Annotated in this window: 37 protein-coding genes and 1 pseudogene; 20 read left to right on the top strand and 18 right to left on the bottom strand. The window is 46.1% G+C overall.

The features are described from left to right. Positions 1-10,479 (top strand): DUF5801 repeats-in-toxin domain-containing protein (locus OU793_RS18480; protein WP_274647817.1); only part of this gene is annotated, 10,479 nt, incomplete at its 5' end. Between the two features lie 114 nt (positions 10,480-10,593). Here the strand turns inward: OU793_RS18480 and OU793_RS18475 are convergent. From OU793_RS18475 to yccS, 3 genes are all read right to left on the bottom strand, one after another. After that, positions 10,594-10,893, bottom strand: a complete 300-nt coding sequence (locus OU793_RS18475) for a hypothetical protein (protein WP_029804398.1) — start codon at positions 10,891-10,893, stop codon at positions 10,594-10,596. 81 nt (positions 10,894-10,974) lie between these two features. After that, the gene (locus OU793_RS18470; RefSeq protein ID WP_017448124.1) at positions 10,975-11,172 is read right to left on the bottom strand and encodes a hypothetical protein; all 198 of its coding nucleotides are present in this window, start codon (positions 11,170-11,172) and stop codon (positions 10,975-10,977) included. 253 nt (positions 11,173-11,425) lie between these two features. Then, positions 11,426-13,579, bottom strand: a complete 2,154-nt coding sequence (gene yccS, locus OU793_RS18465; RefSeq protein ID WP_005454352.1) for a YccS family putative transporter — start codon at positions 13,577-13,579, stop codon at positions 11,426-11,428. Between the two features lie 457 nt (positions 13,580-14,036). On the opposite strand from yccS, the gene helD reads away from it, so the two are divergent. After that, the gene (gene helD, locus OU793_RS18460; protein WP_140103084.1) at positions 14,037-16,106 is read left to right on the top strand and encodes a DNA helicase IV; all 2,070 of its coding nucleotides are present in this window, start codon (positions 14,037-14,039) and stop codon (positions 16,104-16,106) included. A gap of 78 nt (positions 16,107-16,184) precedes the next feature. Here the strand turns inward: helD and OU793_RS18455 are convergent, their stop codons facing one another. Both OU793_RS18455 and torT read right to left on the bottom strand, forming a co-directional pair. Continuing rightward, the gene (locus OU793_RS18455) at positions 16,185-16,640 is read right to left on the bottom strand and encodes a methylglyoxal synthase (RefSeq protein WP_005454351.1); all 456 of its coding nucleotides are present in this window, start codon (positions 16,638-16,640) and stop codon (positions 16,185-16,187) included. Positions 16,641-16,703: 63 nt separating this feature from the next. Next, positions 16,704-17,753: a TMAO reductase system periplasmic protein TorT gene (torT, locus tag OU793_RS18450; protein ID WP_265342577.1), complete on the bottom strand. Its 1,050-nt coding sequence runs from the start codon at positions 17,751-17,753 to the stop codon at positions 16,704-16,706. A gap of 43 nt (positions 17,754-17,796) precedes the next feature. On the opposite strand from torT, the gene torS reads away from it, so the two are divergent. Then, positions 17,797-20,763, top strand: a complete 2,967-nt coding sequence (gene torS / locus OU793_RS18445; RefSeq protein WP_025539843.1) for a TMAO reductase system sensor histidine kinase/response regulator TorS — start codon at positions 17,797-17,799, stop codon at positions 20,761-20,763. Positions 20,764-20,831: 68 nt separating this feature from the next. Here the strand turns inward: torS and OU793_RS18440 are convergent, their stop codons facing one another. The 3 genes from OU793_RS18440 to OU793_RS18430 all read right to left on the bottom strand — a co-directional run bounded on the left by OU793_RS18440 (position 20,832) and on the right by OU793_RS18430 (position 23,872). Continuing rightward, positions 20,832-21,023, bottom strand: a complete 192-nt coding sequence (locus tag OU793_RS18440; protein WP_005454225.1) for a hypothetical protein — start codon at positions 21,021-21,023, stop codon at positions 20,832-20,834. An 18-nt stretch (positions 21,024-21,041) separates the two neighbouring features. Further along, entirely contained in the window at positions 21,042-23,396 is a 2,355-nt protein-coding gene (locus OU793_RS18435) for a fatty acid cis/trans isomerase (RefSeq protein ID WP_180793845.1), read from the bottom strand. Between the two features lie 89 nt (positions 23,397-23,485). Continuing rightward, positions 23,486-23,872, bottom strand: a complete 387-nt coding sequence (locus OU793_RS18430) for a winged helix-turn-helix domain-containing protein (protein ID WP_072828631.1) — start codon at positions 23,870-23,872, stop codon at positions 23,486-23,488. A 291-nt stretch (positions 23,873-24,163) separates the two neighbouring features. On the opposite strand from OU793_RS18430, the gene OU793_RS18425 reads away from it, so the two are divergent. The 3 genes from OU793_RS18425 to OU793_RS18415 all read left to right on the top strand — a co-directional run bounded on the left by OU793_RS18425 (position 24,164) and on the right by OU793_RS18415 (position 30,010). Beyond that, positions 24,164-25,678, top strand: a complete 1,515-nt coding sequence (locus OU793_RS18425) for an arylsulfatase (RefSeq protein ID WP_021451831.1) — start codon at positions 24,164-24,166, stop codon at positions 25,676-25,678. Between the two features lie 309 nt (positions 25,679-25,987). After that, the gene (locus OU793_RS18420; RefSeq protein WP_005454162.1) at positions 25,988-27,535 is read left to right on the top strand and encodes an arylsulfatase; all 1,548 of its coding nucleotides are present in this window, start codon (positions 25,988-25,990) and stop codon (positions 27,533-27,535) included. 159 nt (positions 27,536-27,694) lie between these two features. Further along, positions 27,695-30,010, top strand: a complete 2,316-nt coding sequence (locus OU793_RS18415) for a tetratricopeptide repeat protein (RefSeq protein ID WP_140103083.1) — start codon at positions 27,695-27,697, stop codon at positions 30,008-30,010. Here the strand turns inward: OU793_RS18415 and OU793_RS18410 are convergent. Beyond that, positions 29,997-30,854: a LysR family transcriptional regulator gene (locus OU793_RS18410; RefSeq protein ID WP_005477563.1), complete on the bottom strand. Its 858-nt coding sequence runs from the start codon at positions 30,852-30,854 to the stop codon at positions 29,997-29,999. The genes OU793_RS18415 and OU793_RS18410 overlap by 14 nt on opposite strands. 141 nt (positions 30,855-30,995) lie before the next feature. On the opposite strand from OU793_RS18410, the gene OU793_RS18405 reads away from it, so the two are divergent. The 11 genes from OU793_RS18405 to yegS all read left to right on the top strand — a co-directional run bounded on the left by OU793_RS18405 (position 30,996) and on the right by yegS (position 43,122). Further along, complete coding sequence (locus OU793_RS18405) at positions 30,996-32,522, top strand: arylsulfatase (protein WP_005454209.1); 1,527 nt, start codon at positions 30,996-30,998, stop codon at positions 32,520-32,522. Between the two features lie 114 nt (positions 32,523-32,636). After that, entirely contained in the window at positions 32,637-33,938 is a 1,302-nt protein-coding gene (locus OU793_RS18400; RefSeq protein WP_140103082.1) for an anaerobic sulfatase maturase, read from the top strand. A gap of 84 nt (positions 33,939-34,022) precedes the next feature. Continuing rightward, positions 34,023-35,006, top strand: coding sequence for a MoxR family ATPase (locus OU793_RS18395; protein WP_005376549.1), 984 nt, complete (start codon positions 34,023-34,025; stop codon positions 35,004-35,006). 12 nt (positions 35,007-35,018) lie between these two features. Beyond that, positions 35,019-35,981, top strand: a complete 963-nt coding sequence (locus tag OU793_RS18390) for a DUF58 domain-containing protein (protein WP_140103081.1) — start codon at positions 35,019-35,021, stop codon at positions 35,979-35,981. Next, positions 35,982-36,560 carry a DUF4381 domain-containing protein gene (locus OU793_RS18385; protein ID WP_140103080.1) on the top strand — a complete coding sequence of 193 codons (579 nt, stop codon included), beginning with the start codon at positions 35,982-35,984 and terminating at the stop codon, positions 36,558-36,560. It abuts the gene before it with no gap. Next, on the top strand, positions 36,553-37,623 hold the full coding sequence (locus OU793_RS18380; RefSeq protein ID WP_140103079.1) for a VWA domain-containing protein: 1,071 nt from the start codon (positions 36,553-36,555) through the stop codon (positions 37,621-37,623). Before OU793_RS18385 ends, OU793_RS18380 begins: the two co-directional genes overlap by 8 nt. Continuing rightward, positions 37,616-39,346, top strand: coding sequence for a VWA domain-containing protein (locus OU793_RS18375; protein WP_159404322.1), 1,731 nt, complete (start codon positions 37,616-37,618; stop codon positions 39,344-39,346). The genes OU793_RS18380 and OU793_RS18375 overlap by 8 nt, the downstream gene beginning before the upstream one ends. After that, positions 39,343-40,659: a BatD family protein gene (locus OU793_RS18370; RefSeq protein WP_140103077.1), complete on the top strand. Its 1,317-nt coding sequence runs from the start codon at positions 39,343-39,345 to the stop codon at positions 40,657-40,659. The genes OU793_RS18375 and OU793_RS18370 overlap by 4 nt, the downstream gene beginning before the upstream one ends. A gap of 49 nt (positions 40,660-40,708) precedes the next feature. Continuing rightward, complete coding sequence (locus OU793_RS18365) at positions 40,709-41,134, top strand: bifunctional diaminohydroxyphosphoribosylaminopyrimidine deaminase/5-amino-6-(5-phosphoribosylamino)uracil reductase RibD (RefSeq protein ID WP_005454234.1); 426 nt, start codon at positions 40,709-40,711, stop codon at positions 41,132-41,134. Positions 41,135-41,307: 173 nt separating this feature from the next. Further along, entirely contained in the window at positions 41,308-42,213 is a 906-nt protein-coding gene (locus tag OU793_RS18360) for a LysR family transcriptional regulator (protein WP_005454286.1), read from the top strand. A 9-nt stretch (positions 42,214-42,222) separates the two neighbouring features. Then, the gene (gene yegS, locus OU793_RS18355) at positions 42,223-43,122 is read left to right on the top strand and encodes a lipid kinase YegS (protein WP_140103076.1); all 900 of its coding nucleotides are present in this window, start codon (positions 42,223-42,225) and stop codon (positions 43,120-43,122) included. Between the two features lie 134 nt (positions 43,123-43,256). Here the strand turns inward: yegS and OU793_RS18350 are convergent, their stop codons facing one another. The 3 genes from OU793_RS18350 to OU793_RS18340 form a co-directional block, all read right to left on the bottom strand. Next, positions 43,257-43,592 carry a YgiW/YdeI family stress tolerance OB fold protein gene (locus tag OU793_RS18350; RefSeq protein WP_005454158.1) on the bottom strand — a complete coding sequence of 112 codons (336 nt, stop codon included), beginning with the start codon at positions 43,590-43,592 and terminating at the stop codon, positions 43,257-43,259. Between the two features lie 15 nt (positions 43,593-43,607). Then, positions 43,608-44,255, bottom strand: a complete 648-nt coding sequence (locus tag OU793_RS18345) for an AcfA family outer membrane beta-barrel protein (protein WP_140103075.1) — start codon at positions 44,253-44,255, stop codon at positions 43,608-43,610. 177 nt (positions 44,256-44,432) lie between these two features. Beyond that, positions 44,433-45,416, bottom strand: a complete 984-nt coding sequence (locus OU793_RS18340) for an HAD family phosphatase (protein WP_025633703.1) — start codon at positions 45,414-45,416, stop codon at positions 44,433-44,435. A 378-nt stretch (positions 45,417-45,794) separates the two neighbouring features. Between OU793_RS18340 and OU793_RS18335 the strand changes: the two genes are divergently transcribed. Together OU793_RS18335 and OU793_RS18330 are read left to right on the top strand one after the other, a co-directional pair. Further along, positions 45,795-47,117, top strand: coding sequence for an anaerobic sulfatase maturase (locus OU793_RS18335; RefSeq protein WP_053048046.1), 1,323 nt, complete (start codon positions 45,795-45,797; stop codon positions 47,115-47,117). 9 nt (positions 47,118-47,126) lie between these two features. Further along, a complete protein-coding gene (locus OU793_RS18330) occupies positions 47,127-48,254 on the top strand; it encodes a tetratricopeptide repeat protein (protein WP_140103074.1) in 1,128 nt (375 codons plus the stop codon). On the opposite strand, the gene OU793_RS18325 is transcribed toward OU793_RS18330, so the two are convergent. After that, on the bottom strand, positions 48,251-49,888 hold the full coding sequence (locus OU793_RS18325; protein WP_140103073.1) for a VRR-NUC domain-containing protein: 1,638 nt from the start codon (positions 49,886-49,888) through the stop codon (positions 48,251-48,253). The two genes, OU793_RS18330 and OU793_RS18325, sit on opposite strands and share 4 nt — an antisense overlap. Before the next feature lie 67 nt (positions 49,889-49,955). Beyond that, on the bottom strand, positions 49,956-51,188 hold the full coding sequence (locus OU793_RS18320; RefSeq protein ID WP_005486542.1) for an OFA family MFS transporter: 1,233 nt from the start codon (positions 51,186-51,188) through the stop codon (positions 49,956-49,958). A gap of 575 nt (positions 51,189-51,763) precedes the next feature. On the opposite strand from OU793_RS18320, the gene OU793_RS18315 reads away from it, so the two are divergent. After that, entirely contained in the window at positions 51,764-52,120 is a 357-nt protein-coding gene (locus OU793_RS18315; protein ID WP_005454342.1) for a hypothetical protein, read from the top strand. A gap of 130 nt (positions 52,121-52,250) precedes the next feature. Here OU793_RS18315 and OU793_RS18310 read toward each other — a convergent pair whose 3' ends face one another. The 4 genes and pseudogenes from OU793_RS18310 to OU793_RS18295 all read right to left on the bottom strand — a co-directional run. Further along, positions 52,251-54,104 carry a M48 family metallopeptidase gene (locus OU793_RS18310; protein WP_159404324.1) on the bottom strand — a complete coding sequence of 618 codons (1,854 nt, stop codon included), beginning with the start codon at positions 54,102-54,104 and terminating at the stop codon, positions 52,251-52,253. Beyond that, on the bottom strand, positions 54,104-54,694 hold the full coding sequence (locus tag OU793_RS18305; protein ID WP_005486526.1) for a LemA family protein: 591 nt from the start codon (positions 54,692-54,694) through the stop codon (positions 54,104-54,106). Before OU793_RS18305 ends, OU793_RS18310 begins: the two co-directional genes overlap by 1 nt. A gap of 229 nt (positions 54,695-54,923) precedes the next feature. Beyond that, a pseudogene (gene dcuC, locus OU793_RS18300) lies at positions 54,924-56,278 on the bottom strand (anaerobic C4-dicarboxylate transporter DcuC). 353 nt (positions 56,279-56,631) lie between these two features. After that, positions 56,632-57,507, bottom strand: an 876-nt coding sequence (locus OU793_RS18295; RefSeq protein WP_274647816.1) for a fatty acid desaturase, incomplete at its 5' end; no start/stop codon positions are given.

Raw genomic sequence — 57,507 nt, 5'->3', positions numbered from 1 at the left:
TTTACACTCGAAGGCCCAATTGACCATGCGAGTAACAGTGACGAACTGACGCTGAGCTTCCCAATCATCGCGACGGATTTTGATGGTGACACCACTTCTGCCACGATTCCTGTGACCATTGTTGATGACCAACCAGTGATCACAAATGTTGAGCCAATCACGGTCGATGAAGATGACTTGATCAACCTTGGTTCTGATCAAAAAGATGCGCTTTCCATAGACGGTAAGTTCACTACGACTCAAGGCTCGGATAGTGTCGTCCGTTATCAGCTCGATGCGAGTGCGATGCCTGTTGATGGGCTTACTTCGCAAGGCGTTGCCGTAACCATGACTGAAACTGCAAACGCAGATGGCAGTTTTACTTACACAGCAACCGCGGGTGCGAATGCTGTGTTTACGCTCGTTGTAAAACCGGATGGCAGTTATAATTTTACCCTTGAAGGGACACTTGACCATCCAATCGGTGCAGATGAGCTAACGCTGAATTTCCCTATTATCGCGACCGATTTTGATGGCGACACCACGAGCGCGACGATTCCAGTCACGATTGTTGATGATCGACCAACACTCGATGGTATCGACGCAAACAGCGTACTCACAGTAGACGAAGATGATTTGCCAACGGTGGGTTCTGATGGCAATGAACCAACGAGTATTATTGGTAAGTTTGTCGCGACAGAAGGTGCGGACCATATCGTCGAGTACCATATCGTTGACTTGAACACGCCAGTTCAAGGCTTAACGTCTGGTGGGCAATCACTGACTCTCGTTGAAGTTTCTAATTCAGGTGGCGTATCCGTTTATGAAGCCATTATTGATGGAACAACAACACCTGCTTTTCGAGTGACGTTGGATGTTTCTGATGGCAGCTACAAGTTTGAACTACTTGAGCCACTCGATCATCCAACCGCGAATGGTCAAAACGACATCGTCATCAACCTTCCTATCGCAGCGACGGATTTTGATGGTGATGTTTCGAATACTCTCACGTTGCCGATCACTGTTGTGGATGACGTACCAACCATCGACGGTTTGGCTCAGGGTAGTGAACAGACCGTCGATGAGGACGACCTACCGCAGGGTACTGACCGTACTCAAGACACCATCATCGGTGGTACCTTCGATGTAACAGAAGGGGCAGACCAAGTCACCTCGATTCAACTGAGTGATTTGACGACGCCAGTTAGTACATTGATGTCTGGCGGAGAGGCAATCACCTTAGTCTTAACGTCCAGTACTGGCGGGGTGAATGTTTATCAAGGTATCACGGTTAATTCTCAAGAAGTGGTGTTTGAGTTAACTCTGAATGCGTCAAATAGCTCCTATGAGTTTGATCTTAGAAAACCACTTGATCATCCTGATGGTAATCAGCAAAACAATATTATAATCGAACTGCCAATCACCGTGACTGACGGTGATGGCGATGTATCACCAGTGTTCACGTTACCAATTACGGTGGTAGACGATGTACCTGTGGTAACGAATATAGACCGCTTACAAGTGCATGAAGATGATTTGCCGCTGGGCTCAGACGAGACCAAGGAGCCTCTAACGGTTTCTGGTCAGTTTGAAGTGACCAGCGCGGATGGTATCGACTCATTTGTTCTGGATCTCAATTCCAATCTACTGCCTGCACTTACTTCTGGCGGCGAGAGCATCGCGATTACTCAAGACGCTACAGCGTCAACGAGTGATGCTTTGGTTTATGTCGGAAAAACCGTTGGTGGCGACACCATTTTCACGCTGACATTGCATCAAGACGGACGCTACGATTTTGAATTGTCTGGCGCGCTCGATCATGCGACGAATTCTGATGACCTGACCGTCAATCTGCCGATTGTTATTACCGACGGGGACAACGACTCCGTTAACGCGACGTTGCCAGTCACTATTTTGGATGATACGCCGACGATTGAAGCTATTCGTCCAGGAAGTCACTTGTCCATTGATGAGGATGACATTCCGAACAAAGGGTCGGATGGTCAAGGTGATCATATTATCGGCGGACATTTTGATGTCGTTGACGGTGCAGATTCTATCGTTAGCTTCCAATTGGAGGATCTTGTCTCACCTGTTGCTGGGTTAACGTCAGCAGGTCAGCCACTAGAGCTTGTTGAATACTCAAACGCGAATGGCGTGATTGAGTACCGTGCGTACGTGCAAGGCACTACCGATATCGTGTTTAAACTTACGTTAAATGCTGGAGAAGATAGGTATCAATTTGAATTATTTGCTCAGCTAGACCATCCAAATGGCAATGGTGAAAATGAGCTAGTGATTGATTTCCCTGTGAATGCCACGGATTTTGATGGCGATGTGTCGAACACGATTAGTTTGCCAATTACCGTTGTCGATGATGTGCCGTCTATCACTGAGGTGGATAACAGTAGCCAGTTGACGATTGACGAAGATGATTTACCTGCTGGCTCTGATACTTCTGGCTTACGAGTGTTAGATGGACACTTTAACGTTGTTGCTGGCGCTGATGAAATCGTCAGTTATCACGTTTCTGACTTAGCTGGCGCGGTCGCTGGTTTGCAGTCAAATGGTCAAGATGTGGAACTAAGACTGGTCTCTGAAGCCGACGGTGTAAGCACCTATGAAGCGGTGATTGTTGGCACGAACACGCAGATTTTCACCCTAACGTTGGATGCAAAAGACAATAGCTACCAATTTGAGTTAGTGGGTCCTGTGGATCATCCTGCTGGCGCGGGCGAAAACAGCCTAACGTTAGATATTCCTATTTCTGTTACTGACTTCGATGGTGATACATCGGCATCTGTGAACTTGCCAATCTCCATCGTGGATGACGTGCCGGAAATCAAAACGGCGACGCCGTTGTTCTTAGATGAAGATGACTTGCCTTCAGGCTCAGAGCTGAGCAAAGACAGCCTAGAGGCAAGCGGCAGCTTTGATAGCGTAGAAGGTGCGGATACGATAGTTTCTTACCAGTTAGATTTGTCTGGCAACCCAATCAGCGGGGTAACGTCAGGCGGACAAGCGGTCACGCTCGTACAAACTGGTGTGAATAACAACAACTACACTTACCAAGGTCAAACGCCAGATGGAAAGTCGGTATTTACTCTGGTGTTAAATGCTGACGGAACATACAAATTCACTCTAGAAGGCGTACTGGATCATGGTGTTCAGGGCGAAGATTTACTGACGCTTAATCTGCCTGTTTTTGCGACGGATGTGGATGGCGATACCGCTGGTATCAATCTTCCTGTGACGATCACAGATGATGTTCCAACGATTTACGATAGTTCCATCACTCGTGTTGAAGGGCAAGGAACGCGAACCGTTCAACTGTTCCAAGATCCTGTAGAAGGCGACTTAAATTATGGTGCAGATGGTAGTGAGCTGACCTCATTTAGCGCAGACGATTCAGGTATCTATTTCAAACAGAATGGAATAGATATGACAACCGTTGATCTTAACGGCAGCAATCAAACGGTTTTTGTACATAAAACCCTAAACGGCGTTGACACTGAAATTGGACGTTTGATTGTTCGAACTGACGGCTCTATTAGCTTTAGACCAAATGACGATCTTGATCATACCGATGCGGCTTCAATCGATTTCACGGTTCATGTTACGGCTACCGATGGTGACGGAGATACGAGTACCGCCGATCTCGACATCTCCGTGACAGACAGAAATGCACAAATCGATACCTCATCGGTGTTGTCTTTCGAAGATAAAGGCCGTGACGGTTCTATCCTTGGTACTGAGAATGCCAACACGCAAGATAACTTATCTGGTCTAGATACTACGCCAGCGAAAGTCGATCTAGTGATTAACTTGCACGACCTCGATAGAAATGAAAGCCTAGGCGATATCACGATTCGCGATGCGAGCACGCACAACGGCACGTTCTATTATCGAAATGCCAATGGCGAGTACATTGAACTTACGCCAGTCAATGGCTCTGTTGTGTTGGACGGTTCGAATGTCATTCAATCATTCAATGGTGAGTTCGTTACGCTTGAGAACCTCTATTTTGTGCCTGACCGCCATTTTGCGACAGGCGATAGTGGCATAGATCCACGCATCCGAGTTGAGATCCTTAATAACGGTGTGTCTGACCACATCATCAATGGCAGGCTCAACATTCAAGTGGAAAGCGTTGCAGACATCGCGACTTGGACGGCAAACAGTACCTTTAACTACACGGTTGATGAAGATGGTAACAACGTTTCTCTGAACATCAGCGCGCAAACACAAGACAGCAGTAACCCAGAAAGCATCGTGTACGAACTTGTCTTTACCCAAGGTGAGGGCAACGCAACGCTAGTTTACTCAGATGGCAGTGCCATCGCGCAAACGGGTGGGGTATACCTTGTTGATGCAAGTCGAATTGGCGATGTTCAAGTCGATCCAATTGATAACTTCTCGGGTGAAATAAAAATTGATGTCACTGCGATCACCACGGAGAGCGTGAATCCACTGACAGGTAAAGAAACGGCTCGCTCAGAAACGGAAACCATCGTCATTGATGTCACTCCGGTCGCTGATGCTGGCAGCTTTACCGTTAATCGCATCAATATTTTCGAGGATAACGCTCGCACTCAAGATACGGTCGATCCGGTTACTGACCACGACCCACTTCAATTAAGCGAAGTGATTTCAATGAAACCATCCGCGGATATGGATGGTTCAGAAGAGCTGTTTGTTCGCATCTCGAATTTTTCTATCGACGGCGTGACGCTTGTCTGGCTCGATGGCGCGAATCCTTCACAGATTGTTGAAGTGACGGATGGCAGCGGCAATGTGCTGTATTACGAAATTCCTGAGTCGCATCTGACGAATGTAGAAGTGCTGCCACCACTGCACAGTAATGACGATTTCACCTTCAACGTAGAAGGCATCGTAAAAGACAGCGCATCGCTATCAACAGGTTCCGCGCAAGATGTACTTTCACTCGGGAACAAAACCGTCATTGTTGATGTGAAAGGCGTAGCGGATATTCCAATCGTTGAACTCAATGATAAGTCAGGTATTTGGCAAGAGTTTGATGATGGCAACGTACGTGGCGTTCAAACATTTGTGGATGAAAATGGCCAAGTTGATATTTCGTTCAGCATTCTTTCTGGAGAATTCAAAGACAACCCGAACGACCACTCTGAAACGGTAACGGTACTGCTTTCCAACATTCCTGATGGCGTTGAGATATTTGATAATGATGGCAACTCGGTCGATTTAACGTTCGTTGGGTACGATGGTAATAACCAGCCAATCTATGAAGCGAATATTACGCAAGCAAACATCAACTCGGGCATTGTGATTAAACCGGAAGCATCGTCTACCGAGAATATTCACATCACAGCAACCACGATCGTTACTGAAAACGATGGTCATACGCGCACCTCAACTGGGGAAATTCGTGTGATTGTTGGCCCTGTGATTGACGCAAGAAATAACTATACCGTGGTTTCGGAAGGTGACGAAGATACGCGCTTCAACATCGATTGGAAACCAACGACCAGCCAAAGTCCAGATGCCGATGAGTTCTTCTCAGAAGTGACAATTTCTGGCTTCCCTCCGAGTTGCACCGTGTACGTGGATGGTGTAGCGCAAACGCTCGTCGCTGGTACGTTAACATTAACGCCGCAAGCCAATGAATCTGAGCAAGACTTCTCTGCTCGCGTTACGCAGAGTGGTTATGTTCAAGTTGAGTTGGAACAAGATTCCAGTACCGACTTTGATTTGAGCACAACGTTGACTGTGAAAGAGATTGACCATGAGTACGTTGATGCGGCAAATCCAGGACAAGGGATTGCAGAAGCGGTGATTACAGGTTCGGTTCACGTTCAAGTGAATCCAGTTGTTGAACCAGAAGATACCTCTGGTGCGATAGGCGATCAAACGCGCTTGCTGGTCACAGAAAGTAATGGTACTGCGATAGACGTTGTTAAATCGGATGCGCAAGGTGCAATCGACTTTACAATCAACACCTCTGCGGGTGGCCAAGCTGGTGCAAACATCATTAAATATCAAGAGTTTGATGCTTCTTCGGATGAGGTGGTGACTGAACTGGTTGTTCAGTTGCACACGACCGATCCTGCCATTCTTAACCAGCTAGTCATTATCGGAGCACTGAATGAAGGTGACGGCCGTTGGACGATCATTGATGAGGAGAATTTCTGCATTAAAGCGCCATCTGGCCTTGATTTGACGCCAAACGACGACACTGACAATGGTGATAACGGCGGTTTATCGCAAATTGGTTTGACGATTTACGCGCGTGTGAATGACTTAGGTGAAGATTCGGTTGAAAAAGACGCAACTGAAATAAGACAAACGGACGTGATGTTGGAGTTCCCAACGGTTCTTACTCCGCAAACCAGTGTCGCGGCCGAAATTGACGTGACCGATGACGTACAAATTGAAGGCTCAGAAGACAACTTTGTTGATCTTGGTGCTCAGCTTACTTCCAAGATTGATGTGATCAATCCTGATGGTGTGGAAGACGTATTGACCATCATCATTGACCCATCTTCACCTGGTATTCCGCCGGGCTTAATCATTACCGGTACGGACGTTGATTTCATTAACGGCAAATACGTATTCCAAGCGGATATCGACGCAAGCGGAAACATTGTTGGCCTTGAAGGCTTAACGATGCGCGTGGCTGAAGATTATGCTGGCGACTTCGTTTTGCCAGTGAGATTTGTGACTAAAGATACGGGCTCTGCAGATGAAAAATCGTCCACAGAACTGATTCCGGTGCAAATTCTGCCAGTTGCTGACGTGCCAAGTTCGGCAGGCGACCAGCCGTTGGATCGCAACATCACGCCAGATGTCACAGTCGATATTACTGGAACACTTGGTCTTGATGCGAACAAGCAGCCTGTTGATGACCTCAATAACGATGTTCCAACCGCTGATGGTATTGGTTACGAAGATGGATTAATTCAGCTTAATTTGAACGTCGATTTTGCAGATGGCTTTAACAACACATTAGGCGGTAGAGAAACGTTAACCAACATCAAGTTGACGCTTGATGACACGACACAGGGTGAGTTTGTCGATAGCAATGGCAACAGTTTGGGCACGAGTATCGAATTTAATGAAGCCGATATTTTAGCGGGAGCGTTGGATAACGTTCTGTTCAAACCGAGTGAAAACTACCCGGTTGGTGGTGGTCAAAATACGGTGAAAATTAACATCGAAGGCGAAATCACAGACGTTGCCGTGTTTGACCAATCGACATTGATCAATCCGGGCGATAACGTAGATGTACGCACCTTTACCGACGACGTGACATTTGAAGTCACGCCTGTCGTGGATGACATTGTAATTACGGGAACCGATCCAAGTCAGCCTATCGTCGTGACGGGTGATGAAGATACGTTGATTTCACTCAACCAGTCAGGTACTGGCGTTACGATCAGTCTGACCGACGATGATGGCTCTGAAAGCTTTGTTTCACTTAAGCTGACAGGCATTCCGAATGACTTTGTTGTTGAGTCTAATTCATCCGATTACATTGTGAAAAACGCAGGCAATGGCGAGTGGAGCATTCAAGTTAAAGACTTGACGCAAACTTCTATCGACTTGAGCGATATTCAAATTAAGCCGCCAAAACACTTTAGTGGTGAAGTTGAAATCGGTATCTCTGTCTTCATTCAAGAAGAGTTGTTGAAAGTGCCTACCGAGCGAAACAGCAACTTTACGTTAGTCGTTAACCCGATTGGCGACGACGTGGATGTTAACCCTGATACCCAAGTCTCAGGCAACGAAGGCGAAGACATTACCATCAACGTGAATGCGCTGGTGGTGGATAACAAAGAGTCGATTGGCGACGGTGCAAATTATCAAGAGAATGATCCAGAAACACTGAGGGTTGAGATTTCAAACGTACCAGATGGTGCGAGCTTGTCACTTCCAGATGGAACGACATTTGTTGATCAAGGTAGTGGTGTTTTTGTCCTTGAAATCAATGCTCAAGACCTAGATCAAATCGTCTTTAACTCTGGTGACAGAAATGACAACTCTTGGGCTGGCTCGCTTCATTTTAAAGTGCAAGCGGTCGATACCGGCCTAGACGGCAGCCAAAGCTTGGGTAATGCGGAAGAGTTTGATGTGTCTGTCGATGTTACAGCGGTAAACGACAGACCTGACTTCGTTAATGTTGTCGATGTGGAAACACCTGAAGACAACGCCTTATTGCTAAATAGCTTCGGTATCTCTGATGTCGATGCGGTACTTGATAACCCGAATGCAGAGTATGTTCTTAATGTAGCGGTAGATAGCGGGTATCTCGCATTGAACGCTAACGTTATCTCGAAATATGGTTTGACGGTTCAGGGTGACGGTACAGGAGCGGTTGAGCTAAAAGGTTCAGTCGCAGATCTCAATGCCGCCATTGCTGAAGGATTGATTGAGTTCAACCCTGATCTCAACTTCTTCGGCGATGTTACTGTGAACATTACAGTCGATGATCAAGGCAACGAAGGCATTGTTATTAGTGGTGTTGATGACACTTTAAACACCAACAGTCGCAGTTTTGTGATTGATGTTACAGCCGTGAACGATGCGCCTGAAACGTCGCCAGTTACCTTGACCAGTATTGGTGAAGACAGTGGTGTATTTGCAATTTCTGCATCAGATTTGCTTGTGAATGCCACTGATGTGGAAAACGACAACTTGACGGTGAGTAACGTTCAACTTGTGGACCCTAGTTCTGGCTCTTTGGCGTTTAACTCAACCACAGGGAATTGGGAGTTTACGCCAGCGCCGGGTTACAACGGCCCTGTAGAGCTGACTTACGATATTACGGACGACGGCACAACAAATGGTGTATCCGATCCTAAGACGGTATCGGGTTCTGCATCTTTTGAAGTGTTCGATGTAAACGATGCGCCTCAAACATCGGAAGTGACGCTTTCTTCGATAGAAGAAGACAGCGGCGCTGTGAGCATTACCGCCTCGGAACTATTGGCAAATGCAACTGATCCGGAAAACGATAACTTGGCGGTCAGTAATGTCACGCTTGCGGATCCATCGGCGGGAACGATCACGCAGATTAGCGCGACGGAATGGCACTTTGAACCATCAGTAAACTTCAACGGCGACGTGAGTTTTGTCTATGACATTACTGATGATGGCACGACCAATGGAGCACCGGATCCAATCACAATCAGCGGTTCTGCGGTCATGAACGTTCAAGCGGTTAATGATGCTCCGGAGATTGATGGCTCATTAGTAACCAGCACGATCTTCGAATCGGCAGGTCAAAAAATATCAGGCATTACGATAGCGGATGTGGATTTCACGGGTATCCATGAGAACGAGATCATGACGATTTCGCTCAGCACGAGTGAAGGTGATGTCAGTGTTATCGCGCCATCCGGCAGTGGTGTGACGCAAGGTGTTGGTTTGGCGGGTGAAACCGTGTTGATGGGAACGTTGTCCCAACTTAATGCGGTGTTGACTTCGACAGATCCAAATGTCGGTGTTTTTGTCGATGCAAGTGACGTGAACAGTTCAGCGATTTCATTGACGGTTACAGCGGACGATAATGGAATTTACTATGAGAATTCTACAGGAACGTCGCTGCAAACCACCGAAACGTTTGATATCAACGTGACACCTGTGGCAGACAAACCGACGCTTGCCTTTGACGCGAACTTTAATTACATCCAGCGCATTACTGCTAGCCAAAGTGCGAGTTTTCAGGGCGTAGCGTTAGTCGGCATTATTGCTGCACTGACGGATTTGGATGAAGTCTTAGCGTTAGAGGTGACAGGCGTTCCAAGAGGCGCCACGCTAACGAGTGATGCGACCACATCGAGCATCAGTTTTGATAGTGCGACTTCCACTTGGACAGTGCCTGCTGATGAAATTGATACGCTTCACATCGATAATGTGCGCCAGGGTGATCACGATATCACGCTGACTGCGGTTTCAACGGAATCGAATGGCGATCAAGCGTTCTCAGACCCAATTGACATCAGCATCAATGTTACGTCCAACAACCGTGACATCGATGTTTCTTCTGAAACGGAAGATAATCTGTTACTTGGTAGTGATCGCGGAATTTCCCTCATCGGCGGGGCGGGTGATGACCGCATTATCGGTGGTGACGGCGATGATATTCTCATCGGTGGTCTGGGTTCGGACATCCTAACGGGTGGCGGTGGTAACGATATCTTTAAATGGACTCAAGATACCGTTGACGAAGGTGCAGTGGATACCATCACCGACTTTACGCTTAATGAAGACACGATCGATCTTAAAGACGTGATTGCGGATTTAAATGACCCAATGGCAGGAATTGATGAGTTACTGGCGCATATTCAAGCGGACTACGATGCCACGACAGATAATGTCTCTTTGAGCATTACTACTGATGCGAACGTTCATCAGACCATTGTGGTTGAGAACTTAGGTCAGGCAATAGACTTTAATGGATTAAGCTCAAACGAGATTGTTGAATCGCTTCTTAATCGAGGTGTTATTGATAACGGATAAAGTGACTTGAGAAATGAAAAGTGCGGCGGTTAGATTTGACCGCTGCGCTTATTAGCGTTTGGTGTTCTTCAATATCTGGAAAGGGAGTTAGGTATAATTTTTATCTTGGTTTCTTTAGACGTGAATGTCGAGAAGGCTGCCAATTACCTCGTTATTTTTTTCCACAACGGACGCACCAATACGGTTGTAACTTGCGGCTTGAGTAACTTCGATAAGAGGTTCGATAACAGTGGTATGTGCGGCTAGGGAAGGGGTCGCGGCGAAAGCCACGTTTTTAGCGAGTTCGACTTTATTGAATGATAAGTCTTCACCGCCTTTTACGAAGGTTTGTTGAATCTCATGTGCAGCTTTATCCGCCATCTTGTGCGACAACTGCATGATTTGTTGACCGGAGTGAATCCCTGAAACTGGCATGATTATAATTCCACTTATTATGCTGCTGTTAGCATAGGAAGCGTTTATAAAACGTGCAAGTGATTTATATCAATAACTTAATCAAACAAACAGTTTAGATAACATTTCACGCTCTTCAGTGGAGAGCAATGGCTTTTCCTTTTTGTTCAGCGTCATGCTGATTTCGCCTTGCAATGTCTTTAACTGACTTGCTGTCAGGTCTCCAAGCTTCTTCTTTAGCTCTTTAAATTGTTGCGCTTTCATCTCTGTATCCTCGCTGTACTCAGGTTTATCCTTCATGTCCTGTCTAACGGCCTCCGTGGCCACACAACATACTTATTCAATAGAATTAGATTAGAATTTGACCGATGGTTTTTTGTCCGAGTATTGTCAAGGTGCGTTAAGTGATACGTAAGACTTTTCCTATGAAAGGTAATTTTACCTACTTCGGGTTATCTAAAATTAAAAAAGGGAAGCAAAAGTGCTTCCCTAATTGCATAAAGAACGCGTGTTAAGTCACATGCACCTTTAAGTTAGTCTCTCTAAGGTCGAGTTAGTTCACACGAACGGCAAATTTGCTCGCCAGCGAGTGAAGCTCAGGCAACATGCGATAAATAAGGTGGAGTTGCTGAAGCACCATACGCGCCGAGCTGTCATCCTCATCGCGCCATTCGTTCAAACGCTGCTCAAGTCCAGCATCGTCAATGTTGGATAAATCGCACTCTTCGCAATGTTGGTGTAATTGTTGGTGCAACACATCCAAATGCTGGTGGATACAACGGTGAGCATCCAGAACCAGTTTATGAATGGATTCATCTTCGATGCGAGTGCGATGTGCGCCTAAAGCAGAGATGTAGCTGAGCATGGCGTGGTTGAGCGTCAGAAAGCGGAAGCTCTCATCGACGGCTGCGCGATACTTACCTGGTTCAGCAAGCATTGTGCTGATTGCTGACGTCAATGTCGCATCATTATTGTGAGCCTGACGACGAGCAATGCGGTAGCTCAGGTTGTCTTTCTTACCGATACGATATTGGCCGATGATCTGATCCAAATACTGTTTATTCGCATCTATCGCATCAGACATCACTTTATGCAGTCTTCTCGATTGCCAGTCAGGTAAAATGAACATCACAGCCGCGACGGCTAGCGCGCAGCCAATCAGTGTATCGGCAAGCCGAGGAAGCACCACTGCGTAGCCTTCACCTAACTGGTTGAACAGGAACAAGACTAACAAGGTGATAAATCCGGTCGCGTAGCCGTAGTTGTTCATCCTAAATGCAAAGAACATCACGCCCGAAACAACGATAAACACCAACTGACTTTCTTGAGAAGGGAAGAACGTTAGCAGCGGTACGCCAATCAATAACCCCGCTAAAGTACCGATCACACGAGCCGTAAGTTTTTGGCGCGTTGCACTGTAGTTCGGTTGACACACAAACAGCGTTGTAAGCAAAATCCAATAACCACGGTCAATATCAAACAGCTGAATGATGCCGTACCCAATAGTAAGCGCAATTGACATACGCAACGCATGTCGAAATAGCATCGAATCTTTATGAAGGTTAGCCGAAATGCGTTGCCACATCGCTTTCAACGTATGTGGGTTAGTATCGGCAAGCGTGTCTTCTTCTAGGCGTTCGGCATCCGGGTTATTGATGTTGTTTAGCTGCTTTTCAACCGTAGCGAGGTTATTGAACAGGTAAGTTAGCTGCATTAACAAACGCTTCCAATGACCTTGTTGCTGCTCTTCCAAATACGCCAGTGAATTTTGTAGTTCTGCTAAAGCCAAAATTGACTCATCGGTGTGAGTGTATTCGTTGCCGAGTTGAATAGCTTGAGCAATATCTCGGCAAGCTTGCGCTTGTGTCTCAAGAAGATATTTAAAGCGGAACAGTACGTCTGAACGCTCGAACTCCGTTGCCAAATCTTGGTAGCGGTAGTGGCTCGAACTCACGCGTTCGTGAATGTCTTGCGCAATAAAATAGATATTCAAGAATCGGTCACTTGGTCCGTCTACATGACCACGCTTGGAACGGGTGAGTAGCGTTGCTTTACACGCATTGAGTGCGGTGACCGTTGCAGCATTAAGGCGAGCCGCTTCAATACGCATTGGTTGCGGTGCAAGGTTCGTGACTGGGTGGAAAAGCTTGGCTTTGGCATCGAGATAATTAGCAAGCGCAAGAAACACGTTCGCGAGGCTTAATTGCACCGGCTGCAACGGCCAGAACATTTGCCAGATCATCGACATAAAGTAATACCAAGCGGCACCAGTTAGCAGTAACAACGGCTGGAACCAAATATTCGTGCTTTCGTGTGCACCGAGCATGGTGTAAATGGCGATCAGCAACGAACCAAATGCGATACTGGCATACTTTGGCCCAATTGCGCCAAGCATGATAAAGCCAAACGTGGAAATAAACAGACCCGTGGCAAACAGCCAAGGGGTGTGAAACAGTATTTCAATAGAGAAGGCCGCAACCGCGAAACAGATAAACGTGAGAATCAGAGCTTTGATTCGTCCCATAAAGCTGTCATCACTTTCCGCTAGTGCAGCGGCAATCACACCTAGTATGAGAGGTGTGATCAAAGTGTTTTGTCCGAAGTACCAAGCAGGAATAACGACACCCAACAGGGTGATCAATATAAGAATGCTGTAGTTAATGGTTTTATTTGCCCAATAGAGGCGAAATTTAGAAGCTGCTTGCACAATGCGCCTTACATTTCCGATAAAAACGGAGAAAAATTCCCAATTTCACTCAAGGATGACGGCGTTAGAAAGTTGACGTTCTCACGGTTAACGCTCACCAATTGAGCCTTAAAACAAACGGCTTTCACGTGCGCTATCATCTTGAAGTTGTTTGGATATGTTACCAAGCTCACTATAGCGTGTTTATGATTTAATTTAAGAAAAAATCACGCTTGGTTATGAAATCGACAGAAATGTCATTGACTTAAGAATGCAGAGCAGTTTTCGGATGCGAAAACCGTCTAGAGTTTGGGTTTATAGCGTTGAAGTAATGACAATTATGTTCACAAAATCAGCAGTAATGTGAATTTTATTAAAGAATCAAGGAAGATGCGTATTTAGGTGGCGGTCGCTGCTACAATTTGAAGCCCTAAAATGATATAAATCGACAACTTCTCACTTAAAAGGCGCACGTTTCATGCAGCTTACTGCCACCAGCAAAGCACAGTTTTTTATTCAAAATGAGTATTATCATGTCGAAATAAAAGAGAACAGTGTTTTATTAAGCTCAATTGGCAGTGAAGAGCATATTCCTTTCACCGTCTGGAACGGTAAAGTCAACGTGAAACGTGGCCTGTTTTGGAGCTCGCTTCAGTTCTTCGCTCACGAGCAAGATGGCAAGCAACAAAGTTGGTTAGTACAAGGTTTACCTTGGCCTCAATGTCGTAAGTTTGCGTTAGAAGCTGTGCGTCAATATCAAGAGTGGCACAACACTCAGTGCCGAAAACTGGCGGAGTACCTTCCTAAATGGGAAGAAGAGTTGTACCAGCTCAAATACCTTCCTGCCTATCTTTCTCATTCTCAAGTTATGGCGTGGGTAGAGAAACTCAATCAAGAACTCGCAGAAATCAAGACCAGCCTAGACGAAGCTAAAATGCGCATGCCTAATCGCATGGGTGAAATTGAGCCTTGGCTGGTTGACACCTCTCATACGCTGGGAGAGCGCAATCACGAATGGCTGGAGAACGAACGTCCTAATTGGGAAGTCTTGTTCAACCGCATTGAATCGTCTCCGCTGAACTTGTCGCAACAATACGCAGTGTTGCTCAATGATGATCACAACCTTGTTTTGGCTGGGGCAGGCTCGGGTAAAACCAGCGTATTGACTGCAAGAGTGGCTTACTTACTTCAAAGCCATCAAGCTCAAGCGGAAGAACTTTTGATGCTTGCGTTTGGCCGAGATGCCGCGAAAGAAATGAAAGAGCGTTTGGTTGATAAAGTCGGTTTGGCGGCAGAAGGCGTAAGAGTAAATACCTTTCATCAACTCGGCTTGTACATTCTTAATCAAGTCGAGCAGCAGCCTGTCGAAATTAGCCCTCTTGCATTAGACGATAACCAACGCACGGCTTGGTGTGTCGACTGGTTGAAAAAGCACTGGATGACACCAACAAATTTCAAACGTTGGCAAAAGCATTTAGATAAATGGCCTATTGCTTATCTGAAAGGTGATGATGAGCTGGGTAGCCATTCGGAAAATCCGAAGCTGATTGCTTGGTTGGATTCTCAATTGTCGCATTTAGCTGCTGTTGGTTTAACGAAAAAGCAAGTGCAAGAGAAGTTGGTGGATCACCAAGACTATACGCGCCTCAATAGCGAATTAGCACTGTGTTGGCCGTGCTTTTCTGCATGGCAAAAAATGCTTAAAGAGAGCAATCAAGTCGATTTCCCAACCATGATAAGTCGAGCAACGGATTACGTGAATAAAGGGAAGTTCGTATCGCCTTGGCGTTTTGTTATGGTCGATGAGTATCAAGATATCTCTCCAGATCGTTTGGCGTTGATCGAAGCGTTATGTGAATCAACAGAGAAGCAGCCTGGCGCAACCTTGTTTGCCGTAGGCGATGACTGGCAAGCGATTTACCAGTTTGCGGGCGCAGATGTGGACTTGATTACTGGGTTTAAAGAGCGATTCGCTCACTCTACGGTACATCACCTAGACACAACCTATCGTTTCAATAATCAAATTGGCGATGTAGCGAATACGTTCGTGCAGCAAAACCCATCACAATTACCGAAGACGCTCAACAGCCACAAACAACGCAAGCAAAAGAGCGTGCACACAGCGCCAAGCAACCAAGTTGAGAAAATCCTCGATCAATTGAATCAACAAGCGAAACAAACTAAGTCTGTATTGCTGCTTGGCCGTAATCATTACCATAAACCCGATTTGTATGATGACTGGTTAAGACGATTCCCGAATCTCGATATTCGTTTTATGACTTGTCATGCGAGTAAAGGTCGAGAAGCCGATTTTGTGATTATTTTGGCTGTGGATGAAGGGCAGTTCCCAGCTAAGAAGAAGCAGATTCACATCGACGGTGCGTTGACCGAGTCCAAAGACAAATTCCCGTATGCCGAAGAGCGCCGACTGTTCTATGTCGCAATTACTCGTGCAAAAGAGAAAGTGTGGATCACGCATACGGGTGCGGGTTCTGCATTTGTGCAAGAACTCGTAAGTGGCGACTACCCAATCGTTACCTCACGTTAAACACACTTTTTCAACCGTTAAAAACAACAAAGGCGATACTCAGTATCGCCTTTGTGTTATCTATTTGATTACGTCGATTTACATGCGTTCTGCAAGGTAAGCTTCGTAATCTGGCACTTCGATGTCGACTTCTTGTTCTAAAAGAGGAGAGTCGAAGAGGAATTTTGCCGTTGCACGGTTAGTCGCAACTGGGATGTTCCAAACACTCGCGATACGAAGTAGGGCTTTCACATCAGGGTCGTGAGGTACGGCGTTTAGTGGATCCCAGAAGAAGACCAACACATCGATTTTACCTTCCGAAATCAATGCTCCGAGTTGTTGGTCGCCACCCATCGGGCCGCTGATCATACTCTTAATTGCTAAGCCAGTTTCTTTGCTCAGCATGTGGCCAGTTGTGCCTGTAGCGTACAAGAAATGGCGTTGCAGCTTTTCTTTATTCTCTTTTACCCAGCGAAGGAGCTCAGGTTTGCAATTGTCGTGGGCAACCAATGCCACGTGTTTATGCGCAGGCATGGTACGAGTCGTTTTTTGCATCAAGTTATTCCGATTTTATGATTATGAACTGGTTATCTATCAATAAAACACTTTTTTAGCGTATCAATCAACAGCCTTTATGCTGAATGTCGGCCTATATTCTGACGGAGATAACGATTCTTCAATTGTGTCATCGTGAAGCGTCTTTGGCGTCAGTGGTTTGATGATTGGCGATGCCTGTTTTTCATACGGTTGATGGCGTAAATAGTGAGCCGCTTGCATGACAGACAGGCGACCTTGTTGCACCATTTTGTCTATCGGAGCAAAAAGCACTTTATTGCGCAGAAGCCCACGATACACTCCGTGACTCAAATACACCGATACCAAACCAATATCATGGGTTTTATCTGCGCTGCGCAATTCACTGATGGCTGCTTCTATGGCGACCGCACTGCCGACGATGTAATCAATGTTCCCCATATCAATCACGCGTTGCACCAGGTTACGCTGTAACTCTTTGTCGTTGTCTGCCCAAAACGAGTCAACGATGTGGATGTCGCTGTTTTTGATAGCTTCATAAAACCCCGTTGTGACAGGCTTAGTGCCACCACGAGTGCGCGGGCCAAGCAGTAGGGCAATATTGGTTTTACCTGAGCCTTTTGGATGGCGCTCGGCTAAGTACTTACCGGCCTCGTAACCCATCCAATACCAATCGACACCGACTTCGCCTTTGAGCAGTGTGCTCTGTTCTTCATCAAGATCGAGTTGGTTGACTGTTGCAAATACGGGCGTGTTACCGACCCAACTTTTTAAGTTGTGTTCATAGGCGTGAGGATCAACCGTGCCTAAAATAATGGCATCCGCACCCCATTGGGTACACAGCGCAAGTTGCTGCTCTTGACGACTTTTATTTGGGTAGCCACCTGCTTCTAATACGCGCAGGTTGACGCCTTGTTTCTCTGCTTCAGAGACCATTCCATAGTTTACTGATAACCAGTAAGAATCCTTTAAATGAGGGTAGATCGCACAGATCTTTTCAGCGGCCACAGAAGGCAGTGAAGCGCAAAGTGACGCTGCCAAGACTGAATGCTTGAAAATTGTACGAATTGAGCGTTGATTTATAACCATGAAATGAAGTTCGTTGGCATAGATTAAGTAAACACTGCAAAATATAACGTAATATGTCGCCGAACACGAACATTAAGGTCATGAAAATATGTTGCTAGCAACCGCAAGCATCGGTCGTAAACTTCTGTTGTCATTCATCGCGATGGCAATGCTGGTCATGTTATCAGCATTGATTGGCGTATCCGGCTTTTCGCTGGTGGCAAAAACAGAAAGGAACGTGGTAGATGCCGCGATCCCCGCCATGATAGAAGCGCGACAAGTCTCAGAATTGAGTACTCGAATCATTTCATCGGTGCAAATGCTCTCTAATGCGCAAAATGAGCAAGAGAGGAAAGAAGCCGGGCGAGTGTTGTTCGAACAACTTGAATCGCTGTTGACGCACATTAAAGAGCTAGGCGGTGAGTCGTTTGATTCAAAACTGCTCGATGCACTTGAAAGCAACGTTCAGAATGTTATCAATAACCTCGCGGAGCTTGGTGTCACGGTTGAAAGAAAGTTGTGGCTCGCGAAAGAAATTGATACTCGTGTTGAAGAAATGCGCCTGCTGAGTGAAGAGTTAGAACAGCTCACTCGCACTCAAGTTCAAAACACCAGCACGATTGCGGTTGCTAACGTAACCCATATTTATGACCTGTTAGAAGCGAATAAAAAAGACCAAGTCTATCAAGCGCTCGATGCCTTGGTTGAAGTCGATCTTGACCTAACCGAGCGTCTGCACGAGCTGCATCTTCTCGCATTTAAAATGCTTAATCAAATTGAAGAAGCACGCACTCTGACCAACGTTGATCGTATCCAACAAATCCAGACGGCATTTGAAAACAATCTTAAGATCATGAAACGCCGCGTCTTAGCGGTCGAAGACCCAACACGTTCAAAACAGATGAGCCAATTGCTCACCGAGCTCGGTAAGCGCCAAGTTGTATTTACCATTTTGCTTCAACAATACGAAAACAACGAGCAATCTCAACAGTTGATGCAAAAAACGCTGGAGCTGTTTTCTGAATTGAACAGCACCGTAAACAAGCTGGTGGACGATTCCAACAAAACCACCACGTTTGCCGTTGACCAGCTGACCAATACCCTGAAATTTGCCCAATGGTCGCTAACGGTGATCTCGATTGTCGGTTTGATTGTGGTTGTGCTTATCCTTTGGCGCGTGGTTTACGTGTCGGTAGTGAAACGTTTGGCGGAATACTCTGCTGCGCTGCTTTCTGTTGCTCAAGGTAACTTGGCTGTTGAACTAGAAGTTAAAGGCAAAGACGAACTCGCGCACATGGGGCAAGCTATCATCACCGCCCGCAATACCGCCCAAGCGCTCAAAGTGGTGGCAGAAGGGGAAGCAAAAGCCAAACGAGAGCTGGAAGAACACAAAGAACACCTTGAAGAATTGATTGAGCAGCGCACTTCGCAGTTGAGACAAGCAAACCTGCGCTTGAATGAAGAGGTCGTGAACCACGCTCAGGCGCGTAATGAAGCCGAGCAGGCGAGCCGCGCGAAATCGGCCTTCTTAGCGACAATGAGCCATGAAATTCGAACGCCGATGAACGGCGTGCTCGGTACCGCTCGTTTGTTAATGGATTCTGGTTTAAATCCAATTCAAAAGCGTTACGCTGAGATCATCAACCGCAGTGGTAAAACCTTACTTGCCATCTTAAATGACGTTCTGGATTACTCGAAAATTGAAGCCGGCCATCTTGAGATTCGTCGATTGGGCTTCGACCTACATCAAATGGTTGAAGACACGTTCCAACTGATGAACAGCCGAGCGCAAGAGAAGCAACTGCTGTTCTCTTACCACATTGAAAGTGACGTCAGCCGATACTGGAAAGGGGATGTAACGCGCATTAGCCAAGTGCTGAACAATCTAGTGGGCAACGCAATCAAATTCACTGAAGACGGTGAAATTGATATTTACGTTAGCCTGAATCCAGAGGACGAATCGCAAGTGCTATTTGAAGTCTCAGATACAGGTATCGGCATTTCGAAAAAAGATCAGAAAACTCTTTTTGATGCCTTCACGCAAGCAGAAGGTGGTCTGAATCAAATCGGTGGTACAGGGCTTGGTTTGGCGATCAGCAAACGCATCGTAGAAGCCATGGGCGGCGTGCTAGAAGTCGACTCAGAAGAGGGCGAAGGCAGCCGTTTCTGGTTCTCCATCCCACTTGAAGAAAGCGAACCTGTTGAAATTGGTGTCGTGGCGAGCGCTCGCTGCAAGGTGAAAGCGAAAGTGCTGTTGGTCGAAGACAATGAAGTAAACCGCGTGGTGGCGGAAGGTTTCCTTCAGAGCATGGGGCACCAAGTTGTGATGGCGGAAGATGGCCTGCAAGCTGAACGAATCATTGATAAACAAGATTTTGACATCGCGCTTGTTGACATCAATTTACCTGATTGCGACGGCACGGATTTGATTCAACGCTTAAAACGCATCGAACGTAACAAGCCAGGTGACAAAGCGCTGTCACCGACACCTATGATTGCGGTGTCTGCTCATGTTTTTGCGGAAGAAGTGGAACGCTACTTGGCAGCGGGTTTTGATGGTTACTTGCCAAAACCGGTTGAGAAAGAAGCCCTTGCTACGTTGATTCAGGATGTTCTGGATGGCAAACAATTACTGCTTCCGCAAAGTGGAGAATGCTTACCTCTGAGCGAAACGAGCGATACCAATCTAACTATTGAAAATCAGGTCGAACAAGACCACCAACAACGAGAGGAACCAGAAATGGTCATCATTAATCCAAGCGTGATCCAGTCCGACATGAAGATTTTAGGCAGAGAAAAAATGCTGCATATCATCGACTTGTTCAGAAATACCAGTGCGGATGTACTTGGACAGTTGGTTGAGTCAGCAGAAAAAAATGACAGCCTAGCAGTGAAAAATCTCGCTCATAAACTAAAAGGCAGTGCGGGGAGTTTAGGTCTTACTGCGTTAATGAACACTTGCCAAAGTATCGAGATTGCTGCTGAACCGCTAGATACATACAACGCTCAGCAAGGTTTATTGGACGAGCAAGTCGCTGCGTCAGTTAATGCACTTGATGAGCTGATGGCAAAATAAAGCTCTGCGTTTTAAACCTAATCCCAAACCTAAAAACAAAAACCTCCGGTAAATGCCGGAGGTTTTTTCTATTTGGTCATGTCATCTTCCCACTCGAATCGAGTGTCTAAGGCATAAGGGTCATCATCTAATGGATGTTCCACTTTGCCACGTAAGTATTCGAGTTGATGCTCAAGCATGTTGACCGTCTCGTAGTCTCCCTCTGAACAAGCAACGTAAATTTGTTGCTCCAGAGCGGCAATGTTGTCTCGGATACCCATGAGAACCCCCTTAAATCATCATCGATTCTCAAAACGATTATAGTCAAGTAATCCAAATTCCATCGGTTGATTTGTTCGGTACCAATTGTGGATACGATCGCTAAACGGCCAGAATTTTTCCGAGCTACGGCGAATCGCAAAATTATCCAACAACTTAACGTAATCGGCTTCGTTTTGAATCGCGCTAAACTGATCGACAAATTCTTTTACTTGGTTTTCTTTAAGGGAGAAAAATGCTGCTGGGTAGCTACCGACAACGCCACGCACGATGGTCATATCGTCGTTGGCGAAGTCTCGGTTGCTTTCTTCATCAAACAAACTCGAAATATTAGTGTGCGCATTGTTGTGAAGTAGGGTGAACAGTTCATCCTTACCTGACTTACTACGCACCATCAGCATCGTGATTTGTGGGACGGTTTGTAGCCCTTCACCACGCACTTGACCGATGCGTTTTAGCTCTTTTTCCGTTTTATCTGAAAGCGCAGTATCGGTAATCTCATAACGCGGCAGTAGCACTGGCGATAAGCGTTTGCGCATCATGTTCAGTAGCTCGGTTTTTGGATCGTCCGTTTTGTAAACAACGCTGGTCGGTTGATTAAAAGGCTTCACGTTACGTTGCAAAAAGTCACTAAGCTGAGGGCTTTGATCTTGATACCAGCTCGATTGAAGCTGGTGGCGCATATCCGCAGGCAGCAAGGTAACAAAGTTACTCTCGCCTTCAAGGCGTAAGAAGTCCATGAACATACGCGTCATCAACTGGTGACCAAAGTTACCGTATACATCAAACCCTGCTACCAATAGGTAGTGAATACGTTCCAACAAAGCGTAATCTAAGATCCAGACTGTTTTTGGCTGCTCGCCAACCAAACCTTGAACTACAGATGCACTGTCGAAATGACGGAATACTGTTAATGCTGCATTTGGGTTGGTGCCGTTACCGTCCCAAATGACGTCAGTCGATAGGTTTTCGCCATGCTTAAACCAATTGTTCGTGAACTCAGATTTCGCCTCAAGATAACGCGCTTGTTGGCGTGCGTACTTAACCCAGTTTGTGACTGGAAGCGTATTACTTTCTTGTTCGGCTGGCAGTTTTAAGTTATCTGCTTGTGAACGGTAGAACTCGTTAACCTCGGGAATGTCAGCTTTGTCTGGGTCTAAGAAGAATACCCAGAAGCGATCATTGATGACGTTAAGTGCAAGCTGACCACGACAAACAGGGCCTTTGATGTACGCCATTATGGTGTTTTGCGCGTTATCAAGCATGAATTTGAAGCGAGACTTCACTGGCATATCAATGAATGCCGTCATCGGGTTAGCTGCAACTTCTGGCTCGTAGCTAGGTAGCTGAGTAACGGAGTAATCCGCTTCAATAAACCATTTTTTCCAGTTACTGATGCGCTGTTTGTTGAGCGCAAATGGCATGTGCGTTTTGTCAACAATAGTGCCTTGTTCTGGAATGATTCGGTAGTAAACGCGTTCAACGCCCGGATCGTCGTAAGGGCGACGAGTGGAAATGCGTTTTACTGGTTGTCCTGGTGGCGTTGCGGAGCGCACGAGGGTAAAGAAGCGCGGTTTTTCGCTCAACTCAGAGAAGTACAGGTGCGACAGGAACAAGTGCTCGTAAATGTAACGCGACATCAACTGGTTTTTGGGGTCTGAATGGTTGAGCAGTGTTTCGTATTGATTGATTTGCGCCTGCTCTTGGTCACTGATTGGCGTGTGCATATTCATGATCGCGCCGTTTTCTAGCCAAGTCATCAGCGTGTGGTATTCGCTGTTGGTTAGATTCGGCATACCAAATGGCATTCCCCAGTTTGGGTTGTCTTTTTCGTACTGTTCGTACTCTTCAATTGTCGGGCAGGTTTGCTCACGATCAATCGAGAAATCAAAACCTTCTAATTGCACTTGGTCTGGCAAGGGATGGCGCTCTTTCTGTTGCAATAAACGAGCGATAAGGCCAGCTTCAAGGTTTGCCGCCATGCTTTGGTCGCGTTCATTCAAAACAGGGTGGAAGCCAGCGTCGCGCCATTCTTGGGTGGTTTCTGCATCTTCAAACAAGCGAGTAGGTGCAGCCGCAGTCAGGCGAGTGCCTTCATAAACCAACGCCTTCGATGCTCCGCGGTCGATCCCTTCTACTGATGAGAGTTTTAGCTGACATGGCGCATCGTAGCAGGCGTGGCAAACCACACAGCGGTTATCGACGATAGGTTTTACCTCGCGTTGGAAGAAATCTGCCTGCGGCGTTTCAACGCTGGCAGTACGCTCACGAACCAACTGAGGGCCGAACAATTGGTCAAAGTTCAGGCCAGCATAAGTAGCACAACCAGCAAACAGACTGGCAATGCAGAGTATAAAAATTAGACGCAAATTCATTGAGTTATTTTGAGTAAATTGAATTTGCATTAATTAAAGCAAATTAAGTGACGAAATACCAAAAATCGAGACAAATAGCCGCGCTTTCTTTACCTATTTATGGATTTAAATAGATAACCCTTACGGTGAATTGTCTGAATTTGATCTGGTGGCATGCCTTCGGCAATCAAGCGTTTTCGCATTCGGCTGATGTGCATATCCAGCGCTCGGTCATGATCAGTGAACGGACGTTGCAAAACGGTTTGATAGAGGAAAGGTTTGGTCAGTACTTTATCTTGATGCTGAATGAGCGTGCGCAGCAGTTCAAACTGAATGGGCGTGAGTTGGATATCCGTCTTCTTTGGTTGGCTTTGAATCGTAACAGACTGCGTGTACTTATCGAGTGTAAGTACATGATCTGCTGAAGAAGAGTGACCACAATCTTGGCTATCAGACGTTAAGGTTGGCAAAACTGACAAGGTTGCTTGATCGCTCACGTTGATATCCAGATTAATAATGAAATTGCGAACCATTATCATTAATGATTAATCAAAAATCAATGCAATATATAAAGAAGATATTCAAATCGATGATGACAAGTGGTTGGTAAATGTGCTCATTGTCCGGCACAAACTTCATTGTTATAGCAACGCTATGCCAATTGAGATGAGATTTGGTTATATCTTGTATAACTTCAATCGTTTTTTCAGCAGGCATACCATAAAGAAAGTTTTTAACGTGAAGGAATAAAAAACGTGAACTTTCGCAAAAATACTCTAGTACTCACGATGCTTGCAACGGCAGCTCCGATTGCCGCACAAGCAGCTTCTAAACCCAACATGCTGGTTATCATGGGTGATGACATCGGCTACGGTAACATCTCTGCTTACAACCAAGGCATGCTTGGCTACAACACACCAAACATCGACAGAATTGCGCAAGAAGGTGCGCTTTTCACTGCGTACTACGCGCAGCAATCCTGTACTGCGGGTCGTAGTACTTTCATTACTGGTCAAATGCCAATCCGTACCGGTTTGACGAAAGTAGGCCTACCGGGTGCAGAACAAGGTCTTCAACCGCAAGACATTACAATGGCGACGGCACTTAAAGATATGGGCTACGCGACAGGCCAATTTGGTAAAAATCACCTTGGTGACAAAGATGAAATGTTGCCAACAAACCACGGTTTTGATGAGTTCATGGGTAACCTTTACCACTTGAACGCGGAAGAAGAGCCTGAAAACCCTGATTACCCGAAAGATCCTGCGTTCCGCAAAAACTTTGGCCCGCGTGGCGTAATCCATTCTTATGCCGATGGCAAAATTGAAGACACAGGTCCTTTGACGCGTAAGCGCATGGAAACGGTCGACCAAGAAACGCTAGACGCGGCAATGAACTTCATGGAGCGTCAAGTTAAAGCGAACAAGCCGTTCTTCTTGTGGTACAACGCAACGCGCATGCACATTTGGACGCATGTGAAAGAAGAAAACCGTACAACAGGTTTGGGTGAATACGCAGATGGTATGGTAGAGCACGACAACATGGTTGGTGAGTTGCTAGATAAACTGGATGATCTGAAAGTGGCCGACAACACCATCGTGATTTACACCACCGATAACGGCCCGATGAACGCGACCTGGCCTGATGCAGCATTTGGTCCTTTCCGTGGTGAGAAAAACACAGGTTGGGAAGGCGGCTTCCGCGTACCAGCAATGGTTCGTTGGCCTGGACACATTGCACCAAATACGAAGTTAAACGACATCTTTGCGGGTGAAGACTGGTTCCCAACACTGCTTTCTGCGGCTGGTAACAACACCATTAAGCAAGACTTGCTGAAAGGCTACAAATCATCATCTGCTGATCGCACATACAAAAACCATTTAGATGGTTACAACCAAATGAATTACTTGATGGGTAAAGACAAAGAGTCTGCTCGTGATGAGTTCTTCTACTGGTCAGACGATGGCGATTTGCTAGCAATGCGTGACAAGCGCTTCAAGCTTCACTTCAAGATCCAAGAGCATGAAGGTTGGGATGTTTGGACTAAAGAGTTCACAAACCTACGTATACCAATGATCTTCGACCTTAAAGTTGACCCACTAGAGAAGGGCGACCAAGGCTTCGGTTACGAAACATGGCAGTTCAACCACGTATTCTTGCTTGTTCCTGCTCAAGCGAAAGTAGCGAAAGTTCTGAAATCATTCAAAGAGTTCCCACCACGTCAAGAGATCCCAAGCTTCTCGGTTGATAAAGTGATGGAACAAATGAAGAACCTAAGTAAAGTTCAACAAGCGAAAGGTTAATCCTAAGCGTATTTGAACCCCCAACGGTTCGCAATGATGATCTATCTTGGTTGTCGGCGCGAACCGTTTTTTATTTTATCTATTTCGCAACCCTCTAATCGTTTGTTATCTCTTCCTGCCATTCCTTGCGTTAGCGAACCTTCTCTTATCTAAACGCCTTCAGATCTTTGTTGTCGCCGTGTGAATATGTTCGCGGAAATTATTAAACCCCATTGCCTTTATTCTCATTTTGAATATTCGCAAATCCGGAGGTTGTGAACTATACATTCTGTTGCAGGAAGCACTTTTCTAATACACACAGAGGTTTATATGACAGCGAAATATGGCGTTAAACGCCGATTAGCGATTCTTGCCGCGGCTTTAATTGGCGCGACAAGCAGCAGTATCGCGGCAGAAAAACCTAACATTCTCGTCATCTGGGGTGATGATATTGGCCAGTCCAATCTCAGTGCGTACACCTTTGGCTTGATGGGATACAAAACACCAAACATCGACAGCATCGCGAAAGAGGGCATGATGTTCACAGATTACTACGGTGAACAATCTTGTACTGCGGGTCGCTCCACCTTTATTACCGGCCAGACTGTGCTCAGAACGGGTCTAAGTAAAGTCGGACTTCCTGGTGCTGACCTAGGTTTGAAAGCGGAAGACGCAACTATTGCGGAAATGCTTAAACCAATGGGTTACATGACTGGTCAGTTTGGTAAAAACCACTTAGGGGATAAAGACGAACATCTTCCTACTAACCACGGCTTCGATGAATTTTTTGGCAACCTTTACCACCTGAACGCTGAGGAAGAACCGGAGAACGTCGATTACCCTAAAGATCCTGAGTTCCGTAAGAAGTTTGGCCCACGCGGTGTGATTCGTTCGTACGCTGACGGCAAAATTGAAGATACAGGGCCTCTGACTCGTAAGCGTATGGAAACTGTGGACGAAGAGACGTTAGATGCGGCACTCGACTTCATGGATCGTGCCGTGAAAGCGAAAAAACCATTCTTCGTTTGGTGGAACGCAACCCGCATGCACTTCCGTACTCACGTGAAGCCAGATAACCAAGGCAAAACCGGCATCAGTACTTATGCTGATGGTATGGTAGAGCACGACAACCATGTTGGTCAGCTACTGAAAAAAGTGGATGACTTAGGCATTAAAGACAACACCATTGTCTTCTACTCAACCGATAATGGCCCACACATGAACTCGTGGCCAGATGCGGGTACAACGCCATTCCGTGGCGAGAAAAATACCAACTGGGAAGGTGCGTACCGTGTTCCTGCAATGGTACGTTGGCCAGGTAAAATTAAAGCGGGTTCTGTTTCGAATGACATCATGCACCACATGGACTGGATGCCTACATTTGTAGCCGCCGCTGGTGATGACAACATCAAAGAGAAACTGCTAAAAGGTTACAGCGCGGGTGATAAGAAATTCAAAGTTCACCTAGACGGCTATAACTTCCTGCCATACCTCACTGGTAAAGAAGAGAAAGCACCGCGTGAAGAGATTTTCTACTTCTCGGACGATGGCGATTTAACTGCGCTTCGTTACAACAAGTGGAAACTGGTCTTCATGGAACAACGTGCAAAAGGTACGTTGCGTATTTGGGCTGAACCATTCACCAAATTACGTGTGCCGAAGATCTTCAACTTGCGTATGGACCCTTATGAAGTTGCGGATGTTACCTCCAACACGTACTACGATTGGATGCTTGATCGCGCCTACATGTTGGTACCAGCACAAACGTATGTTGGTCGATTCCTAGAAACCTTCAAAGAGTTCCCGCCAAGGCAAAAAGCCGCAAGTTTCTCGCTTGATCAAGTGATGGAGAAACTGCAAGAGAACCCGAATAAGTAGGTTTGCTGCACGATCAACACTCCAAATCGAGAGGCTCTAAGGAGCCTCTTTTTTTGCGCACCGTTTAAGTTTTTCTTAAAACTCATGTAATTACTTGTCCAAAAAGAAAAAGTCATCCTACAGTTGATGAAGAACAAAATTAGAATAACAAGGATCGTTATGACTCAGTGGGCAAGTTGGAAGCAGGCAATAGTGAGCCTTGCTATGCTCGTCAGTTTTTCTCTGTTTGGACAGCAAAACGCCCAAACTCCACCAGAAGTTGTTCAAGCTCAGTTTATTGGTAATGGAACGTGCATCGATTGTCACCAAGTCGAAGTGAAAGCGTGGCAAGGCTCGCACCATGATATGGCGATGCGCCATGCTGATTCAGAATCCGTACTGGGTAACTTCGACAATCAAGCCGTTGAACATCAGGGCAAGGCACACCGTTTTTTTCGCAAAGGCGATGAATATTGGGTCAACATCCAAGGGCCAGATGGACAGTGGCACGATTACAAAATCAGCTATACGTTTGGTTGGGTGCCATTACAACAGTACATGGTGGAATTTGATGATGGACGCATACAACTGATTCCTTTTGCTTGGGATTCGAGAAGTGTGGAACAAGGCGGGCAACGTTGGTTTCATTTATATCCAGACACGACCACAACCGATGAGTTTTACTGGACCAATACAGGGCAAAACTGGAACTTCATGTGCGCTGATTGCCACTCAACCAACTTGAAGAAAAACTACGACGCGCAAAGCAATACTTTTCAAACAACGTGGTCGGAAATCAACGTCAGCTGCGAAGCGTGTCATGGCCCGGCAAGTCTGCACGTGGAAATGGCGAAACAGGCCAAGCAAAACGGAATGCCAATTGCCACCGCGAATCATTATGGTTTTTCTCGCGATCTTTCAGCCGCAGTCAAAGAGTGGGTCTACAAAGAAGGGCACAGTACGCTTCAGCCAAAAGACATTGTGCCAACCAACCAAGTTCAAACTTGCGCTCAGTGCCACAGTCGACGTACCCAGTTGAATGAAGAAGCGGATCACGTCAAAGGTGCGTTTCTTGATAAGTACCGCCTGAGTTTAATTACTCCTGAGCTCTATTATCACGATGGCCAAATTTACGATGAGGACTATGTCTACGGCTCGTTTTTGCAATCGGCCATGGCAGAGAAAGGCGTAACGTGCACAAATTGTCACGATCCACATACCGCACAACTCAAAATCCCAGAAGAAGCAGTATGTGCGCAATGTCATGTAGCGTCGGATTATCTGCCAGAAAACCACACCTTTCATCAAGCGAACACCGAGGCATCAAAATGCACAACGTGCCACATGCCGGGGACGACCTATATGCAGGTAGACCCGCGTAGAGACCACAGTTGGCACGTTCCGCGCCCAGATTTAAGCAAGCATATTAATACGCCCAATGTTTGTACTGCTTGTCATGATGATAAAGATGCGAAGTGGGCCGATGAGCAGATTGGTCAATGGTTCCCAAAATCAAAGTATCGCAACACTCAGCACTTTTCGGTCGCATTTTATGCAGACGCGATAGGTCACCGAGGTGGTTCAGATGCCTTGGCTTATACGGCTCAAGATTCTTCCATCAGTGACATCATTCGCGCATCGGCTTTAGAGCGAATGGCAGGCAATACTGGCCAGAATACGTTGGTTGCGCTTGCGCGCGCCGTGAAACATGAGAACGAGATGATTCGACTGGGTGCTGTTGCTGGCTCGGCAGGGTATGACTTTAGTGACCGTTGGCAGATTTTACAGCCGTTGCTGAGTGACCCGGTGTTGTCGGTGCGAACCGAAGCGGCGGCTGCGCTAGTCAGTCATTATGGGGAAATGAATCCGCTACAAAGAGAGCGCATTCAAAAACCGTTAGATGAATACATGGACATTCAACGCTTTAATGCCGATCGCGGATTTGGGCGAACTAACTTAGCCAATGTATATCGCAGTTTGGGAGAGGCTAATAAAGCGATCGAACTGTATCAACAAGCTTTCGACATCGAACCTTATTTCGAAAATAGCTACGTCAATTTAGCGGACATGTATCGCCGACAAGGTGATGAAGCCAAAGCTTTACAAATTCTGCATGCGGGAATGAAAGCACAACCGAAATCAAGTTCGCTGCCTTATAGTGCGGGGCTTGCGCTGTTAAGACAAGGCAACAGCAAACAAGCTAAACAGTATTTAAAACAGGCTGCAGAAACCGCGAAAGATAACGCTCAGTATTGGTATGTGTACGGTTTAGCGTTGGAGAAATCCGACGTATTAGAAGCGAGTCAGGCGTTAAACAAGGCGTTTGAAGTTGGTGGCGACCCACGGCATCTTTATGCCCAGTGCGAAGTGTTGGCGAGAAACTATCGACAAGGCGGCGTTGCATTTGCCTTTGAACAGTGCACCAAGCAGCTTGGTGCACATGCTCCTGAGGAAGTTATTCAACAGCTCAAAGCGACCGTGACTACAAAGAAATAGGTTCGTAATGCGCGGCTGCTAGGTGCGTTTTGATTCTCTCTCGCAATGCAATATGAGCAGGGTTGTTTAACTCACGTTTATGGTAGACGAACTTGTAAGGGATAGTGCATATAGAAATGGGGCAAGGCAGAACTTGAAGCTTAAGGGCTTTGCTCCATTTGTTCGCAAAAGATTGAGACACTAGACCTAAACAATCGCGTTGTGCGACGTACAACGCCATACCAGCAAGCGAAGATGTGACGAGATCCACTTTTCTTTCCAAAATGGTTTCTTGAGCGAGTTGCTCAAAACCCGACATGTTGTTCCATTTGCCTGAAAACAAACAGTGAGTTTCATCATAAAATTGCTCTTTGCTCAAAGTGCCTTGGATTCGAGGGTGTTGCTCTCGACAAATAATGACGGCCTTTTCTTCGTACGCCTCCTCCATAACAAACGCCGCATCTTTTGTGACCACTGTATCAATTACAAGATCTACTTTTTGTTGTCTTAAAAGCTCAAATAAGATGTATTTTTCGGGAGGTGACTCGTAAAAAATGGCATTTTTTATCGGGCTCATAATGTGCAGCAGAATCTCTGAACAGCACACCTCAAAGTGCTTCTTCTCCATGATAGCATTATCAATAATACTCACCGCTTGCTCAAACTGAGGCAGTAGTTGATACGCCGCGGATGTCAGTGTAATTCCCCGTCCTTTTTTCACAAATAATTGCTTATCTACGACTTGCTCTAAACGCTTTATTGCAGCGCTCACAGCAGGTTGCGTAAGCCCCAATTGTTCCGCGGCTTTTGTATAAGATTGGAACTCCGCGACAACAAGAAAAGTTTGGATCAAATTCAAGTCCATAACGTTACTCATAAATTTAATTTATAGATTAACTAATTTTGACTGCATTTATCGCCTGAAATTAGTGCTTTATCTTATATCAACAATGGTATTGAAAAGCGAATACCATTTTTTACGCACTAGCGAACTCTTGGAGATAATATGAAAAATGCGACCAAAACGAGCAGTAAAAAACTCGTACTTAACGCATGTACGTTAGCATTAGGCGCTGCATCTGCAGTTGCACACGCAGCGGACAAACCCAACATTCTTGTCATCTTTGGTGATGATGTTGGTTACTGGAACCTTAGTACCTACAACCAAGGCATGATGGCGTACAACACGCCAAACATCGATAGCATTGCTAAAGAAGGTGCGAAGTTCACTAACTTCTACGCACAGCAAAGTTCGACAGCAGGCCGTTCTGCATTCATCACTGGTCAAATGCCAAAACGTACTGGTCTATCAAAAGTGGGCTTACCAGGCGCTCCGGAAGGTATCTCGGAAAAAGATCCAACGATTGCAACCATGCTTAAGCAAATGGGTTACGCAACCGGACAATTTGGTAAGAACCATTTAGGTGACCGAGACGAACACCTTCCTACCAACCACGGTTTTGATGAGTTCTTCGGCAACCTATACCACTTGAACGCGGAAGAAGAGCCAGAGAACGTGGATTACCCTAAAGATCCAGAGTTCAAGAAAAAATTTGGCCCTCGCGGCGTTATCCATTCTTACGCTGACGGCAAAATTGAAGATACCGGCCCTCTAACTCGCAAACGTATGGAAACAGTAGACGGTGAGTTCCTAGAAGCGGCTGAAACGTTCATCGACAAGCAAGTTAAGGCAGACAAGCCATTCTTCGTTTGGTTTAACACCACTCGCATGCACAACTTCACGCACGTTCCTGAAGAGTACCAAGGTAAAACCGGTGCTGGTTTCTATGCTGACGGTGTGAAACAGCACGATGACCAAATCGGCGAACTACTGAAAAAAGTGAAAGATCTTGGTGTTGATGACAACACTATCATCGTTTACACCACAGATAACGGCCCGATGGTTGACCTATGGCCAGACGCAGGTATGACGCCATTCCGTAGTGAGAAGAATACAGGTTGGGAAGGCAGCTTCCGTGTTCCTGCTCTTATCAAATGGCCTGGTCACATCAAAGCTGGCGAAACCTTTAATGGCATGATGTCTCTTGAAGACTTCTTCCCAACATTGGTTGCAGCAGCAGGTGACACTAAAGTTAAAGACGAGCTACTGAAAGGTAAGAAAGTTGGCAAGATGAACTACAAAGTTCACCTAGATGGTTACAACCAATTGCCATACATCACAGGTAAGTCAGACAAGTCTGCTCGTAACGAATTCGTTTACTGGAGTGATGACGGTGACTTGGTTGCACTACGTTACGGTAAGTACAAATACCACTTCATGATCCAAGAAAATGAAACGGGCATGGATGTATGGCGTAAACCATTCACTAAACTTCGTGTTCCATTGATCTTCGACTTGAGCATCGACCCATTCGAACGTGGTGACCAAGGTATGGGTTACTCTCGTTGGATGTACGAGCGTTCATTCCTAATGATGCCAGCGGTAGAGAAAGTGAAAGAGGTAATGGGTACGTTTAAAGAGTTCCCACCTCGCATGGAAGCCGGTTCATTCGTACCTAAGTCTTCTAAGTAGTAAAGAACATCGATAATCCATAGCGCTCTTCGGAGCGCTATATACCCAAATAGCTTCCCGTTTACTGCACTACGCTTACGAGGTTATTTGGGTATATTTAATAGTGAGAAACGTATGAGTAAGATTTCCCCTCGCCATTCTACTACCATGCCTATTGTTCCTCTTAAAACGGCTTCTAAAGCACCAGTTTCAGGCGCGTATGACCGTCGATTCCATGTGATGGCAAAGCCGGGCGGAGCAAAATGCAACATCGATTGTCAGTACTGCTTTTATCTGCATAAAGAAAATCTACTGCACCAAGAAAAGCAGCCAAAAATGGACGACGCTACATTGGAAGCGTTCGTGAAAAGCTACATCGAAAGTCAGGATGGCGAAGAAATTGTGTTCTCATGGCAGGGTGGGGAGCCAACGCTGCTTGGGTTGGACTATTTCCGCAATGTCGTAGCTCTGCAAAAGAAACATCAGCCGAAAGGCGTTCGCATTGAAAACGACCTTCAGACCAACGGCATTTTGCTAAACGATGAGTGGTGTGCGTTTTTAAAAGAGCACAACTTCCTAGTTGGCTTGTCGATTGATGGGCCACGAGAGCTGCACGATAAATATCGCAAAACCCGCAGCGGTAAGCCGACGTTTGATCTGGTGACGAAAGCGGTAGATAAGCTCAAAGCGCATGGCGTGAAATTCAACGCGTTGGTGACGGTGAATCGTCACAATGCGAAATACCCGCTCGAAGTGTATCGATTTTTAACCCAAGAATTGGGTGTGACATACATTCAGTTTGCACCGGTGGTTGAAGCGAACGACTTCCAAACAACCGCACCGCAGTTTTGGAACGAACAGATGATTCCAACCAAAGGCAGTGATCTGGCGAAACCGGGTCATCCAATGTCTGTTGTGACGGATTGGTCGGTTGATCCTGAAGACTGGGGACGCTTTTTAATGGCGACCTTTGAAGAGTGGGTGAATAACGATCTTGGCCGTGTACTGGTTAACCTGTTTGAAACCGCGGTAGCGCAAGTAATGGGGAAACCTTCCCAACTTTGCGTGACAGCTGAGTTTTGTGGCAAAGGCTTGGCGATTGAGCACAATGGCGACGTGTTCAGTTGCGACCACTATGTATACCCAGAATACAAACTCGCCAACATTCATGAACACTCATTGAATGACATGGCCTTCTCTACACGACAATACACCTTTGGCATGGCAAAACGCGAATCTTTGCCGACGTATTGTAAGCAGTGTCCCTACTTGCCTTATTGCTGGGGCGAGTGTCCGAAAAACCGTCTGATCAAAACGCCGAATGGCGAGGCTGGACTAAACTATCTGTGTTTGGGAATCAAAATGTTCTTTGATTACGCGTTACCGATGTTGGTTGGTCTTGCACAGCTTCTCCAATCTGAAGAACCGCAAAGATAACATAGTGAATATAACCTTAAGTTATTTCATTTGTTCTTATACTTAACTATTGAAAAGACGGCTTAAACCACTGAAAGGTACCCTATGAACCACGCACAACAAGCGATAAAAGAACTCATCGAACAAACAGAAAAAAGCGTCATTGGACAAAGCCACGTGGTTCGAGCTTTAGTCATCGGGTTATTAACGAACGGGCACATTCTTCTCGAAGGTTTACCGGGAACGGCAAAAACACGTTCTGTAAAATCGTTGGCCAACTTGTTAAACACCAGTTTTGGTCGAATCCAGTTTACGCCGGACCTTTTGCCATCGGACGTGACGGGAACCGAGGTATATCAAGAGTTGGATGGCAAGCCGCAACTCCATTTTCAACCAGGGCCAATTTTTAACAGCATAGTGCTTGCCGATGAGGTCAACCGCGCGCCAGCCAAAGTACAAGCAGCACTACTTGAAGCCATGGCCGAAGGCACAATCACGGTAGGCGATAAAACTCATGTATTGCCAGACTTATTTATGGTGCTTGCAACGCAAAACCCAGTAGAACAAGAGGGCACGTACCCGCTGCCAGAAGCGCAAATGGACCGTTTTATCATGAAGGTTACCGTCGATTACCCAGAAGACGACGCTGAACGTGACATCATCCGTTTGGTGCGCAGTGAAGAATTAGGTGCGGAAACCAGCAGCGAAATTATTACGCCAAAACACATCGAGCCAGACGTGGTGCTAGAAGCGCGCCGTCAGTTACCAAACATCGTGGTATCAGACCTAGTGGAAAACTACATTGTCGCGTTAGTGATGGCGACTCGTAAGCCAGAGCGTTATGCCGATTCAAACTTAGCAAAATGGATTGAGATTGGCTCTAGTCCCCGTGCCTCCATCGCACTAGACAAATGCGCTCGTGCGTATGCGTGGATGCAAGGACGTGACCATGTCACTCCTGACGATGTGCGAGCCATGGTTCCGTCTGTACTGGGCCACCGTTTTTCTTTGACCTACGATGCACTAGCAGACGGAGTCGATCACCAACGCGTCGTGCAAGAGCTGCTAGATTGTGTAGAAATTGGGTAAGCGGGAGGCATTATGGCTCAGCCAACTCTTGCGCCAAAATCACAGGGGATGGATCCCCGTTTGTACTGCGATTACGCTCGTTTAGTACGTCTGCAAGCACAAGCAGAATCATTCAGTTTACTTCCTCATCTAAAAGCGGGCAGCGTACTCTCAGGCCGCCACAATTCGCTGTTTCGCGGTCGTGGATTGAACTTCGAAGAGCTGCGCCATTATCAATTGGGTGACGACATTCGTAACCTGGATTGGAAAGTCACGATGCGCACAGGCAAGCCGCACGTGCGCAGCTACACCGAAGAAAAAGATCGCAACGTGATCGTGTGTGTCGACCAGCGCAGCGCAATGTTTTTTGCTTCGACGCAAGTAATGAAATCGGTTGTCGCGGCTGAAATCGCGGCCATGTGCGGGTGGCGCGTGTTAAAAGATGGCGACCGAGTTGGTTTTGTCATCGCATCCCAACAGGCGTTGTTTCACACCAAGGCGCAGCGTTCGCAAAACGATCTTCTGGCTCAACTTAAGCGTCTCGCTAAAGCCAATCAATCGCTCAATGTGGACTCCCGCAATTCCGAAAAAGTGACGTTCAGTCAATGGATTGAGCTCATTAAACGCATGAAGCTCAAACAATCCACTTTGATTTTTATCAGCGACTGGAGCGACTGCGAGGAGCACCATCTTGACCACCTTAAACAGCTACAACAGCACAACGATGTTCTTGCAGTGATGGTCAGTGACCCATTAGAACAAGCGCTACCAGACGATTTGGCAAAATCGAAATGGGTGGTTGGTGATGGGCAGTATCAACTCAATTTAGACAGCCAAGCAAAGGTAGAGGCCGCGAGCGCAAAGCTTGAGGCTCGAACTAGCTTACAGCGTCAATCACTCTCTCAACTTATGGCGATGAAACACCTTCCGCACATCGAACTCGATACGACAGGCGAGCACATTAAACAATTTCAAAAACTGGTAGGAGGGCGTTAAATGAGTGGTCTTCCTACGCCTCCGAGTACCTATATACTCAGAGAGCTACATGATGTAGCCGTGCCACCAAGCGTGAGTTGGTATCCGCAAACTATTGGCTGGAAGATTTTAGCGGCGGTTGCGCTCATTGCACTGGTGTATGTCGCGTATCGTTTGGCTCGACAGTGGTGGTGTAACCGCTACCGACAAGAAGCTCTGTTGACGATTTCGCAAATCAAACCGAGCGACAAAGGCATGCCTAAAGCATTGTTCTCTGTGCTTAAAATTGTGTTGATTCATGTTGATAGCCGTAACGCGAAATTGTTTGATACCGCCTTTTTGCGAAAGCTCGATGCGCTATATCCGCAAACCGGAGATTCTCAAGCAAACTCGCAAGTGGTCTTTAACGATGAGCTTTCAAAGCGCTGGCTACAAAGTATTGTTGACCCAAGCATTATGCTAACCAACGAAGAGCGAGTAACGCTTATTGCTCGTGCGAAAAACTGGGTGAGTGAGCACCGTTGTGATGCTAAAAAAAGCGCGGCAAAGAAATCACCACTATTGAAACGCAAAGCAAATCAGGGAGGTCAACATGAATGATCTTCTTGTATCGCTAACTGGTTTGTCTGGTTTTGAATTTGCTCACCCAATGTGGTTTCTGATTTTGCCGCTGCCATTGGTGGTGTACTACTTGGTGCCTGCATATCGCACTAAGCAAATGGCGATCAAAGTGCCGTTTTTTAGTCAGTTGGTGGAAGCGATTGGCGAGACGCCGTCAGAAGGTGCAAGCCAGTTAACCCCAAGCTGGTGGCAACGAGCAACGTTAATTCTCTCATGGCTTTTGGTGGTGTGTGCGATGGCAAAACCCACCGTGTTAGGCGAGCCTCAAGTTCGCGAGAGTTTAGGGCGCGATGTTATGGTGGTGGTGGATCTTTCGGGTTCCATGGCTGAGCCTGATTTCACGTCTCGTACAGGTGAAAAAATTTCTCGCCTTGATGCGGCAAAAGAAGTGCTGACGGAGTTTGTTCAGTCTCGTAAAGGTGACCGATTAGGCTTGGTACTTTTTGGAGATGCCGCTTTTGTGCAAACGCCATTTACCGCAGACCAAAAAGTGTGGCTCGAACTGCTTAACCAAACCGATGTGGCAATGGCAGGGCAGAGTACCCATCTTGGTGATGCGATTGGCTTAGCGATTAAAGTTTTTGAGCAAAGCGATAAGTCGCGTGGTGCTTTAGAACAAGAGCAAAACCGTGAAAAAGTCGCGATTGTATTAACCGATGGTAATGACACGGGCAGCTTTGTCGAACCGATTGATGCGGCGAAAGTTGCGAAAGCCAAAGGCGTGCGAGTGCACGTGATTGCGATGGGTGATCCGGAAACGATAGGTGAATCCGCGTTGGATATGGACACGATTCATCGCATAGCGAAAGAATCCGGCGGTGAAGCGTTTGAAGCTCTCAACCGTGATGAACTATCGGCTGCCTACGACGAGATTGGCAAACTGGAACCTCAACTTTACGAAAGCACCACATACCGGCCGAAACAAAGTCTTCACCATTACTTGATGGCGTTAGTGGTCATCATGCATTTACTCGCGTTCAGCGTCGCGACACTCAAAAGAAGGGCTGCAACACGATCATCATTAGGAGAGAGCGATGTTTGATTCTCTTAGTTGGACGCAATTCTTTACGCAGTTTCATTTTATTCGACCGTTGTGGTTACTTGCTTTGATCCCCATGTTTTTCTTGGTGTGGTTGCGCTGGCGAGAAGAAAGCAAACCAAGCTGGAAGGATGTTCTGCCCGAACATTTACGCAATGCTTTGACGATAGGCGAGCGAGGTTGGCGCAAGCAACTGCCGCTTAAGCTCTTGATGCTGATTGTGCTACTCGCCATTGTGATTTGTGCAGGCCCAACGTGGCAACGTGAATCTTCTCCCTTTGGTGAAGATAAAGCCTCTCTGCTTGTGGTGCTTGATAACAGCGACTCGATGCTGCAAAAAGATCTCCCACCAAGCCGCCTTGAGCGTTCCAAACAGAAAATACGCGATTTGTTAGTTGCGCGAAAAGGCGGAAAAACGGGTTTAGTCGTGTTTGCGGGCAGTGCTCATGTGGCGATGCCTGTGACTCAAGACAGCAAAGTATTTGACCCATTCTTGGCGGCCATTGCGCCAGAAATCATGCCCGTGCAAGGTAAGCTTGCTGAAAAAGCCTTGCCGTTAATTGATCAACAATTGCAAGGTCAACCAGGCTCCACCGTTTTGTTGGTGAGCGATGGCGTGAACCCGGCCACAATTAAGCAATACCAAGCGTATTTTGCAGGCAAACCTTATCAACTGTTAATTCTTGCTGCGGGGAATACAGACATCGTGAGTAACAACCCGATGGATTTGGATTCTCTGCAAAAACTGGCCAGCCAGACCAACGGTCGATTGGTGGAAGTGACGGTCGATAACAGTGATATCGAACAACTGAATCGATACGTTGAGCGCAATATGCAGCTTAATGGCGAATCTTCAATGCCTTGGAAAGACATGGGTTATCAACTGCTGTTCCCAATCGCGTTGATCATGATGCTGTGGTTTAGAAAAGGGTGGTTAGTGCAGTGGTGCGTGATTGCAATGGTGAGCGGTACACTGTTGATGCCGACCAGTGCAATGGCGGAGAACATTTCTGTGAAAGCCGAGCAGCCACAAGTTGTGCAAAAAGTGACGACCTTCGACAAGGTGGCACAATGGTGGTGGGATTTGTGGCTGACGCCAGACCAACAAGGACAGCGTTTGTTCAACCAACAAGCGTATTTAGAAGCTGCAAAACACTTTGTCGATCCATTACGCAAAGGCACGGCGTACTACTACGCTAGCGAGTTTGAGCTCGCGCACAGTGCGTTTTTGGAAATGCAAAACGACCCGTCCGAAGAGGTTAGAGATTACGGTCTTTACAATGCGGCGAGCGCGTTGGCGCGCCAGCGTGAATATTTGGCTGCACGTGACTTGTTAAAATCCCTAGCCAGCAAGCCAACGTTGAGCGAGTCGTTAAGACCTGATGTTGAGCACAACTTGAAAGTGATTGCTGGCATCGTCGATGAGATAAATCAGATGAGTGAAAGTCAAGCCGGAACAGAGCAAGAGGCGTCAACCGAGCTAGGCGACAACCCTCAAACCGCAGAAGGAGCGGATGAACAAACGTCAGCGGAGTTGATGATTAAAGAGACGTTAAGCGCAGACGACATCTTAGGTAGCCAAGAATTAGCCGACAAGTGGCTAAAGCGAGTCGAAGCGGACCCGAAGTATTTCTTACGCGCTAAATTTCAAATTCAATTACGCTCGCCAACAACGGGTAGCTCAACTACGACAACGGAACACAATACAGAGGAGGCGGCCCAATGATGATGAATGTCCATCGCGTTAACTCTTTTGCTCTTCCTGTACGGATAGTGGCATGGTTAGTGGTTTGTTTGAGTCTATTCGTAAGTCGTCACGTTTTCGCTCAGGATATTTACGATCTTCAACGCAATCATGGTGTTGAGTTGCAAGCGTGGGTTGGTCAACAACCAACGGCTGGAGAAAAGCGTAAAACGCCAAGTTTTAGTGTCAACGAGCAAGTCATTTTAACCATCGAAGTGGCAACGCCGCGCTGGTTTACGGGTGGGACGCGAATTGGCAGTATTGAAATGCCCAATGTTATCGCCAAACAGCGTAATCAGTTAGCCACTAACTTCACGGAGCACAAGGGCGGACAAACTTGGTCGCGTCAACGCTGGGAAGTGACTTTGTATCCACAAGCATCTGGTGATTTTGTGATTCCACCTGTCGCTGTGGGCGTTCAGGTGTCGGCGCCGGACGGCGAGAAGGTGTCAGGCACACTTTACACGCAGCCGATTAAGTTCAAAACTGTCTTGCCATCGGGATTGTTGAGCGGTGACACGCCTTGGTTTTCTGCAACGCACGTAGACGTAAAACAAGAGTGGGAAACCTCCACTGAGTCACTCAAAGTTGGGGATGCAATCACGCGTAAAATCACCGTTTCAGCTCAAGATTCACTATCTGTGTTGTTACCAGACTTGTTGAAAGGAGAATCGACAACCCGTTACCAAGCGTATCCTCAACCGCACCGTCTTACAGATACGCAAACACGTGGTGATTACCAGTCAACACGCACAGAAGAGAGTGTGTACGTGATTCAACAAGGTGGTGAATTAACCCTGCCAGATTATGAGTTCCGTTGGTGGAACAGTAAGACTCAACAAGTGGAAACGGTGGTGCTAGAGGGCAAAACATTTGCCGCGAAGCACACGTTGAAATCCTTCATCAAAACGTACTTTGCATGGATTGTATCTACGCTTGTATTTCTGGGTTTTGTGACTGTTTCATTGGTAGCCATTAAACGTTACTACCGCAACAAACCGACACCAGCATGGTTGACGTTCCACCGTTTGTTAAAGGCTAAACGTTGGTCTGAAGCAAGGACCGTATTGTACAAACAATTGCGTTTAAATACGGCAGAGCTGGAAATGACCAAAGCCGATTCGAGTGAATCGTGGCAAAAAAGTGCGTCGCGAATGCAAAATGGTGAAAATAGCGCTCATTTAATGAAGTCGATGTGGCGCAAGATCCAGACCAAACAACAACGCTTTAAATTCCGTATACCGCGAGCGTTACCAGAACTGGACAAAGTCATTGGAAGAGATGGCAATGAATAAAACGGGGCGCTAATATAGCGCCTCGTTTTTATTAGAGAATAGAGTTCAAATGAGCCAAGAGTTTATGCGCCGCGCATTGGAAGTGTCCAAAAATGCGCTTCCTGAATGTCAACCCAACCCGCCGGTTGGCTGCGTGTTAGTGAAAGACAATCAAATCGTTTCAGAAGGTCATACTCAAGCTATTGGTGGCAACCACGCGGAAGTAGAAGCGCTGAATGCATATCAAGGCTCGTTAGAATCGGTGACGGCATACGTTACGCTCGAACCGTGTTCGTTTGTAGGTCGTACGCCAGCTTGCGCGGTGACATTAGTGAAATCCGGTATTGGCAAAGTCGTCGTAGCCATGTTGGATCCAGATCCGCGCAACAGTGGTCGAGGTATCGAGATTCTAAAACAAGCCGGTATTGAGGTAGAAATTGGTTTATGCGGCAAGGAAGTCAGCGAGTTTCTTACCCCATATTTAGGCAAATCTTAATGTAAGCTTTGGCCTGCACGTTAGCAGCCCACTTATGCGGTGAATGGAGTACGTCAAAATTGAGTTAAAACTCATTAAAACAGGTCGTACCGCCCATTTCTTGTACTTAGCTACGTTAACTATCATGCTGTTAGATTAAAATAGAAAAAGTGATTTTCGAAAAATTTAATAGCATGAAACCGACCGATCTTAATCTCATCCCCATTTTTATCGCCATCTACGAAGAGCGTAATTTGTCTCGGGCGGCGGCACGTTTAGACATCACCCAACCCGCGGTGAGTAAAGCGCTAGCAAGATTGCGCGATATCTACGACGAACCATTGTTTCACCGCAGTTCTTCTGGTGTTGAGCCAACATCGTTTGCTGTCGATATTTATCCGGCTATGGTTGCAGCGATAAAGAACTTTACCTCGACGCTGTCGGCATCGGTTGAGTTTGATCCTAAAGTTTCCAATCGCATTTTCTCTATCGCTTGCGTGTCGATTTTAAGCTACGAGTTGCTGCCACAGTTGATGAAGCAGATTCACGAGTTAGCGCCGAATATCGCTTTGGAAGTGCACCCGCTGTTTACTGAGGATTACGAAAGTGATCTACGCTTACAACGTTATGATTTGATTATCGATTTAGCACCACGCGGGAGAACGGTCTTGAAAGTTGAACCCGTGATCACTGAGCGTTTGATGGTGGTGTGTAACAAAGATCACCCTCGTATCGCAGAGAGCATTTCTCAAGAGCAGTTTTTTGAAGAAGAACACGTCGCAGTATCGCAGTGGCAAAGCCGAAAAAGCATGCTGAGTGCAGAAGATATTGTTGATTTGGACAAACGCAAAATCATGTATCGAGCCGCAGGAGCACTGGAAATGTTGCCGGTTATCTGCGGTAGCGAATACATTGGTTTGATGCCAGAATCGATGATTAAGTTGTTCAGTAATACCTATCATGTGAAAGCACTGCCGTTTCCATTTGATGTAACAACTTACGATCTTTGCACCATTTGGCACCCTAGTCGCACTAATGAAAGTGCTCATCAGTGGTTGCGCGCGCAAATCAAACACGCAGGGAAAGTCATCAAGAAATAGGAAGTCCATATGAAGACAATACGAGCGATTCTAAACGGCAAAAAAGCCGGTAATCCTGAGCTAAGAAACGCCATCATGAAAATGAGAGACAGGGGCGTAGATGTGCAAGTTCGCGTCACTTGGGAATCGCAAGATATGCCGCGTCTCGTGAAAGAAGCGGTAACGGATGGTATTGAGCGTATTGTTGTTGCGGGTGGCGATGGCACTGTCAATGAGGCTGCTTCGGCACTTATCCACATTGCTCATGAAAGTCGCCCTGAACTTGCCATTATTCCGCTTGGTACGGCCAATGATTTTGCGACCGCGAATCATATTCCAGATTCGATTGCTGATGCATTAACGTTGGCAGTGGAAGGGCAAGCGCTGTCTGTTGATTGCGTTAAGGCGAACGATCGTTGCTTTATCAATGTTGCGGCGGCGGGTTTTGGCGCAGAAGTGACGGCAGAAACGCCTGTTGAGTTAAAAAACTTTCTCGGTGGTGGGGCTTACACACTGACTGGCGTGGTTAAGGCGCTCGGCTTCAAACCTTATGATGGCAGCATCACTATCGAAGGGGGCCGTTACGATGGCGAAATGTTGTTAGGGGCATTTTGCAACAGCCGCTTAGCTGGTGGCGGTCAACAGCTCGCTCCCCATGCGATGATTGATGATGGTTTGATGGACTTAACGCTGGTTCGTCCGTTTTTACCGCATGAATTGCCCAAAGTCATTGAAGAGATTAACAACCCATCCGAGAAAGGCGAGTTTGTGAAACACACCCGAGCCAGTTGGTTGGAGATCGATTTTCCGAATCCTCTACCACTTAACTTGGATGGCGAACCGTATCATTCCCGTAAAATTCGATTTGAAGTGCAACCAAAGAGTTTGAAGTTGGTGCTACCTAAAGATTGCCCGTGCGTGACGCACTAAGTCCAACCTTATGAGATGAGCAAAACAAAGCCACAGATGGGTGGCTTTGTTTTATCACTATTTTTTACTGTTTCAACAATAGCTCCTTGGCTAGAGGACTTTCGTTGTTAGGGCTCTTCGTTGTTAGGGCTCGTTTATAGCTTTTGGATGGTATCTACGTCGATTTGCATGGTGGTCCATTCTGAATCGATTTCGCCACGAATTGCCACTTTGTCGTTTGGTGTCACGTCTAAGCCCATCCATTCTTCGTTGTCGATCTCTACTTCGATTTCGCCAGTGCTGTCTTTGAACAAGTAAGTCTCGTTACCTAGTGATTGAATGATGTGCCCAGTGAGCATTACGGCGCTGTCTTCAGTTGCGTTTTGCGCATCTTTCACTGTGTTGATTACGCTTACTTCTGGGCCATTAAAAGCGGCGAAAGCCGAGCTTGAAAGTAGGGCAAACATGGATGCCAAAATCATTTTTTTCATTATCGTTTCCTTAAATTAAAAGTAGTAAGTTGTGCCTACGTTAAAGGATGCTGTGTTTGCGTAGCTGTCTAGTTGGTATTTTGCGTTTGCGCCAATGGTGAGCTTTGGGAACACTTGGTATTCCGCGCCCACAGAGAACATTGCGCCTAACTCGTTATTTTTCTCCGCGCTATGGAAAAGCGTGTTGGTCATTTCCACATCGTCATTCGCAACAAGTTCATAATCTTGATGTTTAGAAACCTTGGCGTCGTATTGTGTGTAAGTTAGACCCGCTTTGAACTTGGTTGTCCATTTATCATTTAATGCGTAACTAAACACTGGAGCCAACGACACTTGTTTGGCTTTGATTGACGCATCCCAATCCATTTCATGATGGTAATCTTTGCCATCGACTGGCTTGATACCTAGGTTTTTTGAACGACTATCATCAAGGTCAAACTGGCTGTAACCCAGTTCCAATGCCCAGTTGTCATTAAATGCGTAACCGACAAAACCTGAGAAAATACCATCTTCAAGTTCAGGGTTGAGTGTTACGTTGTCAGCTGAAAAGTGAGGTTCCAAATCATGGTCAGTGGTGCCTAGTCCATATTCCAGACCTACATAAGGAGCCGCAGATACCGAAACTGAGCAGGTAACAAGTAACGCAAGAAGTGTTTTGTTCATTCTAATTTTGCCTCTTCAAATCAACTTAGTGAGTAGAAGCGCATTTTGTGTGATGAAGCGTGAAGTGATCGTGAAGAAATAAAAGAATTTGGCGTGCAAATAGAAAAATTCCCCAAAGCGTGGGGAATTTTTCGGTCTTGGCTCGTCAATTGAGTGGGCTTCGAACAGCGCTCTTGTTTAATAAACGGTGCACCAATCGTTTTTCATGTCTATAAGCTGCCAGTTGTCACGCGCATTGGCTTCGTCTAACGCTTTATCTAAGCGGCCAACGTCCGATTGACGGTCGTATTTCCACTCGCGCGCTTCGTCAGTGTGATGCACAATCATCGCCATAGAGTTTGGTTGGCTTGTCGCCCACTGCATCATCGCTTGGTCTCCGTCCGAGTTACCAACGGCGAGCACTGGTTTCTTACCAATAATGTACTGAATGTTTTCGACTTTCACTTCTTTATCATCGAGCGTTAACAGTTCGCCCAACTTCATCACTTTAGGTTGACCATCATTAAAGCTGTATTCGTATTTCAACGCACTGCCGATGATTTGTTCTTCAGGAATGTTGTACGCCTCTGGAGCCCACACGCGCATAAAGTCCACGCCACCACCCGAAACAATGTAGGTTTTGAAGTTGTTCTCTTGCAGGTACGTAAGCATTTCGCGCATCGGCTTAAAGGTGAGAGCGTTATAGGCTTTACCAAAGCGCTTGTCTTTCGCTGCCGCAAGCCATTGCTCGACGGATTGTTGGTATTCTTCAACGGTCATGCCGCTGTGGGTGACTTTCATGATTTGGAGTAGCGATTCTTTGCCGCCAGCAAAGACTTTCTCTAAGTCGTTTTCAATGACGGATTTAAAAGGTTCCTGCGTTTTCCATTCTGGATGCGTTTTCGCAAGGGCTTTGATTTGATCTAACGCGAATGCAATTTGGAAATAAATCGGCTTTTCTGACCAAAGTGTACCGTCGTTGTCGAACACGGCAATGCGGTCAGAAACGGGAATAAATGTCGCCTTTGAACTGTCGGTAGATTGCTCGACAAAATTCACAATGGCGGTTTTGCTGTCGCTGTCTTTCCAAGAAGGGAGCAGGTTGGCATCGCAATCTTTCGCGAGGCTGGAAAAAGATAAGCTAGTTAAGACGGCAAGAGTACAGAGATGGATTTTGTTCATTATTTACCTCGATTGATTTCACTAGGTTGTGATCCCTAAAAAGGGCAATGAGGGCGGATAACCTTAAACGACCACTTACACGTTGTACTCATGTCATTTTCTCGCCCACGCGTTAGCGTTGAAAATTCGCCTTCATCATAAGCAAGCGTAGTCGCATTCCTTGGTTGTGCACGAAATGAATAGCGTAATGCTTCCAAAACGCCGCATACGGGTTATCTCAAACTGCCCAAAGTAGAGTAGCAACAAGCGCCATGAAAATAGGTTATAAGCGGTATAACAAGCCTGCGGTATTAATGAAATTTATGATTGGGTCATCAAAGTGAATCGCAGGTAAATATCCGGATCACGCCTTCAAATTCGCAACAGCAAAGGTGACTCATGCAAATTACTCAAAGTCCTCAGTTCAACGGCAAAGCGTCTAAGCGTTTACATGTTATGGCAAAGCCCATTGGTGCTGCCTGTAACATTGACTGTACTTACTGCTACTACCTTAGCAAACAGGACTTACTTGAGTATAAAAAAGGATGTTCACCAATGATGGATGAAGCCACGTTAGAGGCTTACATCAAACAGTATATTGAAGGGCAAAACACACCTGAGATCGTCTTCTCCTGGCAGGGCGGTGAGCCAACGATGCTGGGTTTGGATTACTTCAAGAAAATTGTCGAGTTTCAAGAGAAATACCAGCCCGCAGGCGTGAAGATCTCTAACGATCTGCAAACAAACGGCACGTTATTGAATGACGAATGGTGCGAATTCTTAAGCGAGAACCATTTCTTGGTGGGCTTGAGTATTGATGGTCCTGAAATGCTGCACAACGCGTATCGAACCAACCGAGCCGGTCGGGGCACATTCAAACAAGTCATGAATGCGGTGGAGTTGCTGCATAAATATCAGGTGAACTTTGCCACGCTTACCTGTGTGAACAACCTGACGAGCCGAAATCCGCTTGAAGTATATCGTTTTCTGCGAGATGAGGTCCGCTCGCCACAAATGCAGTTTATTCCTATTGTTGAACAGAAAACGTTCCGCACCACTGCGCCTCAAAAATGGCAACCGCAAGAACAGCTTAAACAAGGAGACAAGCGTTTGATTCCGGGTCACAAAGATTCTGTCATGGAACCTTGGTGTGTTGCTGATGAAGCTTGGGGTAACTTCCTGATTGCGGTTTTTGATGAATGGATTAAGAACGATATCGGCAAAGTGTTTGTGCAATATTTTGAAGCCAGTGTAGAGGCTTGGATGGGGCGTGCTAATCCACTTTGTACGCTGGGTGAGGTGTGCGGTAAGGGGTTAGCTATGGAGCCAAATGGCGATGTGTTTGCATGCGATCATTACGTTTATCCGGAGTATAAAATTGGCAATATTCATCATGACAAGCTGGATGAACTGGCCTACAGCAAAGAGCAACAGAAGTTCGGTTTTGCAAAATCTCGCTTGTTAACGCAGCAATGTCGAGACTGTGAGTATCAGTTTGCATGCTACGGTGAATGCCCGAAAAACCGTTTCATTCGTACTCGTGATGGTGAGCCGGGACTTAACTATTTATGTGCAGGATGGAAGAAATTCTTTGCACATGCTGACAAAGCGATGGCATACATTTTACGCGCAACGGGTAACGTGGTGGCTCATGGCAAATACAGCGATTCAGTCGTGCGCCAAGAGAGTGAACAACGCCCTGTATTCGAAACAAAATTTTGAGGAATTGGTATGTCATTGTCTACAGAAGCCCCCCTGTTAAAGACACCGTGTTTGGCACCGCGCAAACGTCGACCGAACAAAGTGAAGATGCTTTCTAAGTCGTTATTGGCGGTCACATTAGGCGCGGTCGTTAATCATTCTGTTATGGCGCAAACGCCGACGGAACAAACGCAAGCTCAGCCGACGGCGGCAGAGCAAGTGCAACAACCAACGCCGCAGCAAGTGATTTCTAAGCTCGCTTATCAAGCCCAAGACCAAAAGTTGCCGACCGAACAACGTGTTCAAGCGCTGCGCGAACTGGGTAATTACCCAAACCAGAATGCTCTGGTGGCTGTTGCTCGAGGTTTACAAGATAAAGACCCGGTAATTCGCGAAGCTGCGATAGTCGGCGCGCAACCTTACGCGATCGAAAACCGCTGGCGCATGGTGGAACCACTACTTAAAGATGAATCCTCTTCCGTGCGTATTGCGGCAGCACTGAACTTAGTGCGTGACTATTCTGTTTTGACAGAAGCGCAAAGACCAGCGATAGAAAAGCCTGTGGACGAGCTTTTAGCGAGTTTAAAGAGCGGAACGGCTAACAACACCCAATTGCTGTTAGCCGATGTGTATCGCTGGCATGAAAACTGGAAACAAGCGGACGATATCTATCAAGCATTGTTATCCAAAATGCCGGAAAACCCAGATGTTTGGCTGAACTTAGCCGACAATTACCGCGCGCAGCAACGTGAGCAAGAAGCGATTGATACACTAGATAAAGCGATTGAACGCCTTCCAGACAATGCAGCCCTGCATTATTCGAAATCTTTGACGCTCGTTCGTTTAAACGACAAAGAGCAAGCCGCAAATGAAATCGAAAAAGCGGCTAACATGGCGAAAAACAATAGTTATTTTTGGTATTTGAATGGTGTGCTACAAGAAGAGTTCAGTGTCGATAAGGCTGTGAAATCTTTTGAACAGGCTTACTTGATTTCAGGCGCGCCAGAGCAGCTGTACGCGGTTTGTGATATCTATATTCGTTACGATAATCCGAAAACGGATGAATGCTTGGCGGAACTAGAAAAAGTCGCACCAAGCCATGTGATTGACCAGCTAAAACAGAAAAGAGCGCTGACTTCTGCAAAGCCTAAAAGCTAGTCAATTCGCTTTTCATCTTCTTTTCGCGCGGTGACGTAACACACTGCAAACGGCACATTAAGGCGAGAAAACTCTCTGATCCAACGCCATTGGTTATCTTGGAGTTTATCGCCGGGCCCTTTTACTTCAATCCACTCGAACTCGTTGTCTCTAAAAGCAATCAGATCCGGCATCCCATTACGGTAAAGCTTAAGATCGCTTAACTGAACCTTAAATAGTTCGAGTAATGTGCGGGTAGGAATGGTGTTGAGTGACTGTTCAAGCAATTCCTTGCCTATTAAGCTCCATTGAACAAACGGATTGCTGATACCAAACTTTTCATCGTATTTCGTTAAAATCGCTTGTGTATTACCCAATTTTAACTGTGCGAAAGCTTCATCAATAAGTGCTTGGCGCTTTGCTACAAAATCGGAATGGTACAAATCCAGAGGACGGTGTTGATAGGCATTGATGAATGCCCCTTCAATGGGAGCGAAAATCGCGTCCCAAAAAGTGAGCCCAAGTAATGCATTCAGCAGTGCATTTTCGGCGTAAAATACACTCCAACCTAAAGATTCAAAGTGCGCTTTGCTGGCGAGTTCGACTCTCTGTTGAGATAAATCCAGTTTAACTCGGTACTCCATACAGGTTGGCTTTATCACTCTTGGCACTTTCTCACCTTGTTTTCGTTTCAGCCGCTGCTCAAGTTTTTGTGCGACTTCGAGCTCAGACACATCGATCGGTGAGTGAAGCATCTCTGTGACAATGTCACTAAATAAATTATCATGGTTCAGTTTGTCATAGATACGTGCGCGTCGTTCTCGGCTTGGCGTAAGTTGAGTTTGGCCAAATAGAGATAGGGCGGTCTCTAGCTCATCAATCCGTTCGTAATCACGTGCTATGTCATTCAACATGTGCTCACGTTTACGATCCACATAAGGATGATGAACAGGGTGAGGCATCGCTTCAATAAGAAGGTCGAGATTGGCTTTGTCTTTTCGGTCAAATTGCCAGTACAGGTTGGCCAGTTGGCTCAGTTCAATTAAGCGGTCTATTTGCTCTCGTGAATTAAAGAAGCGGCGCACTTTACTCAATTGATATTGCTCGAACTGATGCAGACCTAAGTCATCAAGCACAAACTGACTTAAGTCTTGATGGGTGTTGGCAAAAAACAGAGTGAGCAACACGTCGATCATGTGGGCGGAATTGAGTCTGACGATCGTAAACTCAAGTTGCTCTACGCGATCAAATTCCGTATTACTCAAACGTTCGACAAGGGCGTCTTTCTTGAGTGATTTCGGCAGTTCGGGATAAAGCGCGGAGATCTCTGGTTTGGTCAGTAAGTTAGCCGCCAACTCTTGATGAGAAAGTGGTGGGGATAGTGAGATGAAATCTTGTTCGCCTAATTCCGCCAGCGCAGCATCGATGAATGGGATTTCTTGATAATTGAGTTTATCGCTTCGAAACCAACATCCTTTTCGGCTGTATAAACGCACTAAAAGGCACTGGGCGTGTTTGTTCAAGGAATCAAACGAACAAAGCCAGGCGTGTTCTTCCTCGGTCAGTAAATCGCTGTACCACGTTACTGCGTGGTGAGTCAGCTTAAAGAAGTTTTCTAAATAGTAATCTGGCGCGAGTTCGATTGGGCTTTCCATAAACGACCGATAACAAAAAAGGCTTAACCCATAGGTTAAGCCTTTTCGCTATCAAATCAATTCGCAATTATGCGTTTTTTAGCTGTGCTACTTTCGCTTCAGACAGTGGCTTAGTGATGAACGCAAGTACGATACATACAGCCATCATTGCTGAAGAAATAGTGTAAGCCAAGGTGTAGCCGTCGCCATTTGTCATCGAGAAACCAACAACTGCTGCGCCGATTGCACCACCGATACCCCATGCAGTGTAAAGCACACCGTAGTTAGTACCGTAGTTTTTCAGACCGTAGAACTCAGCTGTTAGAGTAGGGAACACCGCTAGAAGCGTACCGTAACCTACCGCTGCGATTGCGGTACCGATGATGAGAGTAAACTCAGAATCGAACGTTGCGAACAACACCATGTTTACGCCTTGTAGAACGAACGCAAGTAGAAGCGTACGAACACCGCCGATTTTATCTGCAAGCATACCCGCAGCAACACGACCGCCAGAGTTGAATACAGCAAGAATGGACGCTAGGTAAACCGCGTTTGGCAAGTTTGCTTGAACGCTTGCGATTGTCGTGATGTTACCGATGATCATTAGACCAACAGAAGCTGCGAACGCGTACATGATCCATAGAGAGTAGAACTGTGGCGTTTTCAACATTGCTTTCCAAGTTAGGTCATCTGACTTTTTCACCGCTTTAGGTGCTTGGCCTTCTTTTACTTTCGGCTCTGCAGGTGTGTAGTCTGCTGGTGGGTTGTTGATGGTTGCTGCAAGAGGAACCGCAATCGCTAGGATACCAACACCAAGAACCATAAAGCTGGTTTGAATGCCCATGCTGTCGATCAGCGCAGACGTTACTGGCGCAAGATAGATAGCCGCTAGACCAAAACCTGCCGCAATAATGCCGTTGACCATACCTTTCTTCGAAGCGTGGAACCACTTCATCGCAGAAGGTGACAGACATGCATAACCAAAACCGATACCTGCACCTGTGATCACACCAAACGTAATGTTCAGCATTAGTGGAGAATCAACAAAGCCAGATGCGATCATGCCTAGACCTGTAAGAACAGTACCTAGGATAAGGATCATACGCGGACCCATACGGTCTTGAAGGATACCTGCAACAAGAAGACAGATAGAGAAGGTGATCGTTGCAGTTGCGTAAGGTGCAGAAGCTTCTGCAGCACTCCAGCCTGATTCAGTCACCAATGCCTTGTTGAATACACTCCAAGCATACAGGATGCCAAGACAAAGGTTGATACAGAACCCTGCAAGCAGGATGCGCATAGCTTTATCAATCTTGCTCATTTTCATTCTCAGTTTTACCTCTTGCTACAACGCAAAGAGGTGTTGGTTTAAAGATGTTTTTTCTCAAAATTAGTTTGCGTTTTTCAACGTTTAACGCAATGAGCGCGGATTATAACCAATAAAGATGTGATTGGAATCTCTTTTTACTTACAGGTCTAAAAATAATTTGAAAATATAAAATCAATTGTTAATTGATGGTTTTGTATATAGGAAAAATGTTGATCTAACGTAATGTGCTTTGTTTTCAATCCTGTAAAGCTAAGTGCAACTGAGTGAATTCAGAACGACTCGACGTTTAGCTCACATTTCCTGTAAATAGTTTCAAAATGTTTTTGAGTTAATTTTTTGTAACAAAAGTGCTCAAAATAAGTGCTAAGCAGCCGAAGTGCCGAATTTAAAGGCTTTATAAAATTCTGCTTGTTAACTGTATGTAAAGTGCGCGCTCTGAGTTGTCAGCAAGGACGAAAGTGAATAAAAAATGTGCTTGATATTGCGATCTAGATAAGCAAAATGGAGCGCAAAATGAGTTTTCATTTATGAAGGGATGCTTTTTTAGACTTGTTGTGAGGTGACTTATGAAATTGTTCCTATTACTCATGGCTTCTGTTTCTGCTGGTGTAGCATCTGCAGATCACATCCATTCATTTATGTTAGGTTTATCTATTGCTTCTCTGGCAGTGGGTAGCTGTTATTTCTTTGCTTTCCGTAGCTCGCGTTTTCCGCAGTTAGCGCTGTTTCTATTGATTTGCGGCATGTTATCTAAACTGACTATTACGGTTGTAGGTGTTATGTGGGGTATGTCTGCGCAATTGATTACTTCACCAATCGTGTTTGCGTTGTCCTATCTTTTCTTTTCACTTGCTGTTACGTACTTGTGGTTCAGCTATCGTGAAAGCATCACGCAAATTCCAGAGCGATTTAAAGCAGCTTAATTTAGTACGCCAGCGATTAACGCTGGCGTTTTTGTTTTGGTGATACTTCGCTATTTGGTGTGAAGTTTCTTCGTAAGTTGAAGTAAATAACCTTCGTTTGGAGCGAAAGGCTTAAAAAGACACGCCTGAGCTAACCCGAGATTGTAAGTGGTGGTTCCGGTACTTCAAGGAAGCAAGCAATGACGCGATAGATTTCTCCTTCCGCAACGGTAATTTCCCCATCTGATTCAATCGCGAGTCGACAAGCTTTGACGAACATTCGTCTGTCTTTGGGTTTCAGTTGTAGCAACAACTCTAATGCGGCGCGACTTAAATGCCAATTGCTGTTAGCTGGTTCTAACGTCACTTCAGGAAAGCCTAAATGGGCGAGGGCACAATGGTAGGCGCGCTGAGCTTTGTCTGCTTGAGAGTGACTGACCCATGCCAGCTCTCGCAATAGCCAAAACACACTTTCCTCTAATTGCTTCAATGTCTTGTGTTGTTTGATGAACCCAAAAGAGGCGAGAAGCTGCTTTTCTAGTAAGTTGATGACACACCATTCGGCTAGCGAGTATTGATTATCCGTCTCTGAGAGCTCACGTAGCACTTTACATAAGCTGATTTTCTGGGCTTCACTCAGCGATTTAAGTGCCGGCAGAGCGAGTTCGAGTAACGGGAAACGCAGATGAAGTGGTAAGTCGTAATCTAACCAGGGAAGCAATGTAGATTGCGATGCGAGTGGAACGTACGACTTAATCATTTCGCGCTGAATATCGCTGCCATCAAAAATGAGGGCGAATGCGATAAATCGGGCGCTATATGGTTCACGTGCGATATCAACTAACTCTGGTGGTAATTGACTGATCAACTGTTTGCCTGTCTCACTCAATTGCTCCGATGGTGAGGCAGATTGCGAAGCAGGAGAGCCGCCACCTACGGCAAAGCCACTGACTTGTTCGTTATCAAACGCCGTGTTTTGAGCATGAGAGTGTTGAGCGTAGCTTCCGTCCCAATTGGGTTCGATTCTTCGAATTCTTTCGTCCAGTGGTGGGTGTGTCGCGAACAAACTAGAGAAACCGGACAATTTACTCTGTCCAAACATCATGTGGCTCATTTCATCACTGGCTTTCGTGTTTAAGGTAGAGCCTTGAACGTTGCTGCCAATCTTCTTTAACGCTCCCGCAATCCCTTGATCGTTGCGAGTGAACTGCACGGCACTGGCGTCTGCTAAAAACTCGCGTTGGCGCGAAATCGCTGCTTTGATCATATTGCCGAACAAGGTTCCTAACCAACCCAGCACCAAACAGACAATCGCAATCAGTATGATGACAGCGAAGCCTTTGTTTGAATCAGAAGAACTGCGTGATACGTGACGAGTGCTGTTCGAGTTATCCAAGATCAGATGACCAAAATGAGCAATGCAGGTAATGCCAAATAACGCACCAATCAGACGAGTATTCAACCGCATATCACCATTTAAGATGTGGCTGAACTCATGGGCAATTACACCTTGAAGTTCGTCACGGCTAAATGCATCTAGTGCTCCTTGCGTTACTCCGATGACGGCATCATCAATGCTCATGCCTGCAGCAAACGCGTTGATGCCGTGCTCTTCCGTCATCACATAAACTGGTGGCACGGGAATCCCCGAAGCGATGGACATTTCTTCCACAACATTGAGTAACTGGCGGTGTTTCGCATTTGACGTGTCTGTCGAAATCAACTTGCCACCGATACTTTCTGCAACGCCACGTCCACCATTGGCGTTTAGCTCACTAAGACGAATGAATGAGCTGATGCTAACAACCGTTAGCACGCCCACAAAGCTCAACAAACAATAACTGATGATGGATTGAGTGGTGAACGGTTCGCCAGTGAAATAAAAGTAGATGCCAATCGAAATGATACTCACTAGCCCTGTGATGGCTAAAACGGCCAAAGTGAATAGCATCACCAAAAGTCCAGTTCGCTGGCGCGCAGTGTCTTGATGATGAAAAAAGTCCATTAGAACGCAACCTTCGGCGCTTCTTGGATTGCTTCTGTGTCTGCAAACTCAAGTAACTTACCGTCTTGGAAACCAAATGTGTTCGCGAAGATAACGGGTGGGAATGTTTGCTTGTAAGTGTTGTAGCTGGTCACGGCATCATTAAATGCTTGGCGGGCAAACGCGACTTTGTTTTCGGTACTGGTTAGCTCTTCTTGGAGTTGGCTCATCGTCTCGTTTGCTTTCAATTCAGGGTAGGCTTCTACCACAACGTTCAGTTTGCCTAGAGCGTTTTGTAACATGCCTTCTGCTTGGCTAAGCTGGCTAATTGCAGCATCACTATCTGGTGCATCACTGGCGGCTTTTAAACCTGCTATCGCTTGGTTACGAGCTTGGATAACGCGTTCAAACGTTTCCTTCTCATGATCCATGTAACCTTTAGCGGTGTTTACTAAATTCGGAATTAGGTCGTATCGACGTTTCAGTTGAACTTCGATTTGAGCGAAGCTGTTTTTAAAGCGATTTCGTAGAGTAACGAGCTTGTTGTAAATACTGATTGCGTAAACCACAACCAGCAGAACAATAACAATAAAGACAATCAGTGCAGTCATAGTGAGTTCCATTTTGTGAATGTATCAGTGTTTTATATAAGTAGTTGAGATATTAAGCAAATTAGACTTACTTATAATGTGGGGTATTTTTAAATATGGCACGTATTGCGTAAGAAATATGAGAGCTATTTGGGATAAGAACAAAGGGAAAGGATTCTCAAGGAGAGCAAAATAAAAAGGCCCGGCGTGAAAGCCGAGCCTTGTGGAATATTCGAATTTTAATCCGCGATTAAGCTGTCATCGGAACAAGTACCATAGTACCGATGATTACCGTCAATAGGCCAGCAAGCACAGGCACTGAAGTGCGTTTTACAACTTCAAATGGACTGATGTTCGCCATACCTGATGTCGCAACGATTACGCCAGATACTGGCGAGATGGTACGACCTAGGTTTGATGCTTGAAGCATTGGGATGATTAGGAACGCTGGGTTGATGCCCATTTTCGCCGCTAGAGAAGGCGCAAGTTCTACAAACGCATAGAAAGGCGCGTTACCAGAACCAGTAGCAATAGCCGCTGCAACGGTTAGACCTGTTAGGATAAGCATTAGTGCAACGCCACCCGCACCTGCGTTATCGGCAAGGTGAAGTAGGTTATCGATAGCACCAATAGACATCAGACCTTGTGCAAATACGCCTGCCGCCACCAACAACATCACAACGCCTTTAAATGCATCGGCCATGCCTGCGTAGCATGAGTCTAAATCTTCAAGCGCTTTTTTGCCGTCGAATTTGTTCACGACATAATGGATAAGTGCGCCAAGGAAAATAGAACCCACAACGATGGTGTAGATATCTAGACTAAGACCAGGAATCGTACGGCCATTAAATAGGAACACACCGATGATTGGTAAGAATGGTAGTGCTGCGTAAAACGCTGGTGCATCTGCTTTAATTTCTGATACGTCGATTTTTTCCATCGGCGTATTTTCTTTCTTATCTAGGTATTTGTTGCCGCCGCCATTACGACGATTGCACAAATCGAAACAGGAAGAACAGTTTGTACCGCAAACACATCTAGCGCCAAGCCAGACTTTTCTGCAGCGATAACGACGTCACCTGAAGTAGGAGAAAGAATAATAGCAGCAGGAGATGCACACACTGCCACAGCAGCAGGACGAGAGATACCCATCGCAACCATCATTGGGAATAGGGTTGCCATCAATAAAACGCCAAGGCCTGTTGCAGAGCTCACCGCTAGAGACATCAAACACGCCACAATGTAAGCCGCTACCAAAAGGACATAAGGAGACTTGATAACAGAAAGCGGTTTAGAGAACTGTTTCACGACAACGTTGTTCGCGCCGATGTGAGTCATGTAAGAGGCGAAACCACATAGCAACATGATTTGCATACCAAGGCCGCCGCCACGGTATTGCAGCATGTATTTCACGTATTCTAGCGAGTCTGTCACCATGTTACCGGTTGAGGTGATGCTTGATGGCAGAACGTCATGGCCCAAAAAGCCAGTCATAAGAAGCAAACTGATACCGGCGGTTAAAAGTACGCCAGCTGCCTTGTAACCTTTGACAATGAAATAGCCCACCGCAATGGTTACTACCAAGCCAATTAAGAGCTCTAGCATAGGGGTCTCCAGATGTTATGAAAAAAAGAAAGATTCTGTTTCAATTTATGACAAGGAATTTACAGAATTCTTAACTGTGGCACGAGGCTAATCTGGGACTTGCATGATCTAAAACAAATAATAATTTAATAATTAAATCCGACAGATTCTCTTGTTTCAATTTCGTTTTGTAGGTGTTATGTGCTGGTTTTTTGGGTTTTAATGGAAAGAAAATATAAGCAGATTGGTGAATGAAATGCAGATGAAATAATTAAAAGTAATCGAAAAACATTATTCGAGTTAGATCACATTTGTAACGGCTAAAATAAACAAAAAGCCCCGACTAAGCGGGGCTTATTCAGCAACTTAATGCATTATGCGTAACGACGGATCATCAAGTTCCAACTGCGTTGTTGACGCTCAAACTCAGTTTTAAGTTGTTGATACTTCAATTTTGATACAGAGCACTCGTATTTCTTCACTACACTTGCAGTTTTTTCTCCGAGCAACTCTTTGCGTGCTTCGTAGTATTCCTGCATGTGGTGAACCAATGCATCAAACTCTTGCTGAAGTTGATCGAGAACAGTTTGCGCATTGGGTTTGGACTCCAGTTTCTCTTTCGCTTTCTTCAACAACTGGGTTGCTCGCGCTTTTTCAATTCGGAAAGTTGATGTAGTGCGAAGCTTGGACGTCAGTCCCAACCAAGAACAAGACTTGATCAGCCATTTAGTTGGATCGTAGTGCCACCAATAAACACCATTGCGGTAGTCATTTTCAAAGATGTGGTGAAAATTGTGGTAACCCTCGCCAAAGGTAAAGAAGGCCAAGACACCGTTATCGCGGGCCGTATTTTTGTCCGTAAAAGTTTGCTTGCCCCAAACATGCGCCAAAGAGTTAATAAAGAAGGTTGTGTGATGGCTCAAGAACAGGCGAGCTGCGCCAACAACCAGCAGCATTCCCCAAACATCCCCATAGATAAGACCCAAAGCTACAGGGAAACCGATATTAGTCAGCAAAGCTAACGGCACGTAGTAGTTGTGTTGCCACATCACAATGCTATCGCGTTTTAGATCGCGGCAATTGGTGTACTCATTTTCTTTAGACTTATTGTAGTCGCGCAACATCCAGCCAATATGTGAATACCAAAAGCCACGTTTGGCGGAGTAGGGATCTTTGTCATTGTTATCGACATGTTTGTGATGCACTCGGTGATCAGAAGACCAGTGTAATGCACTGTTTTGGAGAGAAAA

The organism is Vibrio sp. VP6, assembly GCF_028823755.1.
GTDB lineage: Bacteria > Pseudomonadota > Gammaproteobacteria > Enterobacterales > Vibrionaceae > Vibrio > Vibrio parahaemolyticus.
This window is presented reverse-complemented; position numbering and strand designations above follow the sequence as displayed.

Coding starts and splice junctions, on each gene's coding strand:
- OU793_RS18420 (WP_005454162.1), top strand. CDS start 25,988: ATGACAGCGAAATATGGCGTTAAACGCCGATTAGCGATTCTTGCCGCG.
- OU793_RS18395 (WP_005376549.1), top strand. CDS start 34,023: ATGAACCACGCACAACAAGCGATAAAAGAACTCATCGAACAAACAGAA.
- OU793_RS18370 (WP_140103077.1), top strand. CDS start 39,343: ATGATGATGAATGTCCATCGCGTTAACTCTTTTGCTCTTCCTGTACGG.
- OU793_RS18400 (WP_140103082.1), top strand. CDS start 32,637: ATGAGTAAGATTTCCCCTCGCCATTCTACTACCATGCCTATTGTTCCT.
- OU793_RS18385 (WP_140103080.1), top strand. CDS start 35,982: ATGAGTGGTCTTCCTACGCCTCCGAGTACCTATATACTCAGAGAGCTA.
- OU793_RS18405 (WP_005454209.1), top strand. CDS start 30,996: ATGAAAAATGCGACCAAAACGAGCAGTAAAAAACTCGTACTTAACGCA.
- yegS (WP_140103076.1), top strand. CDS start 42,223: ATGAAGACAATACGAGCGATTCTAAACGGCAAAAAAGCCGGTAATCCT.
- OU793_RS18315 (WP_005454342.1), top strand. CDS start 51,764: ATGAAATTGTTCCTATTACTCATGGCTTCTGTTTCTGCTGGTGTAGCA.
- OU793_RS18365 (WP_005454234.1), top strand. CDS start 40,709: ATGAGCCAAGAGTTTATGCGCCGCGCATTGGAAGTGTCCAAAAATGCG.
- OU793_RS18475 (WP_029804398.1), bottom strand. CDS start 10,893: ATGCCAGTTTCAGGGATTCACTCCGGTCAACAAATCATGCAGTTGTCG.
- OU793_RS18350 (WP_005454158.1), bottom strand. CDS start 43,592: ATGAAAAAAATGATTTTGGCATCCATGTTTGCCCTACTTTCAAGCTCG.
- OU793_RS18435 (WP_180793845.1), bottom strand. CDS start 23,396: ATGAATTTGCGTCTAATTTTTATACTCTGCATTGCCAGTCTGTTTGCT.
- OU793_RS18390 (WP_140103081.1), top strand. CDS start 35,019: ATGGCTCAGCCAACTCTTGCGCCAAAATCACAGGGGATGGATCCCCGT.
- OU793_RS18425 (WP_021451831.1), top strand. CDS start 24,164: ATGCTTGCAACGGCAGCTCCGATTGCCGCACAAGCAGCTTCTAAACCC.
- OU793_RS18360 (WP_005454286.1), top strand. CDS start 41,308: ATGAAACCGACCGATCTTAATCTCATCCCCATTTTTATCGCCATCTAC.
- OU793_RS18410 (WP_005477563.1), bottom strand. CDS start 30,854: ATGGACTTGAATTTGATCCAAACTTTTCTTGTTGTCGCGGAGTTCCAA.
- OU793_RS18375 (WP_159404322.1), top strand. CDS start 37,616: ATGTTTGATTCTCTTAGTTGGACGCAATTCTTTACGCAGTTTCATTTT.
- OU793_RS18340 (WP_025633703.1), bottom strand. CDS start 45,416: ATGAACAAAATCCATCTCTGTACTCTTGCCGTCTTAACTAGCTTATCT.
- OU793_RS18455 (WP_005454351.1), bottom strand. CDS start 16,640: ATGCAAAAAACGACTCGTACCATGCCTGCGCATAAACACGTGGCATTG.
- OU793_RS18335 (WP_053048046.1), top strand. CDS start 45,795: ATGCAAATTACTCAAAGTCCTCAGTTCAACGGCAAAGCGTCTAAGCGT.
- OU793_RS18470 (WP_017448124.1), bottom strand. CDS start 11,172: ATGAAGGATAAACCTGAGTACAGCGAGGATACAGAGATGAAAGCGCAA.
- OU793_RS18345 (WP_140103075.1), bottom strand. CDS start 44,255: ATGAACAAAACACTTCTTGCGTTACTTGTTACCTGCTCAGTTTCGGTA.
- OU793_RS18320 (WP_005486542.1), bottom strand. CDS start 51,188: ATGAGCAAGATTGATAAAGCTATGCGCATCCTGCTTGCAGGGTTCTGT.
- OU793_RS18415 (WP_140103083.1), top strand. CDS start 27,695: ATGACTCAGTGGGCAAGTTGGAAGCAGGCAATAGTGAGCCTTGCTATG.
- OU793_RS18380 (WP_140103079.1), top strand. CDS start 36,553: ATGAATGATCTTCTTGTATCGCTAACTGGTTTGTCTGGTTTTGAATTT.
- torS (WP_025539843.1), top strand. CDS start 17,797: ATGTTGCTAGCAACCGCAAGCATCGGTCGTAAACTTCTGTTGTCATTC.
- OU793_RS18440 (WP_005454225.1), bottom strand. CDS start 21,023: ATGGGTATCCGAGACAACATTGCCGCTCTGGAGCAACAAATTTACGTT.
- OU793_RS18310 (WP_159404324.1), bottom strand. CDS start 54,104: ATGGACTTTTTTCATCATCAAGACACTGCGCGCCAGCGAACTGGACTT.
- OU793_RS18305 (WP_005486526.1), bottom strand. CDS start 54,694: ATGACTGCACTGATTGTCTTTATTGTTATTGTTCTGCTGGTTGTGGTT.
- OU793_RS18325 (WP_140103073.1), bottom strand. CDS start 49,888: ATGGAAAGCCCAATCGAACTCGCGCCAGATTACTATTTAGAAAACTTC.
- OU793_RS18330 (WP_140103074.1), top strand. CDS start 47,127: ATGTCATTGTCTACAGAAGCCCCCCTGTTAAAGACACCGTGTTTGGCA.
- helD (WP_140103084.1), top strand. CDS start 14,037: ATGCAGCTTACTGCCACCAGCAAAGCACAGTTTTTTATTCAAAATGAG.